The following is a 57,671-nucleotide window of genomic DNA, read 5'->3' as shown; positions in this document are numbered from 1 at the left end:
TGTGCGGCGCCCGGAGCGCGCTCCGGCTGCGTGTCGGTGGGCGCGCACACTGGTCGAATCGACCGACAACAGTGCGCCCAGGTCGGCGTCCTCGGCGTCGAGGTCAGAGGCGATCGCCGCGAAGATCCGCGCGTAGATGCCATCGACCGACCAGCGTAGATGCCTCTCGGCCACCGATTGCCAGGGACCGAAGTGCTCGGGCAGGTCACACCACGGAGATCCCGCACGGTAACGCCAGATAATGCCCTCCAGAGTACGTCGATGATCGTTCCACGGCCGGCCACGCCGCCGCCCCGCAGGCAACACCGCCACGATCAGCGACCACAAATCATCAGAAATCGCATGCGTCCGCATCACCCAAACAGCATCAGCCAAAACACCATTCACATTAAGCAGACACGCCCTAGGCGGGTGCCGTCGCAGTGTCCCGCACTTGCAGCGACTCCTGCTACACCTGGAGACGTCACTGCATGGCCTGGAACAGGCCGTCGGACTCTAGAAGTTCACTGCCAGCGTGGCGCGCCCGGCGAACTGCTTATCACGGATCGTCAGACGGGCAAGAATGAGTCGATCACTGATGAATTCGGCATGCCTCCATCCTCGTTTCCAAAGCGAGGCGCCTCCCCGGCTCAGCCGAGCACTGAGCATCGACGTGCTCCGCCCCGGATTGTTCACCGGTGATTGAGGTCGTCGTCCTCTAGATACACGGAAGTGTCTGTCCGGCAGGAGATTCGCGGGACTGCGGCGGCTCAGGTTCTCGACCGGAAGGCACTTCGTAGGTGCAGGGCAGTTCGTGGTGGTGGACACCGACCGCTCGGTGCGATACCGGTGGGGATGTCGTCGACGGCCGGGCGATACCAGGCGGTCGTCACCAACACCGCCACCTGACAACTAGCGCAGCCGCTACGGGCAGCGATGAACTGCGGAGCCAATGACCGGCTACTCGATCTCCATCTCACGCAGCTCGCGTTTGAGGATCTTGCCGGTGGGGTTGCGCGGCAACTCCTCGAGGAAGATCACTTCCCTGGGAACCTTGTAGCGGGCCAGGTGGTCGCGCACGTAGTGCTTGACGGTCTCCTCGTCGAGGTCGGTGTCGGGCTTCTTGACCACGAACGCGCGCAGCCGCGCGCCCCACTCCTTGTCGTCGACGCCGAGCGCGGTGGCCTCCACCACGTCGGGATGCCCGCTGATCAGATCCTCGACTTCGGCCGGGAACACGTTTTCCCCGCCGGAGACGATCATCTCGTCGTCACGACCGCTGACGTAGAGCAGCCCGTGCTCATCGAAGTAGCCGACGTCACCTGAGGACATCAGACCGTCGATGATCTGCTTGTGGCCGCCACCGGTGTAGCCCTCGAAGGGGAAGGCGTTGCCCACGAAGATGCGGCCGACTTGGCCCTGCGAGACCTCGTTGCCGTTGTCGTCGAGGATCTTGACCTTGACGCCTTTGACGACGGGTCCCACCGTCGCGGCGTTGCGTTGCAGATCCTCGGGCCCGGCGATGGTGGCAAACGCGATCTCGGTCGAGCCGTACATGTTGTAGATAACCGGACCGAGGTCTTTGAGTGCGCGGCTGGCCAGTTCGGCGCCCAACTGGGAGCCGGATACGAACACGATCTTCAGGCTGGACAGGTCTGGCTTCTTGTCTATCTTCTCCACCGCGTCGAGAAGACGCGACAGCATCACCGGCACCACGACCATGGCGGTCACCTTGTGCTTCTCGATGTCTTCGAGCACCAGCTGCGGCTTGAACTTGCGTCGCAACACCAGCGTCGAGCCCAGGAACATCGCGATGGTGGCGTGCAGGTACCCCAGCGCGTGGAACATCGGCGCCGGCAGCGAGGTCACCTCGTTGGCCTTGAACGGGACGTGCGACAAGATGCCCCCGACCGGCGCCAGCGTCGGCGGGGTACTGCGGTTGGCGCCCTTGGGGGTGCCGGTGGTGCCACTGGTCAGAATGATGATCGACGCATGCTTGCCGGCCTTGGGCGCCGGCGCGGTGCTGCTGCGGGCGATGAGTTCGGCCAGCGTTTCGTCGGTGCTGCCCGAGTCCTCCTCGGAATCGGGATTGACGCCCAGCGCCCGCAGCTTGCCCAACGGCGGCTCGGCTTTGCTGACCGCGCCGGTGTACTCGTCGTCATAAATGATCAGCTTGGCGCCTTCGCGCTCCGAGACCTCTTTGATTTGTGGGCCGGAGAACTCGCTGTTGAGCAAGATGATGCGGGCGCCTGCCCGGGCAGCACCATAGTTGGCGATCAAAAACCAACGGTGGTTGCGCGCCAGGATGGCGACCCCGTCGCCGGCGGATACCCCCTTGGCCAGCAGGGCGTTGGCCACGGCGTGGGCGGCTTCGTCGAGCTGCTGGTAGGTGAATTCGCCCTCTTCGTCGATGCACGCCGCGCGGTGCGGATGACGTCTGGCGTTGAACGAGGGCAGCATGCCGAACTCGCCCCACTTCGCGATTTCGGTTGCCATCGCGGCGTAGTTCAGCGGCGACTCCAACCGGAACGCACCTGATTCGATGATCTTGCGCACGTAGTGCAGTTCGGCCGCCCCGCGGTCGACGTATTGCTGAATTTTTGCGACCCCGGGCAGGTCACTGAGGTTAGGCATAAGTTCACCATATGTGACGCCGGTCGCACCGCGACCATAGAGTGCATCGGAATTACGATTGATTCCCATGACCGGCCCGGTGTCACTGGAGTTGGCCGGTCGGCAGGTCAAGATCACCCACCCAGACCGAGTGGTCTTCCCCAGCCAGGGCGACCGGCCGAGCCGCACCAAGCTCGATCTGGTCCGCTACTACCTGTCGGTGGCCGATGGCGCGCTGCGCGGGGTGGCCGGCCGGCCGATGATGCTCAAGCGCTTCGTCAAAGGGATCGACGTGGAAGCGGTGTTTCAGAAGCGCGCCCCCACCAACCGCCCCGACTGGGTGGACGTTGCCGAGCTGCGCTACGCGTCAGGCACCTCCGCCAAGGAAGCGGTCATCCACGATGCCGCGGGACTGGCCTGGGCGATCAACTTGGGCTGCGTCGACCTGAATCCACATCCGGTGCTTGCCCGCGACCTCGATCACCCCGACGAACTACGGATCGACCTGGACCCGATGCCCGGTGTCGAGTGACGCCGCATCCTCGATGTCGCGCAAGTGGTCCACGAAGTGCTCGAAGATTATGGGCTCACGCCCTGGCCCAAGACCTCTGGTTCGCGGGGCTTCCACGTCTATGCCCGGATCGCGCCACGGTGGTCGTTTTCCCAGGTTCGGCTGGCCGCGCAGACCGTCGCGCGCGAGGTCGAACGGCGGATGCCCGGCGTGGCAACCAGCCGTTGGTGGAAGGAGGAACGCGAGGGAGTGTTCGTCGACTTCAACCAGAACGCCAAGGACCGCACGGTCGCGTCGGCCTATTCGGTGCGGGCCACCCCCGATGCCCGGGTGTCCACGCCGCTGCACTGGCACGAGGTGGCCGACTGCGATCCGCAGGACTTCACCCTCGACACCGTCCCCGACCGGTTCGCAGAAATGGGCGACCCGTGGTCGGGCATGGACGACGCCGCGGGCGCGCTGGACCGGCTGCTGATGCTTGCCGAGGAACTGGGCCCGCCCCAGCGCGCTCCCACCGGCGCGGGCAAGCGCAGCGATGGCCGCCGGCAGCCGAGCATGCCGCTGATCGAAGTCGCCCGCACCAAGACCAAGGACGAGGCGATGGCCGCCCTGGACACCTGGCGCGCTCGCCATCCCGCGGTGGCGGATCGGCTGCAACCCGCCGATGTGTTGGTGGACGGCATGCGCGGGCCGAGCTCGATCTGGTACCGCATCCGGATTAACCTGCAGCACATACCGCCCGAGGCGCGTCCCCCGCAGGAGGAGCTGATCGCCGAGTACAACCCGTGGCACGGCTACCGGCCCCCCGATGGCCGGGGCAGGCCCGGAGCCGACGGCTGATCACACCCCTAGCTGCGCCATCGGAGTCTTGCTGCGTAGGTAGCAGTGCCAGGTGACGAATAGCAGCGCGAGGAAAAAGACCACATAGAAGCGCAGCGCGGGTTCGATATTGCCGAACTGGGCCTTCGACCACGCGTAGGCCAGGGGCACCAGGAACCCACCGAAGGCGCCGACCGCCGAGATGACACCCAAGGCACCGGCGGCTTGGCGGCGCATCTGCACCATCGTGTCGGGGTCACCGCCCGCGAGCTCACCTTTGACCTTGAAGATCCGCGAGATCATGCGATAGGTCGATCCGTTTCCGATGCCGGTGGCCACGAACAAGAACATGAAGCTGGCGAAGAACAGCGGCAAGTTGACGATCTGCACCGACCACAGCGCGGCGGCCGCCCCGATCGCGAGCATCAGAAAGCTGACCGCGGTGACGCGGGCGCCGCCAACGCGATCGGCCAGCCTGCCGCCCAGCGGCCGGATCACCGATCCGATGCCCGCCCCCAGAAACGCCCAGCCCAAGGCGATGTCGCCGCGATCGAAGACGGTCTTGAGCAGTGTCGGAAACGCCGCCGAGTGGCCGATGAAGGATCCGAAGGTACCGATGTACAACAGGGCCAGGATCCAGGTGTCGGCGTGGCGCAGCGACTGCCAAACCGGCTTCACGTCGGCCTTCGCCTCGGCGAGGTTGTCCATGAACGCAAAGGCGCAGACCGCGGCGACGACCGCCAGTGGCACATAGAACAATCCGGCCCGCGCCAGCGCCATCCCGCCACCGGCGACCACGATCGGCGGAATGATCTTTTGCACTACCGCGACGCCAATGTCGCCTCCGGCCGCGTTGAGGCCCAGTGCCCAGCCTTTGTCCTTCTCGGGGTAGAAGAACGAAATGTTGGCCATCGACGAGGCGAAGTTGCCGCCGCCCACACCGGCGGTCGCGGCGATCAGCGTCAGCAGCACAAAGGGTATGCCGGGGTGACTTACCGCCCAGGACAGCAGCAGACAGGGAATCACCAACAAGCTTGCGGAGATGGTCGTCCAGTTGCGGCCGCCGAAAACCGGGATCGCGAAGGTATAGGGCAATCGCAACAGTGCGCCGACACCGCTGGGAACAGCGACCAGGCACAGGGCTTGGCTGGGCGAAAGTGCCCAGCCCGACGCGGCGGGATGGCTGGGATGCCCCGGTGCACCAACGGCCATCATCTGCACGACCACGATGCTCCACAACATCCACACGCTGAACCCGATGTGCTCGGCGAAGATGGAGAAAACCAAGTTGCGCCGGGCGATCGGCCGGCCGATCGTGTCCCAGAATTCGGGATCTTCGGGGCGCCAGTCATGAATCCAGTGGCGTCCGGCGTGCTGCTCGCGCGGTGCGGTGTGCTGGCGTACCGGGGTGATGGTCATCTACGTCTCCTGTGCAAGAAAGCGGCCAATCCGCGGCCGAATGGGCCGAGGACGCACGAACGAGTCGACACTAACGACGGGCTGTTACCGAACTAGGTGGTCGCAGTTACGTCGTCGCAACGCAAAAATCACAACGGTCGCGGCCCCGCTGTTAGAAACATCGCCGCACCCACGCACGCGCGGTGCCCCGGCCAAGCGTGCACCAGCCGGTGCTGTGGCGGGGTGAGGGTCAGGCACGCGATAATCTCACGCGATGCAACAGGGATGGAGTCGGCGCGGATTCCTGCAGGTCGCGGCGGCCACAGGGCTGCTCGCCAGCGGGGTCGCGGCGTGCTCGTCATCCAAGCCGCAGGCGGGCACCGCTGATACCGGGGCGGTGACCATCACCCACTTGTTCGGCCAGACCGTCATCAAGGAGCCGCCCAAGCGCGTGGTCAGCGCCGGTTTTACCGAACAAGACGACTTGCTCGCGCTGGGGGTCGTGCCCATCGCCGTCACCCGATGGTTCGGGGACCAGCCGTTCGCGGTGTGGCCCTGGGCGCAGCCCAAACTCGGCGCGGCACAGCCGGTGGTGTTGAGCCTCGACGACGGGATTCAGGTCGACCAGATCGCGAACCTCAAACCCGATCTCATTGTGGCCATCAACGCCGGAGTCGACGCCGAGACCTATCAGAAGCTGTCTGCGATCGCCCCCACCATCCCGCAATCGGGCGGTGACGCGTTCTTCGAGCCCTGGAAGCTGCAGGCCAGCACAGTCGGTGAGGCGGTGTTTCAGAGCGCGCAGATGAAGTCCCTGATCGACGCCGTCGACCAGAAGTTCGCCGCTGTGGCACAACAGCATCCGCAATGGATGGGCAAAAAAGCACTGTTACTGCAGGGGCGGCTTTGGCAGGGCAATGTCATCGCAACGATGGCCGGCTGGCGGACCGACTTTCTCAACGAGATGGGTCTGGTCATCTCCGAGGACATCAAACCCTTCGCCGTCGATCAACGCGGTGTGATCCCGCGCGATCACATCAAGGAGGTGCTCGATTCCGCCGACGTGCTGATCTGGCTGACCGAGAGCCCCGAAGACGAACAGGCGTTGCTGGCCGACCCCGAGATTGCGGCATCAGCGGCGACCGAGCAGAAACGCCATGTCTTCACCACCGACGATCAGGCCGGCGCGATCGCGTTTGCGTCGCCCCTGAGTTATCCCGTGGTGGCCGATGAATTGCCCGCGCTGATCGCGAAGGTATTGGGCTGAGATTGCCGATTATTCGGCCACCGACCGCGCGGGTCTGAGCATCCGCTAAGGCCCTTCTGGCAGTGCTCGAAAATTTCTCGCCCACCGCCGAATCCGGGGCTAACGTCGAAGAATGAGTGTGACCGATATCTCAACCGAGCTTGCGGCGGACATGGTGACGCGCAACATTTTCGACTACGGCGATCAAGCGCTGATGCTGGAGTGTGACAGCACCGCGCAGGTGTTGGCGTGGACGCAGACCCTACGCGCCGCTGCGCTGCCCGGCGTGGTCGACATCGTCGGGGCCTCCCGCACGGTGTTGGTGAAGCTCGCCGGTCCCCGCTTCCAAGGGGTTACCCGGCAGCGGATACGCCGGCTGCCCGTCGACCCCGACCTGCTCGCGTCCGAGCACCAGGGCGAACCGCTGCCGGCGCCGGTCATCGACGTCATCTACGACGGTCCCGATCTTGCCGAGGTCGCCAGCCATACCGGTCTGACCACCGCACAGGTCATCCACGCCCACACCGCCACCCGGTGGCGCGTCGGGTTCAGCGGATTCGCGCCCGGGTTTGCCTACCTCATCGGCGGCGATCCTCGGCTGCAGGTGCCCCGCAGGTCCGAGCCGCGGACCTCGGTGCCGGCCGGGTCGGTCGCGCTGGCAGGCGAATACAGCGCGGTATACCCGCGGCACTCCCCCGGCGGGTGGCAGATCATCGGCCATACCGACGCAGTGTTGTGGGACATTGACCGGCCCAACCCGGCCCTGCTCACCCAGGGCATGTGGGTACAGTTCCGGCCGGCGTAGCGAGGAGGATCCGTCGTGATAACCCTGGAAATACTGCGCAGCGGGCCGTTGGCCATCGTCGAGGACCTCGGCCGGGCCGGTCTGGGCCACCTGGGAGTCGGGCGGTCCGGGGCGGCCGACCGTCGCTCGCACACGCTGGCGAACCGCTTGGTCGCCAATCCCGACGACTGGGCGACCGTCGAGGTCACGCTGGGAGGCTTTTCGGCCCGGGTTCGTGGCGGCGACATCGACATCGCGGTGACCGGAGCCGACACCGACCCAACCGTCAACGGAACGTTGTTCGGCACCAACAGCATTCATCATGTCCGCGATGGCTCGGTAATCTCACTGGGAACTCCCAATGCGGGACTGCGTACCTATCTAGCGGTGCGCGGTGGTATCAGCGTCACCCCCGTGCTGGGTTCACGCAGCTATGACGTGATGTCGGCAATCGGCCCGGCGCCATTACGGACCGGGGATGTGCTGCCGATCGGCGACCGTTCGCAGGATTATCCGGAACTCGACCAGGCGCCGGTGGCCGCCATCACCGACCGAGTGGTCGAACTGCGGGCGATACCGGGACCGCGCGATGACTGGTTCGTTGATCCCGAAGCGCTGGTAAACACCGACTGGGTGGTCTCCGGTCAAAGCGACCGGGTGGGAACGCGATTGGTCGGCCGCCCGCTGACGCACCGCAATCCAGACCGCCAGTTGCCCAGCGAAGGGACCACTCGCGGCGCAATCCAGGTACCGCCCAACGGATTACCGGTGATCCTGGGGCCCGATCACCCGATCACGGGCGGCTACCCGGTGGTGGGTGTGGTGATCGATGACGACATCGACAAGGTGGCCCAGGTGCGGCCCGGTCAGCACGTATGGCTGCACTGGGCACGCCCTCGCCGCTGACGCGCGGGCACTGGTAGACAGAAATAGTGCATACAGAGGTTCACACGGCTCGGCTGGTCCATACCGCCGATCTGGACAGTGAGACGCGTCAGGGCATTCGCCAGATGGTCACCGCCGCCTTTGCCGGCGACTTCACCGATAACGATTGGGAACACGCCCTGGGCGGTATGCACGCCCTGATCTGGCATCGCGGCGCGATCATCGCGCACGGCGCCGTGGTGCAGCGGCGTCTTATCTACCGCGGTAGCGCCCTGCGTTGTGGCTATGTCGAAGGTGTTGCGGTGCGAGAGGATTGGCGTGGCCAAGGACTGGCGACTGCGGTGTTGGACGCCACCGAGCAAGTGATTCGTGGCGCCTACGAACTGGGGGCGCTCAGTTCCTCGGCGGGCGCCCGCCGGCCGTACACATCTCGAGGCTGGTTGCCGTGGCACGGCCCGACATCGGTGCTGTCCCCCACCGGCCCCACTCCCACACCCGATGATGACGGAACCGTGTTTGTGCTGCCGGTCGATGCCAGCCTGGACACCTCCGCCGAATTGATGTGCGACTGGCGCGCGGGAGACGTCTGGTAATACCTCTCGGCGCCGCGTCTTCCTGCCAGCCAGTTTTCAGATAACTGCGATTCAACTTTCAGCCCATATCCGCCCCTTCGAGTTGACCGGCTTGCATGATCGATGTGAGCATCGAAACAGGCGGTGGCGCATGCCTCTTCATTCGTGATTCATCTCGAGACTCGCCTGACTTCTCAACGCATGATTGCCGGAAAAGCGGCGCCACCGTCGGCGAAAGGTGCAGACGCCAACATGAACCGCAACCATCGGATCGAGCACTGGGATCCCGAAGACGCCCAGGCTTGGGAGGCCAGCAACCACGCCGTCGCTCGCCGCAACCTGCTGTGGATCACCGCATGCGAACACGTCGCCTTGGGGTTTGGACGCTCTGGCCGGTGTTGGTGCTGTTCATGCCCTACGACGTTTACGGCTTCTCCGCTGCGGACAAATTCCTGCTCGGCGCCACAGCCACCTTTGTTGCGGCCTGCCTGCGCATCCCGTATTCGCTGGGTATCGCCACCTTCGGCGGCCGGAACTGGACCGTGTTTTCGATTGCGGTGCTGGCCATTCCCACCATCGGCACGATCTGGTTGCTGAGCCACCCGGGTTGCCGCTGTGGCCGTATCTGGCATGCGCCGCATTGACCGGATGCGGTGGCGCCAACTACGCGGCGTCGATGACCAACACCAACGCCTTCTACCCGCATCGGCGCAAAGGCTTCGCTCTCGGGTTCAACGCCGGCGCCGGCAATCTCGGCGTCCCCATGATTCAGCTGGTGGGGCTGCTGGTGATCGCGATCGCCGGCTATCACCAGCCGTATTGGGTGTGCGGACTGTATCTGTTGCTGTTGACGGTCGTCGCCGTCGGAGCGGCCCGCCAGATGGATAACCTGGCGCACGCCACCTATGACGTGGGCCATTTGCGGGCCATCCTCACCCAGCGCGACACGTGGGTACTGGCCCTGCTCTATCTGGGCACTTTCGGCTCCTGGATCGGGTTCTCCTTCGCGTTTGGCCAGGTGCTGCAGATCAACTTCGTCGGTAGCGGACAAAGCCACGCACAGGCCGCCCTGCACGCGGCCGAGTTCGCCTTCATCGGGCCGGCACTGGGCTCGCTGGCCCGGATCTACGGCGGCCGACTGGCGGATCGGGTCGGCGGCAGCCGGGTCACCCTGGCGGTCTTCCTCACGATGGCGTTGTTTACTGGGCTGTTGGTGGCCATCAGTACCCACGGTGACCACACCCCTGGTCCGGCCACCGTGGCGATGACTGCGGGCTACATCGGCGGCTTCCTGGCCCTTTTTGCGCTCGCCGGCCTGGGCAACGGTTCGGTGTACAAGATGATCCCCTCGGTCTTCGAGGCGCTCAGCCACCGGAACCAGATCAGCGAATACGAGCGACGCCGCTGGTCATAGGCCATGTCGGGAGCAGTGATCGGATTTGTCGCCGCCTTTGGCGCCCTCGGGGGCGTGGGCATCAATCTGGCGCTGCGACAGTCCTATCTGAGCACCGGAACAGACACCTCCGCCTATTGGGTCTTCCTGCTGTTTTACGTCGGCGCCGCGCTTCTGACCTGGTCGAGATACGGGCGCCGAGCGGTCCCGGTCGCCGGTACCGCGGGGACGGCATCCGGATCCCGGCTGGCCCGAGTGTGACTGGGGTCGCAGAGGTGGGCAATGCGGCAGCAATTGCTTGGTAACGCATCCGAAACCTCACACGCTTAGACACGACATATGGCCCAGCAAAAATCTGAGCCACTGCGGGGCTACCGGATTGCGGTGACGTCTTCTCGCCGGGCCGAGGAGTTGTGCGCACTTCTGCGCCGCCACGGTGCCGACGTCTCCAGTGCCCCTGCGATCAACATGATCGCGCTGCCCGAAGACTACGAACTCCAGGGCAATACGGAGGCGTTGATCGCCAACCCACCCGACATCCTGGTGGCCCACACCGGTATCGGTTTCCGGGGCTGGGTAGCCGCGGCCGAGGGGTGGGGGCTGGCCGGCGAACTCGTTGATGCGTTGTCGGTAGGCCGGACCATATCGCGCGGACCGAAGGCGACCGGCGAGCTACGCGCGGCGGGCTTGCGCGAAGAATGGTCGCCAGAATCGGAATCCTCGCAAGAAGTTCTGGAATACCTGCTTGAATCCGGGGTCGCCGGTCAGCGGATCGCCATTCAGCTACACGGCGCGGCCGATGGCTGGGATCCCTTCCCCGAGTTTGTCGGCGGCCTCCGCGCGGCGGGGGCCGAGGTGGTGCCCATTCGGGTGTACCGCTGGAAGCCAACGCCATTGGGCGGCGCATTCGACCAATTGGTCACCGAGATCGCCCGGCGACAGTTCGACGCGGTGAGTTTCACCTCTGCGCCCGCCGCGGCCGCGGTGCTCGAGCGTGGCCGCGAGCTGGATATCGAAGAGGAACTGCTCGAGGCGCTGCGCAACGACGTACACGCGATGTGCGTCGGCCCCGTCACCTCTCGCCCCTTGATCCGCAAGGGGGTGCCCACCTCATCGCCGGAGCGAATGCGGCTGGGCGCCTTGGCCCGTCATATCGCCGAGGAACTTCCGCTACTTGGCTCCTGCACCGTGAACGCCGCGGGCCACGTCGTCGACATCCACGGAACCTGCGTGCTCGTCGATGGCTCCATCAAGACACTGTCGGGGTCGGGCATGGCGATATTGCGCGCCTTGACCAAGCGCCCCGGAGACGTCGTCGCCCGCAGCGAGCTGCTGAATGTGCTTCCCAGAAACGGCGACGACACTCACGCGGTAGACACCGCCGTATTGCGGCTGCGCACGGCGCTGGGCGACAAAAACATCATCGCGACGGTGGTCAAGCGTGGTTACCGGCTGGCGCTCGACACCCAGGACGACACCGCATGCACCTGATACTCACGGCGCACGGCACCCGCCGGCCGGCCGGTGTCGCGATGATCGGCGACCTGGCGGCGCGGGTGAGCGCGCTGCTGAAGCAGACCGTGCAGGTGGCATTTGTCGACGTGTTGGGTCCCACACCCAGCGAAGTGCTCGGCCGACCTGCGCCGGGACGGGGCTCGGCGCAATCGGCAATCGTGGTACCCGCCTTCCTGTCCCGCGGCTACCACGTCCGCATCGACCTGCCGGCGCACGTCGCGGCCAGTGGCCACCCCGACGTCACCGTCACCCCGCCACTGGGCCCCAGCCGGGAGATCGCCAGAATCCTCATCCAGCAGCTGCTGGAATCCGGCTGGCGCCCGGATGATTCGGTGATATTGGCCGCGGCTGGGACATCGGATCGACGGGCGCTCGACGACCTGCGCACGGCGCGCGCGTTCCTGTGCGCACTTACCGGTTCACCGGTGACCCTCGGGTTTGCCGCAACCGGCCGTCCCGACCTCCGCACCGCTGTTCGCGCCGCGCGGCGCGACGGGGCCCGCCGGGTCGTGGTCGTCTCCTATCTGCTGGCCGAAGGCCTGTTCCAGGAGCGGCTGCGCGCCTGCGGCGCCGACGTGGTGACCCCCCCGCTGGGCAACCACCCCGGCTTGGCCGAACTGATCGCGACGCGGTTCCACAGCGCCATCTCGGCTGCGGTGCCTACGGTTCCACGATCACCGATGCACACCCGAGCCGAATCACATGAAACACAAAGCATTGTTGGTTGAGAACGCCGACGTGGACAATGCTTGATCTCGTGATGCATCAAGTCAAGATGCCTGCGAAACCTGGTTCATGCATCACGTAAGGAATGCCCGCGAAATCGGGGTCAGCTGGTGGTCTTGCTTTTGATGCGGATGCCGGCTTTGAGGGCGGGTAGAGCGGCGGGTATGGCGGCGAGGTAGAGCTGTTCGGTCTTGTCTTTGGCGAGTCTGAGCAGGGCGGCTTGCAGGTCGGCGATCTGGTGGGCGATCGCGGCGGGGTTGAGGCTGTTGCGGTAGGTGAGCAGCTCTGTTTGTTGGGCCGCTGAGAGGACTCCGGCGGCCAGCAGCCGGTCCAGGGGGGTCTGGGGCTTGTCGTAGAGCCGGCGGCGGTGACCGTCGCGGCTGCAGCCGTAGCCGATGGGTTTGATGGTGGGGGTCAGGTAGTTGAGCCGGTCGTTGACCAGGTGCCACAGCCGGTTGAGCACGGCGCGTTCTTCGTCGGTGTCGTAGCGGTAGTAGAACCCGTAGCGACGCACGAGGTGGTTGTTTTTGGACTCGATGGTGGCCTGGTCGTTCTTCTTGTAGGGCCGTGAGCGGGTGAAGAAGATCTCCATGTCCGCGGCCCACTTGATGACCGCCTTATTGAGGAATTCGGTGCCGTTGTCGAAGTCCAAACCCGTTACCTTATAGGGGATTTTAGTAATTCCGGTTTTGAGGGCGCCCAGGATGTGGGGGTGGGCGTTGTTGCGCACCGTGCGGGTGAACACCCAGCCGATGTGCATGTCGGTGAGGTTGACCGTGCGGGCGAACTCACCTTTCAGTGTCGGGCCGCAGTGCGCCACGGTGTCGCCTTCGAAGAACCCCGGAGATTCTTCGGCCTCATCGCCTGCTTTGCAGATGGTGATCGAGGACCGCAGCAGCGGGAGGGTTTCGTCGTCGACACACCCGAGATCTGGTCGCGGGCCTTGGCGCCGCGCAGGTAGCGGTCGATCGTGGCGCTGCTCATCGCCAACAGCTCGGCACGCACCGCCGGGCCGTAACGGTCACGGCCGTCCACCAGTTCGCCGTGGCGTTCTAGAGCATCCAACTGAAGTGCCATGGAAGCGGCCAGATACCGGCCGCACTGCCCGCCTGAGGCCGCCCACACCTTCTGCAACACCTTGAGCGCATCCTAGGAGTACTTCGGATTGCGTTGCCGGCGAGTCCGTTTGGCGACCTGCCGACCCGCTCCCGGCGGCGCGGCCGCCGCCCTCAACCGCCGCCGGGCGTTGTCACGCGACCAGCCGGTGACCGCCACCACCTGATCCAGAATCTGCCCCTTGTCCGCCTTCGGCGCCCCCACATACCCCCTGGCGAACTTCGCGGTGATCTCGGCCCGAGACGACATCGACAGCCCACTTCCCATGCCTGCCGAGGATCGACCGTTTCGCGGGCATTTTTACGTGATCCACCGAGGACGCTTCACGGGCATTTTTCGTGATGCTTGCCGGATCTTTGACCATACCCGGGTGATCCTGACACCATGGCCAATAACGAAGAGCCCTCCCGCGGGCTCCTCGATCCGGTGGCGAAGATGCTGCGTTTGCCCTTCGGCACACCGGAGTTCATCGACAAGATTGTCGCCGGCAGTGTCAACCAGGTCGGCCGCCGGACTCTGTACATGCTGATCACCACTTGGGACGCGGCGGGCGGCGGCCCGTTCGCCGCCAGCGCTGTCGCCTCCACCGGCCTGGCCAAGACGGCCGAAATCGTCCAGTCGATGTTCATCGGGCCCATCTTCAACCCACTACTCAAAATGCTCGGCGCGGATAAGATCGCCGTCCGCGCGTCATTATGTGCCTCGCAATTGGTCGGCTTGGGCATCATGCGCTACGGGTTGCGCTCCGAACCAATGCATTCAATGTCAGTGGATGCGTTGGTGGACGCCATCGGCCCCACCATGCAGCACTACCTTGTCGGCGACATCAGCCGGGGGTAGGCGCCCAAGCCGCCTGCCACGATATCGGGCGGGCATCCTGGGGCTTGACCGTGCGCATGGGGCGTCACATCGTAAGCTGGACGGCCCCGGCTGCACCGCCGGATCCGTGGGCTCACGCCCAAATCCGTAGACCCGGTCAGGCGGCCAACCGCGCGACCTGAATCTTGCCTTCCGCAGTGACACGCGCCGGGTACACCGGCACCGAAACGCGTGGATCATCAAGGCAGCTGCCGTCGTCGAGCGCGAACGCCTGTTTCTGAATCGGAGATTGAACTGCCGCACGGCCGTCCCGATCACCGACGATGCCACGGGACAGCACGGCCGCACCGGAGAACGGGTCGATGTTTCCCAGCGCGTGCACCGAGCCGTCGTCCAGCCGGAACAGAGCCGCCTGACTGCCGTCATCGAGCAGCACACCCACACCCCGGCCGGGGATCAGATGGTCGTATGCACAGGCAGTGGTCCATACCTGAATGTCGTTGAGAAGTGTCACACTACCTCCTAGAATCTTCGCGACTTCATGATCGGACCCGCGGAATGCCGATGAAGACAGGAACTTTACGTCCCGCACGCTCGGTGAATGTCACTGTCGGGTCGGCGGCGTCGGGGGCATTGACGAAAGAGACAAACCGCGACAGCTTGTCCGGGTCCTCCAGCACGCCCTTCCACTCGCACTTGTAGTTGGCGGCGTGGCGCTGCACCGCCGCTTCGAACTCTTCGGCCAGGCCCAAGGAGTCGTCACACACGACCTCGCGGACGTGATCGAGTCCGCCCTCGAGTGATTCGACCCACGGCGCGGTGCGCTGTAGCCGATCGGCCGTTCGGACGTATTACATCAGGAACCGGTCGATATAGCGGACCAGCGTCTCAGTGTCGATGTCGCTGGCCAGCAGCTGAGCATGCTTGGGGGTCATGCCGCCATTGCCGCCGACGTACAGGTTCCAGCCCTTTTCGGTGGCGATGACGCCGACGTCCTTGCTGCGGGCTTCGGCACACTCGCGCGCGCAACCCGAAACGCCCAGCTTGATCTTGTGCGGCGCCCGCAGGCCTCGGTAACGCAGTTCCAGGTCGATGGCCAGCTGCACCGAATCCTGTTGCCCGTAACGACACCAGTCACTACCCACGCAGCTCTTCACCGTCCGCAACGCCTTGCCATAGGCGTGGCCGGACTCCATGCCCGCATCGACCAGCCGCTTCCAGATCAGCGGCAGCTGATCGACTCGCGCACCGAACATGTCGATCCGCTGGCCGCCGGTGATCTTGGTGTAAAGCCCGAATTCCTGAGCGATTTGGCCGATCAGAATCAGATGCTCGGGCTTGATGTCGCCACCAGGGACCCGCGGCACCACCGAGTAGCTACCGTTCTTCTGGATGTTGGCCAGGAAGTGATCGTTTGAGTCCTGCAGCGAAGCCTGCTCGCCGTCCAGGATGTGGTCGGACCCGGTGGACGCCAGGATCGACGCGACCACGGGTTTGCAGATGTCACAACCCTTTCCGCGACCGAAGCGTTGTAGCAGTCCCGAGAAGGTCCGGATTTCGGTAGCCAAAATGATCTGGAAGAGTTCCGCGCGCGATTGGCTGAAGTGCTCGCAGAGCGCCTTGGACTGTTCGACCCCCTCGGCTTCCAGCAGTTGCTTCAGCAGTGGCACGCACGAACCGCACGAGGTACCGGCCGCGGTGCACGCCTTGAGCGCGGGCACATCGGCGCAGCCGTCGGCGATCGCACACTTCAGCTCGCCCTTGGTGACGTTGTTGCAGGAACAGATCTGTGCCGAATCGGGCAGTGCGCCAATGCCCAAGGCACCAGCACCGTCGCCAGAGGCGGGCGAGATCAGCGCCAACGGATCGCCGGGCAACTCACTGCCGACCATCGGGCGCAACACCCCGTACGCGGAAGCGTCGCCCACCAGCACGCCGCCAAGTAGCGTCTTGGCGTCATCGGAGAGCACCAGCTTGGCGTAGGTGCGATTCACCGCGTCGTTGACGGCTACCTCGAGGCAGTTCTCGGTAGCGCCCATCGCGTCGCCGAAGCTGGCCACGTCAACGCCGAGCAACTTGAGCTTGGTCGACAGGTCGGCTTCGGGGAACTCCGCGACACCGTTGAGCAACCGGTCGGCCACCACCTCGGCGCTGGTGTAGCCGGGCCCGACCAATCCGTAGCAGCGCCCCTCGATGGCGGCCACCTCACCGACCGCGTAGATGTCGGGATCGCTTGTCTGACAGGACAGATCGGTGAGCACGCCGCCGCGCTCGGCGATCGCGAGGCCGGCCGCCCTGGCCAATTCGTCGCGGGGCCGGATACCCGCCGCGAAAATCAATGCGCCGGCGTCGATGACGTCGCCGCCGGCCAGCCGCACCCGTAGCGACGTCGCGCCATCGGAATGCTCGACAGACTCAATCGAGTCGGTGCCCGTCCCGACGTGCACAGCGATCCCGAGGTCGGAAATCATCCGGGCCAGTAGCGCGCCCCCGGCCTCATCGATCTGTTGGGCCATCAACCGCGGCATCATCTCGATGACGTGCGTCTGCAACCCGAACTGGCGCAACGCGTTGGCGGCTTCCAGCCCGAGTAGGCCGCCGCCGATGACCACGCCGGCGCCACCGTGGCCATCGCGCAGTGCACGTTCGGCGCAGGCATGGATAGCGTCGAGGTCATCGAGCGTGCGATACACGTGGCAGCCGGGCAGGTCATGGCCGGGCACCGGAGGGACAAAGGCGTAGGACCCGGTGGCCAGCACCAGGGCGTCATAACCGTGTCGCGTGCCGTCGGCGGTGACCACCGACTTGGCCGCGCGGTCGATCTCGGTGACCCGCGTGTTCAGCAACACCCGAACCCGCTCGTCACCGGCGTAGTCGTTGCCCGGCAATGCCAGCTGAGCCCGATCCCAGGTTTCGGTGTAGGAGGTCGGGCCCACGCGGTCATATGCCGCATCCGCTTCCTCGGCCAGCACCGTGACCCGCCAGCGATCGTCGGTGTCGCGGGCCCGAAGCGCCTCGACCATCCGGTGGCCCACCATGCCGTGTCCCACCACGATGACGTGTCGCGGGACACCGGGGTTCGCATCGTGCGCACGCACAGTTCCGCCTGGGGCCATGGCATGAAGGCTAGGGGCGGGAAATTACCGAAAAATCGCCAAATGTGACACGTGGGTGACGTGGCGCTCACACCTGCCAACGGACTGTGTGACCCCGTTCGCTCTGGGCGAAGCCCCAGGTGGAACTTTAGCGTGGTCGACTCATGTTCTTGCTAGTAGCCGACCGGCGAGGAGCCGGACACAGCTAACTCACACGGAAGCATAAGGAGAAAATGATGAGCAATCTCGCGTTGTGGTCGCGTCCGGCCTGGAGCACCGATCGCTGGCTGCGGGACTTCTTCGGACCAGCGGCGGCATCCGATTGGTACAAGCCGCTGGCCACCGGATTCAATCCGGCCGCAGAGATCGTCAAGGACGGCGACGACGCGGTGGTCCGCCTCGAGCTGCCCGGCGTGGACGTGGAAAACGACGTCAATGTCGAGGTGGAGCGCGGCGAGCTGGTCATTCGCGGCGAACACCGCGACGAGCACGCCCAGGAAGCTGGGGAAGCCGACCGCCGCACGTTGCACGAAATCCGGTACGGATCGTTCCGCCGGTCGTTCCAGCTGCCCGAACACATCACCAGCGAGGCCGTCTCGGCTTCCTATGACGCGGGCGTGCTGACCGTGCGGGTGCAAGGCGCCTACCGGGATCCGGCGGCGAGTGAGCCGCAGCGCATCGCAATCACCAAGTAGGTCCGGCCGGCTCGCCGGGCGCGCTGATCCGGCGGAGTGAACGGCTCCGCCGGATCAGCGGCATTCGACTCCGGTCAGCGCCAGCGGGCCAGCAGCTCGGTCGCCCGGCCGGACAGGGCGGCCTGCAGAAAGGGGCCGAAGCTGATCCGGGCGACACCCAACCGGCCGAATGAGGCTGGATCGTCCTGGTCGGGCAGCGCGATCGCGTTGATCGGCAGCGGCAACTGCGCCGCCAACCGCCGCAACGTATCCGGGTCGTGACGGCCCACCGGGTACAGCACATCGGCGCCGGCGGCCGCGGCCTCGGTCAACCTCGCCACGGCCCGCTCGAAGCGGTCTGCCGGGTCACCGTCGCGACGCAGGAAAAGATCGGTGCGCGCGTTGAGGACGACATGCACGCCGGCCGCGTCGGCGGCCGACCGTAACGCGCCGACCAGCTCGGCGTGTTCGCGGCGAGACCTCAGTCTTGCGCCTTCGGAGTGCACCGTGTCTTCGATGTTCAGCCCAACAGCGCCCACGCTCAGCAAGCCCTCGATCAACCGCTGCGCATCCAGCCCATACCCGGATTCGATGTCCACCGACACCGGGATGTCGACGGCCGCCGTGATCTGCGCAACCCGGGCGAGCACGTCGTCGAACGACATCCCCTCGTTATCAGGTTTTCCGATCGAATCGGCCAGTGGGTGGCTGCCCACCGTCAGGGCGGCGAAGCCCGCGTTCGCGGCCAGCCGCGCCGACCACGCGTCCCACACCGTCGGAAGCACCACCGGGTTGCCGGGCTGATGCAGCGCGAGCAACGCCAGGGCGCGCTCGGCGGTGACATTTAAACCTTGCTCGGATGGCATGGCGACCTTGGTTTCCTGCCCGCGCTATATCTTGACTGCCGTCTGGCAGAGACTGTGGATAGTATCGGTGGGCGTACTGTGATCCGTAACACCATCAGCCCGTAGGGAGCATGCGTTGTCCCCCACAAACGAACTCGCCGAACTGCACGATCTCATCGGCGATCTGAGGCGGTGCGTGACCTCGCTGAAGTCGCGATACGGCGACGATTTAGGCATGCGCCGCGTCGTCATCGATGCCGATCGGATCCTCACCGACATCCAATTACTCGACACCGATATCGCAGAATTGGACCTGGATCGAGCTTCGGTGCAGCAATCCGTCGAGAAGATCGCCATCCCCGACACCGACTATGACCGCGATTTCTGGCGCGATGTCGACGACGAAGGTGTCGGGGGTCACAGTAGATACTGACAATCAAGCCCCGCCGAAATCAGGGTCCTCTATCTGTGTACCCTTCGACGAGATACCACTCGAAGAGGATCACACTAGATGAGCGCACCCACGGCGAACCGTCCTGATGCTGGCGTTTTCTCACCCAGCCGGGCCAAAATCCCGCAGCGGACGCTACGTACCGACCTCTGGTGGTGGGCGCCGCTGGTCACCAACATCGGATTCCTGGCGTTCATCGTCTATGCCACCAACCGGGCGTTTTGGGGCAGTGGCTACTGGGTGGAGAAATACCATTACCTGACACCCTTTTACTCGCCGTGCGTCAGCGCGTCCTGCGCACCGGGCGCAAGCCACCTTGGTGTCTGGTTCGGGCACTTTCCCTGGTGGATTCCGTTGGGAAGTCTGGTATTACCGTTCCTGCTCGGTTTCCGGCTCACCTGCTACTACTACCGCAAGGCTTACTATCGTTCGGTATGGCAATCGCCGACCGGTTGCGCGGTACCCGAGCCACGCGCGCACTACACCGGGGAAACCCGTCTGCCGCTGATCATTCAGAACAGCCATCGGTATTTCTTCTACGTTGCGGTAGTGGTGTCACTTATCAACACCTACGACGCAATTATGGCCTTCCACTCGCCCACGGGTTTTGGATTCGGTTTAGGCAATGTCATTTTGGTGACCAACGTGCTCTTACTCTGGGCCTACACCATTTCCTGCCATTCATGCCGGCACGCAACCGGCGGCCGTCTAAAACATTTCTCCAAACACCCAGTGCGTTACTGGATCTGGACACAAGTGAGCAAGCTCAATACCCGGCACATGCTATTCGCGTGGATCACGCTGGGCACCCTGTCGCTCACCGACTTCTACATCATGCTGGTGGCTACTAACACCATCACAGATCTCAGATTTATTGGCTGACAAGCCGTTTCAGGATTTATCAAGAAATAGCTGAGCGAGGTTTTCAATGGTTGATGTCGAACGGCACTCCTACGACGTTGTCGTGATCGGTGCCGGCGGCGCGGGGCTGCGGGCGGTCATCGAGGCACGCGAGCGCGGCCTGAAAGTCGCGGTCGTGTGCAAATCGCTGTTCGGCAAGGCCCACACGGTGATGGCCGAGGGTGGCTGCGCGGCCGCGATGGGTAACAGCAACCCCAAAGACAACTGGAAGACCCACTTCGGCGACACCATGCGAGGCGGGAAGTTCCTCAACAACTGGCGCATGGCCGAACTGCACGCCAAGGAAGCCCCGGACCGGGTCTGGGAGCTCGAAACCTACGGCGCGCTGTTCGACCGCCTCAAAGACGGCAAGATCAGCCAGCGCAACTTCGGTGGGCACACCTATCCGCGGCTGGCCCACGTCGGTGACCGCACCGGCCTGGAGTTGATCCGCACCATGCAACAGAAGATCGTGTCGCTGCAGCAGGAGGACTTCGCCGAGGTCGGCGACTATGAGGCTCGGATCAAGGTGTTCGCCGAATGCACGATCACCGAGCTACTCAAAGACGGTCCCGAAAACGGCGGGCGGATCGCCGGAGCCTTCGGCTACTGGCGGGAAAGCGGCCGCTTCATCCTGTTCGAGGCGCCCGCCGTGGTGATGGCCACCGGCGGGATCGGCAAGTCCTTCAAGGTCACGTCCAACTCCTGGGAGTACACCGGCGACGGGCATGCCCTGGCACTGCGGGCCGGCGCGACGTTGATCAACATGGAGTTCGTTCAGTTCCACCCGACCGGCATGGTGTGGCCGCCCAGTGTGAAGGGGATCCTGGTCACCGAAGGTGTTCGCGGCGACGGCGGGGTGCTCAAGAACTCCGATGACGATCGATTCATGTTCGGTTACATCCCGCCGGTGTTCAAAGGCCAATACGCGGAGACCGCCGAAGAAGCCGACCAGTGGCTCAAAGACAACGACTCGGCCCGTCGCACCCCTGACCTGTTGCCACGAGACGAGGTGGCCCGCGCCATCAACTCCGAGGTCAAGGCGGGCCGGGGCACCCCGCACGGCGGCGTCTACCTCGACATCGCGTCGCGGCTGACTCCCGAGGAGATCAAGCGCCGGCTGCCGTCGATGTATCACCAGTTCATGGAGCTGGCCGCGGTCGACATCACCAAGGAGCCGATGGAAGTCGGGCCGACCTGCCACTACGTGATGGGCGGCATCGAGGTCGACGCCGACACGGGCGCGGCCACGGTCCCCGGGCTGTTCGCCGCCGGCGAGTGCTCGGGCGGCATGCACGGCTCCAACCGGCTGGGCGGGAACTCGCTGTCCGACCTGCTGGTCTTCGGTCGGCGGGCCGGCCTGGGCGCCGCCGACTACGTGCGCGCGCTGAGCAGCCGTCCGACCGTCTCACCTGAGTCCGTCGACGCCGCCGCCAGGCTGGCCCTGGCGCCGTTCGAAGGGCCCACCGACGGCACCGCTCCGGAAAACCCGTACGCGCTGCAGATGGACCTGCGGTTCCTGATGAACGACCTGGTCGGCATCATCCGCAACGCCGACGAGATGAGCAAAGCGTTGACCCTGTTACGGGAGCTGTGGGCACGCTACGAGCATGTGCAGGTCGAAGGCCACCGCCAGTACAACCCGGGCTGGAACCTCGCGATCGACATGCGCAACATGCTGACCGTCAGCGAGTGTGTGGCTCGGGCCGCGCTGGAACGCACCGAGAGCCGGGGCGGGCACACCCGCGACGACCATCCCGGCATGGACCCGAACTGGCGCAACGTCTTGTTGGTCTGCCGGGCCGCCCAGGAAGCCACCGACGGTTCCCACATCACCATCACCCGCCAGCCGCAAGTACCAATGCGGCCGGACCTGCTGGACCTCTTCCAGATTTCCGAGCTCGAGAAGTACTACACCGCCGAAGAGTTGGCCGACCATCCAGGACGGAGAACGTAATGGGTTACAACGCGAGCTTGCGCGTGTGGCGCGGCGACGAGAGCAACGGCGAGCTGCGCGACTTCACCGTCGAGGTCAACGAGGGTGAAGTGGTGCTCGATGTCATCCACCGTCTGCAGCAGACCCAAACGCCCGACCTGGCGGTGCGCTGGAACTGCAAGGCCGGCAAGTGTGGATCATGCTCGGCGGAGATCAACGGCAAGCCGCGACTGATGTGCATGACCCGAATGTCGACCTTCGCCGAAGACGAGATCGTCACCGTGACGCCGCTGCGCACCTTCCCGGTGATTCGCGACCTGGTCACCGATGTCTCGTTCAATTACGAAAAGGCACGCGAGATTCCCTCTTTCGCGCCTCCCAAGGAGCTGCAGCCTGGCGAGTACCGGATGGCCCAGGTCGACGTCGCGCGCTCGCAGGAGTTCCGCAAGTGCATCGAGTGCTTCCTGTGCCAGAACGTCTGCCACGTCATCCGCGACCACGAGGAGAACAAGAAGGCGTTCGCCGGTCCGCGGTTCTTGATGCGCATCGCCGAACTGGAAATGCATCCCCTCGACACTCGGGACCGGCGCAACGAGGCACAAGAGGCGCATGGCCTGGGGTACTGCAACATCACCAAGTGCTGCACCGAGCTATGCCCGGAAAACATCAAGATCACCGACAACGCACTGATCCCGATGAAGGAGCGCGTGGTCGACCGCAAGTACGACCCGGTCGTGTGGCTGGGCAACAAGCTGTTCCGACGCTGACTTGGCGGCCCTGGCGTTAGACCCGGGGCCGCGCCGGGTACCCCGCAGTGATGCGAGAAACGACCAGCATTAGCGACATCCGAACCGCGATCCGCGAGTTGACCGTCCGCGCTGAACTCGCGCACAAGCAGGGCCGCCACGATGACGCCGCGGAGATCGAGCGCCGTATCGCGGGCTACCGAGACGAACTCGGGGACCGCCCGTAGCGGATTGGCAGAGGACAGAAATCGGGTAGCCGAGGCGGGCCTAGGGCGTGTCTGCTTAATGTGAATGGTGTTTTGGCTGATGCTGTTTGGGTGATGCGGACGCATGCGATTTCTGATGATTTGTGGTCGCTGATCGTGGCGGTGTTGCCTGCGGGGCGGCGGCGTGGCCGGCCGTGGAACGATCATCGACGTACTCTGGAGGGCATTATCTGGCGTTACCGTACGGGATCTCCGTGGTGTGACCTGCCCGAGCACTTCGGTCCCTGGCAATCGGTGGCCGAGAGGCATCTACGCTGGTCGGTCGATGGCATCTACGCGCGGATCTTCGCGGCGATCGCCTCTGACCTCGACGCCGAGGACGCCGACCTGGGCGCACTGTTGTCGGTCGATTCGACCAGTGTGCGCGCCCACCAACACGCAGCCGGAGCGCGCCCCGGGCGCCGCACAGGGGGATCTATCGAATTACAAGAAATATCTCCATGAGCCCGATGACCACGCCATTGGGCATTCCCGCGGCGGGCTGACTACCAAGATCCACGCCTTGACCGACCAGCTGTGCAGTCCGGTCACCCTGGCACTGTCGGCCGGTCAAGCCGGTGATAATCCGATGCTTTGGCCACTGCTGGCCGCCCGGCGCAGCAACTCATACGCCCCGTATCGCCTGCTGGCGGACAAGGCGAACTCCCATGACTCGACGCGGGCACAGCTGCGCCGGCTCAAGATCGCCCATACCATCCCCGAGCGCAGCGACCAGATCACCCGCCGCAAAGCCAAAGGCCGCAACAGAGGACGGCCTCCGGGGTTCTCAGGCCGAATCTACAAGCACCGCAACACCGTCGAGCGAAGCTTCAACCGGCTCAAACACTGGCGAGCGGTCGCCACCCGCTACGACAAATACGCCCTGACCTACCTCAGCGGTGCCACCCTGGCCGCCATCATCACCTACCACCGCGTCCGCAATTAGCAGACAGGACCTAGACCAACCTGGGTTGCACGGCAGCCATCTCGGCTGCTGAGGTCGTTTCGTTGGTGGCATACCGTGTCGCACCGGTCTCGACGGCAACGATTGTCTCTTGGGTGCGGGTCGTAAGCGCTGCTGCGGCGAGGCCAATAGCTGTGTGGGCACTGCTCACCGCGGCTGTGGTGGGCTGAAACGGCTGTCCTGGTGAAGGGGGTGTTAAGGCGGCCGGAGTGGCGCTTCGTTGACTCCATTCGCCGGCCGTGGCTTCTAGCTGAGGGACCTCGACCCGCAGCTGACCCGGTTGCATTCTCGGGGGTTTAACGGCGAGCTCATGGATAACAACTCACATCGCAAGCCAGATGGCCATCGCGCCACAATGGCTCAATCACGCGCGGTTCCGTGCCCTGCGGTCGCGCGGGAGTCTTGCTCGACGTGACGCTACTTAGACCAGCTACGGATGTCTCTTTTCTAGAGATTCGAGACAGCCAACCTCGGACCACTCCCCTTGACTATCGGACCAAGTCGCGGTGTCTCATTTCCTGTCTCACGGCGCGTGTCTCGAATCCCCGCCGTCGGTGGACACTGAGACATTTCGGGGTCTGACAGCAATCCTGGGCTACGCCTGCGTCAGCACCACCGGTCAGGACCTCGACGCCCTGCTCGTGGCGCTTGCTGCGACCAGGCATGCCTTGGAACGCGTCACTGCCGACAAACTGTGGGGTCGGCCAAGGCTGCCCGACCGGGTTGTCGGCGATGCCCGACTATTCGCGCCTTGGAGACACCGTGGTCGTTGCTGCCATCGACCGGCTTGGCTGCTTCGTGACCGACGTGCCCCGAACGATCACCGACCTGAGTGAGAATCGAATCTTGTTGTCCCCAAATTGTTTCCCAAAAGCGCCCGGTCCACACGGGGGCATTTGGAGCGCTTACATGATCCCGCGCGGCCCGCTGACGCGGTGATCCCTATTTGTCATCTTTGAGTCCTCGTGATTCCACGATCGCCCGAACAATGCCCCTTTGGGACGAGTTCGGGCAACAGCCCCTCTTTACGCAGTCGCCGTTGCTGCTCGGGGAGCGGGCCGTTCCTTGGTGGGTAATTCTCTACAGAACGAGTCAAACATTGGCCCCACAGCCGTCCCGTGGTGAACTCCATGACTTCAAGTAGTTCCCGCCGCGCGTTCTAATTTGGTTGAACGTCAGGCTTCCTGTTGGGGGTCCGTTTACTCTTCGGCAGGATGGGAGCCGCCGAATCGAGGAGTAGTAGACGTGGCCGGTTTTGCCGTCCTGGACTTCGAGACCACCGGATTCGCCGCCGAGTACGACCGTGTGGTCGAGGTTGGCCTCGTGCTGCTGTCGGCGGAGGGGGACATCGAGGACGAGTGGTCAACTCTGATCAATCCTCATCGCGATGTTGGTGCTACCGAGAGGCATGGGATCCGGGCGCGTGACGTACTCGGCGCGCCCGCCTTCGAGGCGATCATCCCGAGGTTGTTGCGGGACCTCCGTGGGCGGGTTTTCGTGGCCCACAACGTCAACTTTGATCAGCGATTTTTGCTGGCAGAGTTGCGTCGGGCCGGAGTGCCGTTGGATAACCCGTGGCTGACCGGATTGTGCACGATGAGGTGGGCCGGTCGCCTGCTTCCGGCTGCGTCGCGGAAGCTGCCGGATTGTTGCGATGCCGCTGGCGTCGTCCTCACTGACGCCCATCGCGCGCTCGCGGATGCCCGGGCTACGGCGAGTCTGCTGAAGTACCTCATCGACCATTGCGGGAGCCCGCCGCCGTGGGCTAAGGAGATAGACGGCGCCGAGGACTTCGAGTGGCCGCAGGTGGCCGGCCCGGAAGTGCGGTTGGTGGCGCGCGCGGCGTGGGGGGCAGCGCCTCCACGTCCCCCGGCAGGGTGGCTTGATCGCATCGTCGCGCGCATGCCCCACGAGGACGACCCTCGCGTCGAGTCCTACCTCGAAATCCTCGAATCCGCCCTCCTCGACTGTTACCTGTCCTGCCACGAGGAGGATGCGCTGGTTGAGATGGCCGACAGCTTGGGCCTCTCGCGTCGGCTGCTCGACGAGATCCACCACGACTACCTGCGGTCGATGGCGAGGGTTGCGGTTGCCGATGGGGTTGTCACCGACGACGAGCGCGCTGACCTGCTTCAGGTCGCTGAACTCCTCGGGCTGTCCGCCGACCGCGTGGATGCCTCTCTGGCAATGGCTTCTGCACGTTCGGCCTGCACCGAGTTCGCGTTGGCGGCGGGCGACGTTCTATGCCTCACGGGGTCGATGCGGCGCCCCCGGTCTGAGTGGGAGGCAGAACTAGCTCAGCGCGGCATCGAGGTCGGGTCGCTTACCCGCAGGGCGCGCCTGTTGGTCGCTGCCGATCCCGACTCGGCCACTGGAAAGGCAAGGAAGGCGCGCAAGTACGGCATCCCCATCATTAACGAGGATGCGCTCAGTCGTCTGCTAGGAGCTCGAACCTCTGGCGAATGAAATCCTACCCCGCGGCTTCAGCAGCACACGCAGCCCACCCTGCTAAGCGGACCCGTTCGACCCGTTCTGGCCAAGCAGCAGCCCGCCGTAGCCGCCGGTACCAGCGGTGCCCCGAATTGCCCCGATTCCCGCATGTCCGCCGTGGCCGCCGTTGCCGATCAGCTGGGCGTTGCCGCCGTTGCCGCCGTTCCCGCCGGCCCCGCCGCTTCCGCCGCCGCCGATCAGGCCGGCTTTGCCTCCAGCCGCGCCGTTTCCACCCACGGCACCCGTGCCGGTCCCGCCGCCCCCGCCGTTGCCACCGGTGCCTAGCAGCAGGCCAGCATCGCCACCGGCCCCGCCGTTCGCGCCGGTGCCATTGATACCGTTGCCGCCCTGTCCGCCATCGCCGCCGTTGCCGATGAGCAGGGCCGCGCCGCCACCGGCTCCGGCGTGCCCGCCGCCGGTGGTTCCTATCCCGCCGTCGCCGTCGTCGCCGCCGGCTCCGCCGTTTCCGATCAGCAGGCCGGCGCTGCCGCCGCCGGCCCCGCCGCCGGCCCCGCCGCCGGCCCCGCCGCCGCCGACGCTCGCCTTTCCGCCCGCCCCGCCTTGCCCGCCGTCACCCAACAGCAGGCCGCCATTGCCGCCCGCTCCACCCGTGTTGTTGTTGGATGCGCCTTCGCCGCCCTGCCCGCCCGTGCCGAACAGCAAGCCGCCGTCGCCGCCTGCTCCGCCGCTGCCGCCAGAGCCGCCAAGGCCCCCCTGCCCGCCGTCGCCGCCCATACCGAACACCGCGCCGCCCGGCCCACCTACCCCGCCGTTGCCGACGATACCTGCTCCGCCGTGGCCGCCGCTGCCGCCGGCGCCGCCCGGGCCCCAGAAGGTGCCGCCGGCTCCTCCCGCCCCGCCGGTACCTCCGCCGTCGCCGCCGTCGCCGCCGGGTCCGCCGACGCCGAACACCAGGCCGGCATCCCCGCCGAGTCCGCCGGCGCCGCCGCCAGCTCCGCCGCCGCCACCGCCTCCGCCGTTGCCGAATAGCCCAACGGACCCGCCGGTCCCGCCGGTTTGGCCGGCTCCTCCGTTGCCGCCGTAACCGCCCTTGCCCAACAGCCCGGCATCCCCGCCGTCGCCGCCGCGCTGGCCGGGCGCGCCGGAGCCGCCGTTGCCGCCGTTGCCGCCGTTGCCCCACAGGATGCCGCCGTCGCCACCGTCTTGTCCGGTCCCGGGCGCGCCGTCGGCGCCATCGCCGATCAGGGGCCGGCCCAGCACCCTCTCGGCGGGCATGTTGAGCGCGTTGACCAGGTTCTGGCTCGCGTTGGCGGCCTCGGCACTCGCATACGAGAACGCGCTGGAGTTGAGGGTCGTGACGAATTGTCCGTGCAGGTTTTCGGCCTGGGCGCTCAGTGCCTGAAATGCCTGGCCGTGTGAGCCGAACAGTGCGGCGATGGCCGTCGATACTTCGTCAGCCCCGGCGGCTAGCAGCGTGGTGGTGGGGGCGGCCGCGGCCGTATTGGCCGTGCTGATGGTCGAACCGATGTTCGCCAGATTTGTTGCTGCTATTGACAGTTGCTCGGGAATCGTGACCACAAAGGGCACGCTGCTACCCCTCTCTTCTCCCGCTTACCGACCATCGTGCCTGGTCAGCTGGATTGAGTATTCGGCCGCGCGGCGAGCATATCGCATTCCGGGTTGCCGATCCGGCGCTTCGCCGGACTTCGATGAATTTGCTGGCTTATCCGTGGACGCGCCTGGAGCGGGGACGCGTCGCTACTGGTAGCCGCCCTGTCGTTCAAAGATCCGGCGCGGATTGTCCACCAGCATGGTGTGCACCTGTTCGTCGGTCGCCCCTCGTTCTTTGAGCGCCGGGATCACGTCGTTGTAGATATGTAGGTAGTGCCAGTTCGGCGTGGCCACCGCTGTCAGTTCCTCGGGCAGCGCGTCGAAATAGCAGTTGGCGTCGTGGGAGAGCACCATCTTGTCGGCGTGGCCACGCTCGCACATCGTCGCCACGATGTTGACTCGGTCCTCGAACGGCAGGATCAGGTCGATGCCGAAGCGGTCCATCCCCAGGTAGGAGCCAGCGGCGATGAGCTCCTCGAGGTAGCCGACGTCGGTGGTGTCACCGGAGTGTCCGATGATCACCCGGCTCAGGTCGACACCTTCTTCTTCGAACTTCTTCGAAGATGCGCTGTTGCTCGAGTCCGCGTCGCAGCCCGGCGTGGGTGTGGGTGGAGATCGGCACCCCGGTGCGCTTGTGCGTCTGGGCCACCGCACGTAATACCCGCTCGACACCGGGGGTGATGCCGGGCTCGTCGGTGGCGCACTTGAGGATGCCGGCCTTGACGCCGGTGTCGGCGATGCCCTGTTCGATGTCCCGGACGAACATGTCGGTCATGATCTCCGGGCCGTCGAGCATCCCACCGGGGCCTTGATAGTGGAAACGATATGGGACGTCGTTGTAGGTGTAGAGGCCCGTCGCCACGACGATGTTGAGGTCGGTGGCGGCGGCGATCCGGGCGATGCGCGGGATATAGCGGCCCAGGCCAATCACGGTCAGGTCGACGATGGTGTCCACACCGCGCGACTTCAATTCGTTGAGCCGGGTGATCGCATCAGCCACCCGCTTCTCTTCGTTACCCCACGCCTCGGGGTAGTTCTGGGCGACTTCGGTGGTCATGATGAACACGTGCTCGTGCATGAGCGTGACGCCCAGATCAGCGGTATCGATGGGTCCGCGAGCGGTATTTAGCGCTGACACATTAGCGATGCTAGGTCGATAATGGCCTGGCCAACAGGGGTGTTTGCCTGGCTTATTTCCGTGCTCGAACCGGCCAAATCCTTCGCGCCGCGCGGCCGCACCGGGGGCCGGGAATGGCTCACCGCTATTACGGTGTGGTGGATGTGGCGACCGCCGGAATACGCATTCGTGGCGGCTGGAAACGGAAAGAACGCAGCGAATTTCAGCCGAATTGCTGATTGGCTTTAGCCGTTCGACCTGGCGTTATCGACGGTTTGTGCCTACCGGCGCGGTCGCGGTGAGGCGCGTGGCGTACCGTCTAAGCTCGTCCTTTTCGAAGTCAAGTCATGGGAGCTCCCCTCATGCTGCTCAACCCCAACCGCCTGCAACGCAAATACCCGGACACACGCTCGGCGGAGATCATGGCCGCGACAGTGGACTTTTTCGAGTCCCGCGGAAAGGCGCGCCTCAAGCGCGACGACCACGACCGGGCCTGGTACTCGGACTTTCTCAACCACATCGCCGAGCACCGCATCTTCGCCTCGTTGTTGACGCCGTCCGAATATGGCGCTGACGATTGCCGCTGGGACACCTACCGGATCAGTGAGTTCGCCGAGATTATCGGTTTCTACGGGCTGAGCTACTGGTACCCGTTCCAGGTGACGGCCTTGGGCCTGGGCCCGATTTGGATGAGCGACAACGAGGACGCCAAGCGCAAGGCGGCCGCGCAGTTGGAGCAGGGTGAGGTCTTCGCCTTCGGATTGTCCGAGCAGGCCCACGGAGCCGACGTCTACCAGACCGACATGATCCTGACGCCGTCCGAGCACGGCTGGACCGCCAGCGGCGAGAAGTACTACATCGGCAACGCCAACGTTGCGCGGATGGTCTCGACCTTCGGCAAGATCGAGGACTCGTCAAAGGAACCGGAGTACGTCTTCTTCGCCGCCGACTCGCAGCACGATCGGTATGAGCTGAAGAAGAACGTGGTGAATTCGCAGAACTACGTGGCGAATTACGCGCTGCACGACTACCCGGTCACCGAGGCTGACCTGCTGCACCGCGGGATGGGGGCCTTCCACGCCGCGCTCAACACGGTCAACGTCTGCAAGTACAACCTGGGCTGGGGCGCGGTCGGCATGTGCACCCACGCCTTCTACGAGGCCATCACGCACGCGGCCAACCGCCACCTTTACGGCACCGTCGTCACCGACTTCAGCCACGTGCGCCGGTTGCTGACCGACGCCTATGCGCGCCTGGTCGCCATGCGGCTGGTGGCCAGCCGGGCCAGCGACTACATGCGCAGCGCCTCGGCCGAGGACCGCCGCTACCTGCTCTACAGCCCGCTGACCAAGGCCAAGGTCACCAGCGAGGGCGAGCGCGTGATTGCCGCGTTGTGGGACGTCATCGCCGCCAAGGGAGTGGAGAAGGACACCTTCTTCGAGACCGTGGCCCGCGAGATCGGCCTGCTGCCCAGGCTGGAGGGAACCGTCCACATCAATATCGGGTTGTTGGACAAGTTCATGCCCAACTTCCTGTTCGCCCCCGACGCCGCGCTGCCGCTGATTCCCCGTCGCGACGACGCGGCCGACGACACCTTCCTGTTCAACCAGGGCCCCACCGGCGGGCTGGGCAAGGTGCGCTTCCACGACTGGCGCGCCCCGTTCGACAGCTATGGTCACCTGCCCAATGTCGCGCTGCTGCGGGAGCAGATCGACGTGCTGACCGAGATGCTGGCCAGCGCCACCCCGGATGCATCCCAACAGAAGGACATCGACTTCGCGTTCGGCGTCGGCCAGATCTTCCTGCTGGTGCCCTATGCGCAGCTGATCTTGGAGGAGGCGCCGCTGTCGGGCGTGGACGAGGCGCTGCTCGACGAGATCTTCGGCCTGCTGGTCCGGGACTTCAACAGCTACGCCGTCGAACTCAATGACAAGGCGGCCACGACCGACCAACAGGCCCAGTTCGCGATGCGGATGATCCGCCGCCCGGCGCATGACGCGGCGCGTTACGACCAGGTCTGGAAGGAACACGTCCTGCCGCTCAACGGCGCCTACGAAATGCGCCCCTGATTCGGTAAAACCGTGGCAACCTCGGTGCGGGGCGGTAATCGTTGACCGTGAGCCCCGCGCAGTGAAATGACCAACGGTCATTGGCGCGAGGAGGCTTGATGCCGACGGTGACTTGGGCGCGGGTGGATCCGGCTCGTCGGGCGGCCATCGTGTAAGCGGCAGAGGCCGAATTCGGGGCACACGGCTTCTCCCAGGGCAGCCTGAACGTCATTGCCCGCCGGGCTCGGGTCGCCAAGGGCAGCCTGTTCCAGTACTTCGCGGACAAGCGTGACCTATATGCGTACATCGCCGACATCGCCAGTCAGCGGGTGCGCACCCACATCGAAGGTCTGATCCGGGAACTCGACTCCAGCCGGCCATTCTTCGAATTCCTCACCGACCTACTCGACGGCTGGGTGGCCTACTTCGCCGAGCACCCGCGCGAGCGCGCGCTGCACGCCGCCGCGACCCTAGAGGTCGACACCGATGCCCGCATCAGCGTGCGCGGTGTCATACATCGTCATTACCTGGAGGTGCTGCGGCCGCTGGTGCGAGACGCGCTGGCCCGCGGGGATCTGCGTGCGGATTCGGATACCGATGCGTTGTTGTCGCTGCTGCTGATGATTTTTCCGCACCTGGCGTTGGCGCCCTACATGCGTGGTCTGGACCCTATCCTCGGGCTCGATGAGCCCACCCCGGAGCAGCCTGCGCTGGCCGTGCGCCGACTGGTGGCGGTGCTGACGGCGGCATACTCCCCGAGCCTGACCGTCGAGGTTCGAAAGGTCACCTGACGCGCGTGTGGGCGCGCGCGCCGCTGGCGGCATTAGGCCGTCGCCCCAGGGCGACGTTTCGCAGGACGTTGCTCGAACCTTCCTGCAAAACGTCGCCCTTAAGCCGAAGCTGGCGCGCCTCTAACCGACCCAGACGGTCTTGATGTTGCAGAACTCGCGGATCCCGTGCCCGGCGAGCTCGCGGCCGTAGCCGGACCGCTTGATGCCGCCGAATGGGAGTTCGGGGTAGGAGACCGTCATCCCGTTGATGAAGACCTGGCCGGCTTCGATGTCGTTGATGAAACGGCGCTGCTCCGCCTCGTCCTGGGTCCAGGCATTGGATCCCAGCCCAAAGGTGGTGGCGTTGGCGATCTCGATCGCTTCATCGATGTCGGCGGCCGGGTACACCGAGGCGACGGGGCCGAAGACCTCTTCGGTGTAGAGGTTCATGTCCTTGGTGATGTCGGTGATGACCGTCGGCGGGTAGTACCAGCCGGGGCCGGCCAGGGGCTTGCCGCCGCAGCGGATCACGGCCCCGGCCGCGGCGGCGTCATCGACCTGCTGGGCGATTTCGTCGCGGCTTTGTTCGGTTGCCAGCGGACCGACCTGGGTTTGCGGATCGGTCGGGTCACCCACTGTCAGCGCCGACATCTGCTCGACGAACTTGTCGACGAACGCGTCGTAGATGTCGGCGTGGGCGATGAATCGCTTGGCGGCGATGCAGGATTGGCCGTTGTTCTGCACCCGTCCGGTCACCGCCGTGCTGACCGCCTTGTCCAGGTCCGCCGACGGCATCACGATGAACGGGTCGCTGCCGCCGAGCTCGAGCACGGTGGGCTTGATCTCGTCGCCGGCGATGGCGCCGACCGACTGACCCGCGGGCTCGCTACCGGTGAGCGTGGCCGCGGCCACGCGGGGGTCACGCAGGATGCCTTCCACCGCGCTGGCGGAGACCAGCAACGTCTGGAAGCAGCCGTCCGGGAAGCCGCCGCGGGCAATGACGTCGGCGAGGTAGAGCGCGGACTGGGGCACGTTCGAGGCGTGCTTGAGCAGCCCGACGTTGCCGGCCATCAGAGCGGGCGCGGCGAACCGGACGGCTTGCCACAACGGAAAGTTCCACGGCATCACGGCCAGCACCACACCCAGCGGCTGGTAGCGGGTGTAGGCCTGAGAGGCGCCCACCTTGCCGGCGTCCGCGGGCTCGTCGGCGAGCAGCGCCGCAGCGTTGTCGGCGTAGTAGCGAAAACCCTTGGCGGACTTGAGGACTTCGGCCTTGGCCGATGTGATCGTCTTGCCCATTTCAAGCGTCATCAGGGCGGCAGTCTGGTCAGCCTCGGCCTCTATCAGATCGGCCGTGGCGTGAGCCCACTCGGCGCGCTGGGCGAACGTGGTGTTGCGGCGGTAGTCCTGGAACCGCGCGTAGGCGCGCGCTATCGCTGCATCGACCTCATCGTTGGATGCTGCAGTGAAAGTCTTGACTGTCTCCCCGGTCGCCGGGTTGGTCGTGGCGATTGGCACGCTGACTTCCTTATCGCTGGGTTGATTACATGAATCGGGCCAGTATCCAGCCTGCCACTACGGCGCTTGCAGAGAGGTGCCAGATGCGGGCGCGGCCGGGCCAACGGTGCCCGGAGATCGGGCCGGTGGCCGAGGCCGCCTGCGCTCATAGTTTTTCTTTATCACGTTAAAACGAGAACGAATTAACCAGATCTTGCAGGCATTGCGAACGGATTGTTTAGATCGATTCGAAATACGCGATCCGTGATTGGCTATTCCAGCGCCGGCGGCCCGGTGCAGCCTGCGAATATGACACATCTCGAGGACAAGTTTTGGGCGTTCAAGCAGATCCCGGTGGGTCGCTGACTGTCGGTTCGGCGACGCGGCCGCCGTTGCGGGCGGCAACGGCGTTCGGGGGCCGCGGTGAGGGGCGAAGCGCGGGCCCGGCGGACTCGACATGACAGCGCCGCTGTGGATGGCTTCTGCGCCGGAGGTGCATTCGGCGCTGCTGAGCGCGGGGCCGGGACCAGGTTCACTGCTGGCGGCGGCGCAAACCTGGACGGAGCTCAGCGCCGAATACCTGGCGGTGGCCGAAGAACTGGCCGCGATATTGACCGGTGTCCAAGCCGGCGCCTGGGACGGCCCCAGCGCGCAGTGTTGCATCGCGGCCTATGTCCCGTACCTGTCCTGGTTGATGCAGGCCAGCGCCGACAGTGCTGCAACAGCAGCGGCCGATCAGGCCGCCGCGACGGCCTACACCGGCGCCCTGGCCGCGATGCCGACGCTGGGCGAGTTGGCGGCTAACCATGCCACCCACGCGGTGTTGGTGGCCACCAACTTCTTCGGCCTCAATACCATCCCCATTGCGCTCAACGAGGTCGACTACGTGCGGATGTGGATCCAAGCCGCCACCACCATGAGCGTCTACCAGGCGGTTGCGGCTGATGCGCTACTCGCCGTACCGCGCACGCCCCCGGCGCCGGTCATCATCAAGCCCGGGGCCGATGCCGCAGCGCAATTCGCCAGCGCCGTCGTCCAGGCTGTCGCTGAAACGCCGATCCAGCGGTTATTGCTCGAGTTGGCGACGCTGGTCGGAGCCGAATTCATCAATGTATTTGAATTGATTGTCGGCATCGTTGTGCTGTCGACGTACGGACTGAAACTCCCGCTGCTGGCGCTATTGGATTTCTTGACCGGCCACTTTTCCGTTGCGCTTTCCCTGCTATGGAATTACGCGATGCTCTGGTTTGGCTTTGTCGTACTGCCGGCGCTGCAGATCGTGTTCGATCCGTTGTTGGTCGTCGCCGTGGTGATCGAATGGATTCTCGGTGGCGGTGCGGCTTTGGGCTCGGTTGGGGCGTTGGGTGCCAATCTTGCCGCGGGGTTGGCGCTGCCGGCCGTTGCGGCTGCGCCGGTCGCGGATGCCGCGGTGGGTTCACTGGGGGTGCTGACGAGCGCGGCAGCGGTGACCGCCGCAGCCGCCGCGGCGCCCGGTCAAGGCGTTGGCCTGGTCGGATTCGCCGCAACCATGCCCAACCCGACAACCCTGCCGGCCGGTGGGTTGGTCACCGTCGGCGGCGCCTACCCGTGCGCCGGCGCGCGGGTGCCGATGCTGCCGGCCAGTTGGGTAGCACTGGCGTAAGCGCGGTCAGCATCAAACCATCCAGTCCTGCAAGGAGTTTCAATCCAGGCCCCGTGCCGGGGGCGGTGCTGGCCGGTGCCACGAAGCCGCGGCTGCGTCGGCCGGAGTACCTGTCAGCGCAATCCCCGGATAGGGCACCGGAGTTGTGCTTGAATCTGGATCGACGGCTGGCCGGGGTAAGGGGAGCTCATGTCTGGTGTGATCGCGGCCCTGGACACCTTGACGGCGGCCGCCACGGATGTGGCCTGTCTCGGTGCGGCTATCAATGCGGCCAATGCGGCAGCCGCGGTTTCGACCACCCGGCTGATGGTCGCTGCCGGTGATGAGGTGTCGGCCGCCATCGCGGCGTTGTTCTCCGACCATGCCCTGCAGTACCAGGCCGTGAGCGCTGAGGCGGTGGCGTTCCACGGTCGGTTCGTCCAGGCGCTGACCGGTGGCGTTCGGATGTATGCGGCCGCCGAGACCGCTAATACGGCGCCGTTGCAGACCCTCGGGCAAGACCTGCTGGGGATGGTCAACGCGCCCGCCGCCGCCGTGTTGGGGCGCCCCCTGATCGGCAACGGCACCAACGGTGCCCCGGGAAGCGGGGACGCCGGCGGACCCGGCGGGCTGTTGTTCGGCAACGGCGGCAACGGCGGATCGGGTTCGGCGGGGATGGCCGGGGGTGCCGGTGGATCGGCCGGGCTGATCGGCAACGGCGGGGCTGGTGGTGCCGGAGGCGCCGACGCGGCAGGCGGCCCCGGCGGCGCCGGCGGATGGTTGTGGGGCGGCGGCGGGGCCGGGGGACTCGGCGGGGCTGCCAGCGGTGCCGGCAACGGCGGGGCCGGTGGGGCCGGAGGCGCGGGAGGGGCATTCATCGCGATCGGCGGAGGCGGTGGCGATGGCGGCGCCGCTAGCAGCGGAACCGGCGGAGTCGGCGGCGCCTGAGGCAACGCGGACGGCCTGATTGTCAGCCTCGGCGGGGCCGGCGGACACGGCGGCGATGCCACCACGGGAATCGGCGGTGCCGGCGGCGCCGGAGGCATGGCCACCGCTCGTATCCCCGCGGGGATCAATTTCAACGTCGGCGGTGCTGGCGGGCACGGGGGCGCCGGCGCTACGGGCGGTGCCGGAGGTGGCGGTGGTTCCGCTTATTCGGGCTACGTCGTAATCGCCTTCGGCCAGGGCGGCGGTGGAGGCATCGGCGGTGCGGCGAGCACGGGGATGGCCGGGGCGGGCGGTAGCGGCGGCAGCTGCGTCGCACTCGATTTCGTCGGCTTTGCCGCGGCCCATGGCGGTGCTGGCGGCACCGGTGGGGCCGCCACCGGCGTGGGCGCCACCGCTGGGGCCGCCGGCAGTGGTGGCCTCGGCGTGGCGATCGTGGGCTCGGGCGTGGGCGGAGTCGGCGGGGTTGGTGGGGCGGCCACCGGTGCCGGCGCGACCGCCGCGGCCGGCGGCGCTGGTGGTCTCGGATTGGCGGCCGTGGGCTCGGGTGCCGGCGGCGCTGGCGGTCTCGGCGGGACGGGTTTCGGGTTGATCGCGGCGGGCGGCGACGGTGGCGGCGCCGGTACCGGTGTCGGCAGCAACGGCGGTGACGGTGGTGGGGGCGGTAGTGCCCACGCAGTGCTGGCCGCCTTTGCCGGATCCGGAGGTCAGGGTCAGGCCGGTACCAGTGGTTTCGGCGGGTTCGGTGGATCCGGTGGCAGTGCGGAGAGCCTGTTTTTCAGCATCGGTGGGGCCGGCGGCGCCGGCGGCGATGCTTCCACCGGCGGCGGTGGACTCGGCGGCAACGGCGGAGTGGCCGTCGCCCACAGCCCCATCGGGATCGACATCGGTATCGGTGGTGCCGGCGGGCACGGCGGTTCGGGTACTAGTGGCGCCGACGGCGGCGCGGGCGGCGTCAGCATTTCCGAGGGCATCTTTGCCATCGACGTGAACCTGGGCGGTGCGGGCGGCGACGGCGGCACGGCGACCACCGGGACCGCTGGGAGCGGCGGAAATGGTGGCGTCGTCGAGAATTTCGACTTCTTTGGGTTCGGTGTGGCGCATGGCGGCGACGGCGGCTCCGGTGGTGGGGCCTCCGGTGCCGGTGGAATCGGCGGGGCCGGCGGCAATGGTGGCTCGGGGACGACGCCGCTCTTCGGCGCCTACAGCGGCGGTGCCGGCGGAGACGGTGGAGCCGCCATCGGGACGGGTGGGGTGGGCGGCAACGGCGGTGCGGGCGGGGCCGCCAGTGGATTGGGGGTTGGCATCGGCGGTGCCGGCGGGCACGGTGGCGCGGCGCCCACGGGTAACCGCGGCAGCTGAGGCGCCGGTGGTGGCGGGCTCGGGCTCATCGGCGCGGGCGGCAATGGCGGCGATGCCGGTGCCGGCGTCGCGGCCGCCGACGGCGGTGACGGCGGCAACGCCGGGTTGGTCATCAACGGTACTTACGAAGCGTCGCCGTACGGCAACGGCGGCAACGGCGTCAACGGCGGAAGCGGCGGCAAGGGCGGCAGCGCCGGCCAGGTTGGCGGCACACCGGGTCAAAACGGGTCGCCCTAGCGGGATATGTCCTCCGGACCGGGCGCCAGCCGCCTTGCCGGGCGGTCGTTTCAGGACAACGGGATCCGTTCAGGGCTGGGTCAGTCCAGCGACATCGGGGCGGAATACTTGCCGATCAGCGTGCGATGCCACCAGGCGTGATCACGGCGCAGCTCCTGCAGCGTGGTGAAGCGGTACTGGTAGAGCTGGGCTCGCACATAGCGTGGTGGTGTATCGGGAAATGGATTGCGACGCAACAGCCGCAGGGTGGCTCGATCGTTGCGCAGCAACCGGGTTAGCAACGGCGTCATCCACGGCAGCGCGTAGCCCGGGGAAATGGCCGCGAACCACATCAGCCAGTCCAGGCGCAGATGGTAGGGCGCCCACTGCCGGGGCAGCCGCCCCACCCGGCCGGGCTTGCCTTTGAATTCGTACTCTTGCCATACCGTCTGCGCGTTGAGCTCTGCCTCGCTGGTGCCCTCGATCACCACCTCGCGCCGGGTGCGGCAGATGCTGCCGAACAAGCCGTAGGTGTTGACCAGGTGCACGGGGTTGAACGACATGTTCATTCGCTGCCGGGGGGAGAGCATGTTGCGTGCCGGCCAGTAGCTGAGGACCAACACTGTTGCCGCGAAGATCAGCACGAGTGCGGCAAACCACGTTGGCGGCGGCGGCAGTGCGGCCCGCACGGGTATGGGTAGCACCTTGCGCGCGGCTGACTGCTCGATCGCGCTGCACGCCAGCAAGATCGTCAGCCAATTGAGCCAGGAGAAGTTGCCCGACATCACCAACCACAGTTGGGTGACGATGATGATCACGGCCGCGATGCTGGCGATCGGTTGCGGAGCGAACAGTCCAAACGGCACCACGAGTTGAGCAAAGTGGTTGCCCGCCACCTCGATACGGTGCAGTGGTCGGGGCATGCGATGAAAGAACCAGCTCAGCGGTCCCGGCATCGGCTGTGTCTCGTGGTGGTAGTACAGGCAGGTCAGGTTGCGCCAGCATGCGTCACCGCGCATTTTGATCAGTCCGGCGCCGAATTCGACCCGAAACAGCAGCCAGCGCACCAGCCACAGCATCACCAGCGGTGGGGCAACCCGGTCATTGCCGAGGAAGACCATCAGGAAGCCGGTTTCCAACAGCAATGATTCCCAGCCGAACCCGTACCAGACCTGACCCACATTGACGATCGACAAATACAGCACCCACAGCGTCAGCCACATCAGCATTGCGCCCCACAGCGGCACCAGGTCGGCGGTCCCGCCGACCAGCGCCGCCGACAGTGCTGCGCCCAACCAGCAGACTCCGGCGAAAAGCCGGTCAGAATAGTGGAAGTGGAATACGCTCGGCGTTCTCCAAAAGGACCGGTGGGCCAGATACCTCGGCACCGGCAGCATGCCGTGCTCGCCGATGAGGGCCCGGAACTGCAGTGCCGAGGCGACAAACGCGGTGAGATAGATGGCCGCAACGCCACGTTCGAGCACGAGGCGGCCCAGCCAGTATTCGGATGCCGAAAACCATTCCATGGCAGTACTCCTCAGCCGGTGACAGCCCTAGAAGCCCATAACAAGTCAAAGCGTGCTTGCCGAGTGCCCCGGCACGTCGGTCCAACAGATCAATCATGTCTGTTGCTCCAGGCGGTTTCGCGCTACCACTCTCCCCGCGCGCCGAGCACATCACACAGCACATCCGCGCGATCGGTGATGATCCCGTCCACGCCGATGTCGAACAGCGCGTGCATCATGGCCGGGTCATCAATGGTCCAGGCATGAACCTGCCGCCGCGATGCGTGAACCGACCGCACCAGTGCCGGGGTGATGACGGGCAGGCCGCCGAATCGCGCGGGCAGCTGTAGGCAGTCACTGTCGCGCAGCATCCGCATCGCCGATGCCCGTCGACCGGCCGTTCGCGCGGCCATGAACCCCAGGAATGCCCCCATGCCGGCCGCGCTGGCGACCCGCTGGGACATCAGACGCAGCGCGCGTTGGCGACGGCGTTCGGAGAACGACGCGATCAGCACTCGGCGATGTGCCTGCAACCGCTCGATGACCTCGACCGTCGGCTCGACCGCCGAATCGGCTTTGATGTCGATATTGAACCGCATCTGCGGCAGCGCCACGAGCAGCTCCTCGAGGGTCGGGATCGGTTCTCCGCCCCCTAGGTCCGCGGTGCTGACCTCCGGCCAGGTCAACTGGTCGACCGCGCCGGCCACTCCCGATTCGGGTGCCAGCTTGCGGTCATGCTGGATCACTGCGACGCCGTCGCGGGTGGCCCGAACATCTGTCTCGATGTACCGGAACCCGATCTTGGCCGCCTCGTGGAACGCTCCCATGCTGTTCATGGGAAACCTGAACGAGGTGAATCCTCGGTGCGCCATGGCAATCCGCCGCGCATCGCGAAGGAATTCCACCTGCTGCGGGTGAGCATCTCCGCCCATCGGCTAAGTATCTCCCATGCGGCGGCGGCAGCCAACGGCATGATCGGCGGCCGCGGTGTTGCCAGACTCATCTCGAGGCCAGCGCATGTGGGGTGTTACCCCTTTGCTAGGTTTCATCATCCGCGTCGTTTGATCGTTGATGGAGGGGAACGTGAACAGCGCTGAACACATTGGCTTGAAATTGGGGCGCCGGCGATTGCTAGCGCTTGGCGCCGGGACTCTCGGGCTGGGTGCGCTGGCTTCCAACGCGCCGGGCAACGCGACAACCGACCCGCCGCCGGAGGGCTACGAAGCGTTGCTGCTGATGTGTATCGACCCCCGCTTCGTGCACCCCACCAACGAGTACATGGTGCAGCGCGGTCTGCTCAACCGGTACAGCCAGTTTGCGTTGGCCGGGGCTGCCGCCGGAGCCGTTTCCCAGCACTGGGAGTCGTGGCACAACACCTTCTGGGATAACCTCGCGGCCTCGATCGAGCTGCACTCGATTGACGGAGTGATTGCGGTCAATCACCGCGATTGCGGCGCCGTGCAGATCGCTTACGGCGAGGATTCGATCTCCACGCCGGAAATCGAGACCGCCACCCACGAACGAATCCTTGGCACTTTTCGGCAGGAAGCGCTCAGGCGCCATCCGGGTATCGATGTGGAGACCTGGTTGATGGCACTTGATGGCACGGTCCAGAAGATCGGCCCGTAGCGCTCACTTTTCCCCACGCGTAAGGCCTGGCGCCACCGTGGCCGCCACCAATGCGGCGATCGAAATCAGTGCCAGCAGTTGCACGATCGCGGAATGGCCGGAATAGCCGTCCACCGAGCGCCAGGGGTGACGGGATAGCGCCGCGCCGGCCAAGATCAGCCCACCCGCACTGGTTGCGATGGTGAGTCGGTCACGCAGGCGCTCCCGTCGGCGCAAAGCGTAGCAGACACCGAGGGCGGCTCCCACCAACACCGCTCCGAGGGGCCCGGCAATCAGCGCACCGGCCGCCAGGGCCGCGACCGCGGCCGCCCACCCGGTTGTCCATGGCCGCGCCGGTGGGTCGTCCGGACCGCGTCGGCGCGCCCGCCACAGGACGAGCAGAACCAATACGGGCAGCAAGGACAACCCGATCGCCAGGCCGGCGCGGTACAGCGAGTTGGCGGCAAAGCTCAGTGTGATGGTGCCCGGGTCTCCGGCGGGTACTACCCAACCCTGCTGCCATCCGTTGACCGCGACGGGTGTCAGCTGGGCTCCGGCGCCGGTGCGGGCCACCCAGCCCGGATTGATGCTTTCCGGGATGACCAGCACCCGGGGGGTTTGTGACGCGGGGGCCCGCACCTCGCGACGAGTCGCACTCCAGGCGCCGGTCTTCGCGGGTACCGCCGCGGCGCCGGGTAATTCGCCAGCCGCCGGCGGCGTCAGCTGGGCGCCGTCGACGACGAACTGGGTGCCGGGGCTGATCAACAGCTCTTGCTGGCCGGGCGGCAGCGCAATCGGCTCCGGCTCGCATGGCTGCGCCTGAATCGGTTCGTCGTCCAACAGTGCGCCGACCGTGGTTCGCACCGACATGTGCACGAAACGGCCGGCCACCGCGATGACCGGGCCATGGTCACAGCCGATCCTGACCTCGCGCGCGCGGTTGTGTGCGGCATCGGCAGGCGCGATTGGGCGACCGCCCGCACCCAGCACTACCAGCTCGGCCAGCCCGGGGGGCTTGAGCTGGTCGAAGCCCAGAGCGTTGCGGTCGATGACGTCTTCCCAGTCGAGCAGGCTGACGGTGACGGTGCCGGTGACGCGCGGATGCAACGAGACGGTCTGCGGCCCGCCGTCGGGGCTCAGGCTCCGGATCTGCGGACCGTCGCCCAAGTTGACGGCCACCATCGTCGGATGGGCGGGCAGTGCCGACCGGCTGGGAGCCACCCGCAGCCCGGTCACCTTGGTGGGCCGCGGCAGGGTGAGCGTCAGCGTCGGCGGCGTTTTGCGCTGTACCATCCGCTGCGGCGCCGTCCACGAGGTTGCCCGATCGCCATCGGTGGCCGCATACGCCGAGCCGAGGACTTCCAGACCGTCGGAATCGCCGCGGGCGCGGGTGGTGTCCGGTTGGGCGATCAGATCGGCCAGCTTTGGGCCCTGACGTGGTCGCACCCAGACCGTCGGGGTCACCGTCATCGGGTGCGGCACCGTCAGCGTGCGGCTCAGATTGACCGGCTCTTCCGGCGCCAGAGCCATCGACGCCGCACAGCGCATCGTGTCCGGTGCCGGGGCGCAACCCGGCCGGCCCAACAGTTCCGATCCCAGGTCCCAGCGTGCGATTTCCGCGCCCGGTGGGGGCCCTGGCACCAAAACGGTATGGCGCAACTGGACCGAGTGTGCGAATCCGGATGCGTCGTATTGGGTGATCGTCAGGTCGGTGATGCCGAACTGCACCCCGGGGGATCCGTCATCGGTACCGGCCGCGGTGATCCGCACCCACGGAGTCTCCCCGTAGGGCAGCGCCGCGGTCAGGGGCTTTCCCGCGTCGTCGAACCGCAGGGTGGTGCTGCCGTTGACGGTCTCGACCAGGATGCGGCGCACCTGGGCGCCGACGGCGGTCGGGCTGGGCGTCAATGTGATGACGGCGTTGGTCACCGGATGGTCGAAGTCCACCTGCAGCCACTGCCCGACCGCGGCTTGAAGCGCGTTTGACACCCACGCGGTCGCCGGGTCGCCGTCGACCGCGGCCGCCGCCGAGGCCCCCGGGGCGACGTCGGGCATGGCGGTGGAGTCCGACGACGAACTCGAAACGGTGATGCGGCCGCCGGTCCACCCCCCGTAAACCACCTCGGCGCCGGGTACCGGATAGTCGGGTACCCGGTTGTAGGTATGCCGGGCGTCGCCCGGGGCCCGGACCGCCGAGGAGTGCTGATCGACCCGGCCATAGTCGGTTTCCCGTGCGACCGGAGTGTCGGTGACCGTGACGACGGGGACCGGCAGCTGCGCGGCCCGAGCATCCTGGGTCAGCAGCACCGGGCCCAGCGCCGTCTGTCCCAAGAGCCGTCGGCGTTCGTCGAGGCGCAGCAGCACCTCGGGGCCGCCATCAACGCGCGGCAGCGACGCGGTGTCGGCGAAATACGGTGCGCCCGGATTGCCGGCGCCACCCACCTGGTCGATCACCCGGAATATCTCGATGGCGGAATACCGGGGCCGCAGTCCGCTGTCGTTGACGAAACCCGCCAGCGAACCCGGCCCCACCGGTTCCCCGAACTCGGCCACCTTCTGCAGTCGCGGTGATCCCGTGATGGCGCGATGCGCCAGGATCGGACGGGTCGACCGGGACGATTCGGGATCCAGGTCGTTGCGTAGCACCAGATATGAGATTCCCTGGCGGGCAAGGCTATCGGCCAGCCCCACCGAGGGGCGTCCGGACGCGATCAGGCGCTGCACCGAATCCAGGGCGCGGATGGTTTGCGGCGGGGTCAGCGGAATGGAGTCGCGCACACCCCATGGACTCGCGCCCAAAACCTGCAGCACTTCGTCATGGCTGGTGCCCCAGACCTGGGTGGCGAACGGCGCGCCCGGGACCACCAGCACCCGCCCCGGCGCCGGAGCGCCGGTGTTGTGCTCGCTGAGCCAGTCGGCGGCCTGGTGCCAGTACGCAGGTATCGCGGTGAACGTGCCGGGCGGGGTGAGCCGGCCCGTCCATGCCAGCGAGGTGCTGACCAGCAGCGCCGTCAGCGCGACGATTCCCGCCGCGACCCGTTTGTCCCGTTCGGGGTGGGCGAATGCGCCCAGCCACACCGGCTTCGGTGCGCTGCCGGGCAGCGGAATGCGCCCCAGCAGCTCCGCGAGGCCCAGCACCAGTGGCAGCCGAATCACCGGCCCCAACTTGTGCACGTTGCGCAGCGGTGTGCCCTCGGCGTCGAGAAACGCCTGGACTTGATGGGCGAGTGGCGAACCCAGGCCACCGCTATAACCGACGGCCAGCAGGACCACCCCCACCAGCAGCATCTTCACCAGCCGGCCCCGGGCCGGCATCTCCCGGCTCACCAGACCGGCCAGTCCCGCGGCCGCCACCAGGCAGGTACCCAGTATCGCGACGGACCCGGTCACCAGCGGTGCGCCGGCGGTGGCGTTGGGCGCCACGAACGGAGTCCAGCTGTCGGTGCCGCGCAGCATCTCGACCAGCGAAGACCACTGGGTCGTCACACCGGAGGATTCGATGAAGTCCAAGAACGGCGGGCTGGCACCACGCAGTTGGGTCAATGCGACCAGCCACCACAGCGTCGCCAGGAGCAGCGCCAACATGAACCATGCGGTGTAGCGCCACCACCGCCGATTGGGCCGATGGCAGGCCAGCCAGATCATCGCGGGTAGACAACCCGCCAACGTCGCGATGGCATTCACCGCGCCCATCAACGCGACCGCCAACCCGGCCTGGGCGGCCAGCGTTCGTAGTGGTCGCTCCGATGTCGCCCGCAGGGCCAAGATCGTGGGCAGCAGCACCCAAGGCGCCAGCATCATCGGCAGGGTTTCCGACGAGATCGAGCCCAGGGTGGTCAGCACCCGGGGCGACAGCGCGAATGCCGCGGCCGCGATGATGCGCGAGGTCGGGCTACCGATGCCCAGCGCCTCGGCAACCCGCAGCAACCCCCAGAAACCGATTGTCAGCAGCAGCGCCCACCACAGCCGTTGGGTAATCCACCCGGGTATCTGCAGCAGGTGTCCGACCAGGAAGAACGTGCCGTGCGGAAACATGTAGCCGTACGCCTGGTTCTGGGATTGGCCGAACGGGAGTTCGCTGTTCCACAGGCTGGTTGCGCGGGCCAGGAACCGCAGCGGATTGGCGGTGAGATCGAGCTTGGTGTCGGGGGAGACGCGCCCGGGGGATTGGGCGAATGTCAGCGCCAACGAGACGGCTGCCACCAGCAGCAGCCATCGGCGCGAAAGCGGTGTGACCGGCGGGCGACCTGCCGTTTGTGCAGCTCCGGCCTCGGGGGCCTGCGCCGCCGGACTAGCTACGGTTGCCGTACTCGACCCGGTTGAGCACTGACGACGACGGATCGCCCCCGGGAAGTGGCGGTTTCGTGTCCTGCTGCACCATCACGGTGATCCCGAAGATTGCGGCCGCGCCCAGCAACAGACCAACCACCACGCTCGCGGCGGCAGGCGCGACGATCCGGTTCATCGAATGGCTCCTTGAGGCGTGGGGTCGTGGCTAGAAAAACCTAGCCGTCAACCTAGCAGAACAAGCGCTCATGGCTGCCGGGAGCGATCGGCCGGGCGTTGTTGACTGTTCAAACACGGTGTCGTCTCACCGCATGGGGGTGGGCAGTAGTCATGCAGGCAACGGTCCCCGTACTCCACGAGGGTGGGCGCTGCGGGATCCGACGGCACACCGGTGGAGACCGTGCTGCCGCTGTGCACCACGAGGGTTAGGCCAACGGTGGCCGCGGCACCGATCGACAGGCCGGCCGCGATGCTGGCCGCCGCGGCCAGGGTGAACCCGGGCATACCGCTCGTCCCTCTAGCCCCACTTCGGTACGGGGTCGGTCGAAAACGTAACAGGGGTTGCCCCCCGGGCCCGCGATGAAACACAGCGTGACAGCATGTCCGGATGGCTTTTCCGCGCACACTGGCGGTACTTGCCGCCGCGTCAGCGCTGGTGGCGGCCTGCAGCCACGGCGGAACACGCACCGGATCCTCCTCGACCACGACCTCGGCGGGCGCTAGCCCGTCAGCCACCAGCTCGACCCCGATGGCCGCTGCGGCCCCCCGGATTTGTGCTGACCCCGCGGCCGTGCCGGCGGCGATGCCCAACGTTCGAGACAAACTGGCCCAGTTGCTCATGGTCGGCGTCCGCGATGGCGATGACGCCAGGGCCGTGGTCACCAACTACCGCGTGGGCGGGATCCTCATCGGTAGCGACACCGATTTGTCGATCTTGACCAACGGTGTGCTGAAGGACATCGTTGCCGGTTCCGGCCCGCTGCCGGTGGCGGTGAGCGTCGACGAAGAAGGCGGCCGGGTGTCCCGGCTGAAGTCATTGCTCGGAGGCCGGGGGCCCTCGGCGCGGGAGCTGGCCCGCACCGACACCGTTGACCAGGTCTACGGCGTGGCGCTGCAGCGGGGCCGCAAGATGAAGGAGCTGGGCATCACCGTTGACCTGGCGCCGGTGGTTGATGTCACCGATGCCCCGGACGACACCGTGATCGGGGACCGGTCGTTTGGTTCTAACCCGGAGACGGTCACCGAATATGCCGGTGCCTACGCGCGCGGCTTGCGCGACGCCGGGCTGTTGCCGGTGCTCAAACACTTCCCCGGGCACGGGCGTGCCTCGGGTGATTCGCACACCGGCGGGGTCGTTACGCCGCCGCTGAGTGACTTGCAGGACAGCGATCTGGTGCCCTATCGGACGCTGGTGACCCAAACCCCGGTGGCGGTGATGCTCGGCCACCTCCAGGTCCCGGGTCTGACCGGCGACGAGCCGGCCAGTCTCAGCAAGAACGCGGTGGACCTGCTGCGTAACGGCACCGGTTATGGCGGACCGCCGTTCGATGGCCCGATCTTCAGTGACGACCTATCCAGCATGGCCGCGATCTCCGACCGCTACGGCGTGACCGAGGCGGTGCTGCGCAGCTTGCAGGCCGGTACCGACATCGCATTGTGGGTAAGTACTGAAGAGGTGCCCGCCGTGCTGGATCGGTTGGAACAGGCGCTGGCCGCCGGTGAGCTGCAGATGTCGGAGGTCGACGCATCATTGGTCCGGGTGGCGCGGATGAAGAACGTCATCGCCAGCTGTGGGCACTAGCGGGTGTCCGGCGAGGCGGTTATTGCCTACTCTAGGGTCAGATAGACCGGCTAGTGAGGCCAAGAAAGGGCCAAAAAGGGGATAGCAATGGCAGGTGGCACCAAGCGGCTACCGCGCGCCATCCGTGAGCAGCAGATGCTTGATGCGGCCGTGCAGATGTTCTCGGCTAACGGGTACCACGAGACCTCGATGGACACGATTGCCGCCGCGGCGCAGATCTCCAAGCCGATGCTCTACCTGTACTACGGCTCGAAGGAAGATTTGTTCGGCGCCTGCCTGAACCGTGAGATGAGCCGGTTCATCGATGCGGTGCGCGCCGACATCGACTTGAGTCAGAGCCCCAAGGACCTGTTGCGCAACGCCATCGTGTCCTTCCTGCGCTATATCGACCAAAACCAGGCGTCGTGGATCGTGATGTATACCCAGGCGGTCAGCTCACAGGCCTTCGCTCAGACGGTGCGGGAGGGGCGCGAGCAGATCGTCGAACTGGTGGCCGGGATGCTGCGCGCCGGCACCCGGAGCCCGCGCTCCGACGCCGAAATCGACATGATGGCGGCCGCCCTGGTGGGCGCGGGCGAGGCCGTGGCCAACCGGCTCAGCGCTGGTGACACCGATGTCGACGAGGCGGCCGAGATGATGATCGATCTCTTCTGGCGCGGCCTCAAGGGCGCGCCGTCGGATCGGGAGATCGGCTCGAACTTCGCCGCGGGCTAGATTCGGGCGGTGACCATATTGCCCGCCTCCTCCTCGGGTCGCTTCGCGTCCCGCATCGTCGGCGAGCGGTGACCATATTGCCCGCCTCCTCCTCGGGCCGCTTCGCGTCCGTCCTCAGGCGAGCATCCCGGCCCGATGTCGACTTCTTCTGTGCGGTAGTCATTGTCGGGCTGCTGGCCGGGGTCGCCGGATTGTCCACCACCGTGGTGCTGCGCTTCGTCGAACCCCTCACCTACCACTACGCTTTCGGCTCCCTGCTGGAAGGCATCACTGGCAGCAGCCCCGTTCGCCGGGCGCTGGGGCCGATGGTTGGCGGAGCGTTGGCGAGCCTGGGCTGGTGGTTACTGCGCCGCAGAACCGATGTGCCGCCGCTGGCGGGAACCATCGCCGATCACGCCCGGATACCGCGGCGGACCTGGAGCATCGATGCGCTGCTGCAAGTTGTGTTGGTCGGCTCGGGTGCTTCGCTGGGCCGAGAGGGCGCCCCACGTCAATTCGCGGCGGCGTTAAGCGATTTCGCGACTACGTGGTTGAGGCGGCTGTCACCCGGAGATCGAGAGATTCTGCTGGCCTGTGCGGCCGGGGCCGGGCTGGGGGCGGTCTATGCCGTCCCGTTGGCAGGGGCGCTTTTCGCGTTGCGGATCATGTTGAACACCTGGAATATCCGGGCCCTCGGTGCGGCGTTGATCACGTCCAGCCTGGCCGTCGCGATCGGTTCGCTCGTCACCCACGATCGGCCCGAACTCGATTGGCCCAGTGCGGAATCAACGTATCTACTGAGTGCACATGCGTTGGCGTTGGCCCCGGTGGCCTTCGTGGTGGGTGTTGCCTTCAATCGCATCATGGCCGCGGCGCGACCGGCCAGCCTGGTGCGGTCCTGGACGTTGATCCCCGGCCTCGCCGCCGCCGGGCTGGCGATCGGCGTCTGTTCGCATTGGTGGCCGGAGCTACCCGTCAACGGCAAGAGCATCCTCACGGTCAGCCTTGCCAGCGGGATGACGCTGTCGGCCGCGGCCGTGATCTTGGTGCTCAAACCGCTGCTCACCGCGCTGTTCTTGCGGGTCGGGGGAGCGGGCGGCATGCTCACGCCGTCGTTGGCCACCGGCGCCGCCGCCGGATCATTGCTGGTCCTGGCAATCGACGCAGTCGCCGGAACCCACCTGCATGGGCCGGTGATCTCGCTGGCCGCTGCCGCCGGAGTGCTCGCGGTCACTCAGGGCTCACCCATCTGGGCGGCGATCTTCGTCTGGGAGCTGGCCCGGCCACCGATTTGGATGCTGGTGGTCTTTCTGGTCACCGCGGTGGGCGCCCACGGGCTCAAGACGCTCGTGCTGTGGCGTCGACTGCCCCTGCGCGACCACCGGGCGGGCTGAGCCCCACCGCCCTAGAGCCGCTTAATGGTCGCGGTCAGGTGCGGGTAGCCCTTGGACATGTTGCGCAACGCAATTTCCCAGCCGGGGTCGGCCGCGTCGGCCTCGTCGATATAGATGCCCGCGGTGGCCGGCAGCAACACCGGCTTTCCGAACCGGACCGAATACCGCACCGCATCCGGGATCTTGGCTTCGATGTTCGCCAATACCGCTGCAGCGCTGAAGATCCCGTGCGCAATAACGGTAGGGAAGCCAAACAGTTTCGCCGCGATCGAATTGGTGTGGATCGGGTTGTGATCGCCGCCGACCGCCGCGTAGCGGCGGATTTGGGCAGGCGTGATCCGCAGCACCGCTGCCGGCGGCGGCAGCTTGGGCTGCTTCTGCGGCGGCGGCTTGGGTTCGCCGGACAGGCTCGTGCGTTGCCGGTGCAGGAACGTCGTCACCTGGTGCCAGGCGAGTTCGTTGCCGACGTTGATGTCGGTCACCAGGTCGACCATCAGGCCCTTGCGGTGCTCTCGCAGGTTCTCGGCGTGCACCTTGACGCCGACGGTGTCGGTCACCGCGATCGGCCGGTACTGCGTGATGTGGTTCTGGGTGTGCACCGATCCCATTGCGGCAAAGGGAAAGTCAAACCCGGTGACCAGTGCCATCACCGATGGAAAGGCCAGCAGGAACGGGTAGGTCAGCGGCACGTTGTTGCGGTACCGCAAGCCGGTGACCGCCGCATAGGCCGCCACGTTGGTGTGGTCGATGGGAAGTTCCTCGACGCTGACCGTGCGGTTGGGCAGCGCGTCCCCACGCGGCACCACGGGCAATGCCCCTGCCGCCGCGCGCAGCATATTTTTTAGGCCGCTTGGCTGGTTCACTTTGATTCCCCTTCGCGGTCAGGCACCGATCATGGCCTGGCCGCAGACGCGAATGACGTTTCCGGTCACTGCGTTTGATGCCGGGCTGGCGAAATACGCGATGGCTTCGGCGACATCGACGGGCTGTCCACCCTGCAGCAAGGAGTTCAGCCGGCGTCCCACCTCGCGGGTGGCCAGCGGAATGGCGGCAGTCATCTTGGTCTCGATGAATCCCGGCGCGACGGCGTTGATCGTGATGTCCTTCTCGGCCAGGCTCGGTGCCAGCGCCTGAGCGATGCCGATCATGCCGGCCTTGGTGGCGCCGTAGTTGGTCTGCCCACGGTTGCCCGCGATTCCGGCGATCGAGGACAGCCCGATCACCCGGCCACCCGCACCGATGCTGCCATTGCCGACCAGGCCCTCGGTGAGGCGCAGCGGGGCAAGCAGATTGACGGCGATGACCGAGTCCCAGCGGGCGTCGTCCATGTTGGCCAGCAACTTGTCTCGGGTGATGCCGGCGTTGTTGACCAGGATGTCGGCCTTCCCGCCGTGGTGGTCGCGTAGATGCTCGGTGATCTTGTCCACGGCGTCGTCGGCCGTCACATCCAGCCACAGCGGGGTGCCGCCGACGCTTGCGGCCGTCTCGGCCAGCGCGTCTGCGGCGGACTCCACGTCGATCGCGACGACGCTGGCGCCGTCACGGGCGAACACCTCGGCGATCGTCTGCCCGATGCCGCGCGCGGCGCCGGTCACGATGGCGACCTTGCCCTCTAGCGGCCGGTCCCAGTCGGCCGGCGGTGTGGAGTCGGCCGCGCCCACGTAGAAGACCTGGCCGTCGACATATGCCGACTTCGCCGACAAGATGAATCGCACGGTCGATTCCAGCCCGGTGGCGGCCGGTTTGGCCTGCGGCGACAGGTAGACCAGCGCCGCGGTGCTGCCCCGGCGCAATTCCTTGGCCAGCGACCGGGTGAAGCCCTCCAGCGCCCGCTGCGCGATCCGCTCATGACTGTTGTCGATGGCGTCGGGTGTGGTGCCCACCACCACCACCCTCGCGGAGGCGCCCAGATTGCGCAGGACGGGCTTGAAGAAGTCGTGCAGCCCTTTGAGTCCGGCCGGGTCGGTAATGCCGGTAGCGTCGAAAACAAGGCCACCGAACGAGTCGTCCCAGCGCCCGCCCAGGTTATTGCTCACCTGGTCGTAGTCCTTGGCGAGGGCGGCGCGCAGCGGCTCGGCCACCCGGCCCTCACCCCCGATTAGCAGCGAACCGGCCAGCGGCGGGTCCCCCGGGCGGTAACGGCGCAGCGTCTCGGCTTGCGGAACACCAAGTTGCTTGGCCACAAACGTTCCGGGGCCGGAGTTGACGACCTGCGAGAACAGATCGGACGAGAGCTTGGGTGCCACTGAGCTGCCTTCCGTGTCGGGTGTGCGATGTAGGAGCCACCGTATCGAGGACGAACTTACTTCAGAGTAAGAACAGTGGGTAGTATGGCCCCCGACTGCCGATCCCCCAAAACCCAAAGCTCAAGTACATAAGTACATACCGAGAGCTCAAGTACCTACGGAGAGAAAAGTGGCCCCTGCTGCTGAGAAGAATGCCCAGACCAAGCGGCGAGTCGCCGTCCTGGGGGGTAATCGAATCCCCTTCGCCCGGTCCGACGGCGCTTACGCCGAAGCGTCCAACCAGGACATGTTCACCGCGGCGCTGGCCGGGCTGGTGGACCGGTTCGACCTGCGCGGGCAACGGCTGGGCGCCGTCGTCGGTGGTGCCGTGCTCAAGCACAGCCGCGACTTCAACCTGATGCGCGAATGCGTGTTGGGATCAGAGCTGTCCCCGTACACCGCGGCGTGTGACCTGCAGCAAGCCTGCGGGACCGGCCTGCAGGCCGCGATCGCTGCCGCTGACGGGATCGCCGCCGGACGTTATGAGGTTGCGGCGGCCGGCGGCGTGGACACCACCTCGGACCCGCCGATCGGGCTGGGTGAGGACCTGCGCCGCACTCTGCTGCGGCTGCGTCGGGCCAAGTCCAACGTGCACAGGCTGCGCCTGGTGGGTGGGCTGCCGGCCAATCTGGGAGTCGAGATCCCGGCCAACAGCGAGCCCCGGACCGGGCTGTCGATGGGCGATCACGCCGCCATCACCGCCAAGCAGATGGGTATCAAACGCGTTCACCAGGACGAACTGGCCGCGGCCAGTCATCGCAACATGGCCGACGCCTACGACCGCGGATTCTTCGACGACCTGGTGACGCCATTTTTGGGCCTGTACCGCGACGACAACCTGCGCCCCAACTCGAGCGTCCAGAAGCTCGCCTCGCTGCGCCCGGTATTCGGCGTCAAGGCCGGCGACGCCACCATGACGGCGGGCAACTCGACTCCGCTGACCGACGGTGCCTCGGTTGCGTTGCTGTCCAGCGAGCAATGGGCGCAGGAGCATTCGTTGTCGCCGCTGGCCTACCTCGTGGACGCCGAGACGGCCGCGGTGGACTACGTCAACGGCAACGACGGTCTGTTGATGGCGCCCACCTACGCCGTGCCGCGACTGCTGGCCCGCAACGGGTTGACGCTGCAAGACTTCGACTTCTACGAGATCCACGAGGCCTTCGCCTCGGTGGTGTTGGCGCACCTGCAGGCGTGGGAGTCCGAGGAGTACTGCAAGCAGCGCCTGGGACTGGACGCCGCGCTTGGTTCGATCGACCGGTCCAAGCTCAACGTCAACGGTTCATCGTTGGCCGCCGGGCACCCCTTCGCGGCAACCGGCGGACGGATACTCGCGCAGACCGCCAAGCAGCTGGCCGAGAAGAAGGCCGAGCGCAAGGGATCGGCCCAGCCCGTGCGCGCGCTGATCTCGATCTGCGCTGCCGGCGGTCAGGGCGTGGCCGCAATCCTGGAGGCCTGAACCCCCAGTTAACGCCGGCCGCTCGGCGGAACTTCGGTGCCCGCGGTTTGTAACCCCATCTGATGGGTATCTAACTGATTGGAAAGCCCCGTGTTGTGGTCTGACCCCCGACCCCGACCGCAACGCGGGGCAATCTGTTAGATCGACCGCCGGTCATCGGTATTGACGGGCGTACGAAAAGGGCCGCCGCTGGAACGAGGGGAGCCAGCGGCGGTCTTTTTGGTTGAGAAAATAGTTGAGCCCCCGTTCCTGGAACGGGGGCTCAACTGTTGATCGGGGTGCTCTAGAAGGCGGCTTCGTCGAGCTCCATGATGTCGTTGTCCAGCGTGTCGATCACCTCGCGGGTGCTGGTCAGCAGTGGCAGGAAGTTCTTGGCGAAGAACGACGCCACCGCCACCTTGCCCTCGTAGAACGACCCCTCGTCGCCGGTAGCGCCCTCGTCGAGTGCCGCGACGGCCACGGCTGCCTGACGCTGCAGCAACCAGGCGATGACCAGGTCGCCGACACTCATCAGGAAGCGCACCGAACCCAGGCCGACCTTGTAGAGGCTGTTGATGTCCTGCTGCGCGGCCATCAAGTAGCCGGTCAGGGTCGCTGCCATTGCCTGCACGTCGGTGAGCGCCTTGGCCAGCAGTGCGCGTTCGGTCTTCAAACGGCCGTTGCCGGTCTCGCTGTCGACGAACTCTTGGATCTGGCCGGAAACGTGGGCCAGCGCCACACCCTTGTCGCGGACGATCTTGCGGAAGAAGAAGTCCTGAGCCTGGATGGCGGTGGTGCCTTCGTACAGGGAGTCGATCTTGGCGTCCCGGATGTACTGCTCGATCGGGTAGTCCTGCAGGAAGCCGGACCCACCGAGGGTCTGCAGGCTCTCGGTGAGCTTGGCGTACGCCTGCTCGGAGCCGACACCCTTGACCACCGGCAGCAGCAGGTCGTTGATCTTGACCGCCAGCTTGGCGTCCACACCGTGCGCGGCCTCGGCGACCGCGGTGTCCTGGAAGGTGGCGGTGTAGAGGTACAGCGCACGCAGGCCCTCGGCGTATGCCTTCTGGGTCATCAACGAACGACGCACGTCGGGGTGATGGGTGATGGTGACCCGGGGTGCCGTCTTGTCGGTCATCTGGGTCAGGTCGGCGCCTTGTACGCGGGACTTGGCGTACTCGAGTGCGTTGAGGTAGCCGGTCGACAGCGTGGCGATCGCCTTGGTGCCGACCATCATGCGGGCCTGCTCGATGACCTCGAACATTTGCGCGATGCCCTCGTGTACCTCCCCGATCAGCCAGCCCTTGGCCGGCACGCCGTGCTGGCCAAGCGACAGCTCGCAGGTCGCGGATACCTTCAGGCCCATCTTGTGCTCGACGTTGGTGACGAATACGCCGTTGCGCTCGCCCAGCTCGCCGGTCTCGAAGTCGAACAGGAACTTGGGCACGAAGAACAGCGACAGCCCCTTGGTGCCCGGACCGGCGCCCTCGGGGCGGGCCAGCACCAAGTGGAAGATGTTCTCGAACAGGTCGTCGGAGTCACCCGAGGTGATGAACCGCTTGACCCCGTCGATGTGCCAGGAACCGTCGGCCTGCTCGACGGCCTTGGTCCGCCCGGCGCCCACGTCCGAGCCGGCGTCCGGCTCGGTGAGCACCATCGTCGAACCCCAGCCGCGCTCGCTGGCCATCACGGCCCACTTCTTCTGCTCCTCGGTACCGAGGTGGTACATGATCTGGGCGAACCCAGCGCCGCCGGAGTACATCCACACCGCCGGGTTGGCGCCGAGAAGGTGCTCGTGAAGCGCCCACATCAGGGCCCGGGGCATCGGCATGCCGCCGAGTTCCTCGTCCAGGCCGGCCTTGTCCCAACCGGCTTCGATGACGGCACGCACCGAGTCCTTGAAAGACTCCGGCAGAGTCACCGTGTGGGTCTTCGGGTCGAAAACCGGCGGGTTGCGGTCACCCTCGATGAACGACGCGGCGACCGGGCCTTCGGCCAGCCGGCTGATCTCGGTCAGCATTTCGCGGGCGGTGTCGGTGTCCAGATCGCTGAACTGACCTTCGCCCAAAGCCTTGTCAACGCCCAGCACCTCGAAGAGGTTGAATACCTGGTCACGGACGTTGCTCTTGTAGTGGCTCACTACGGTCCTCCTCGTTGAAGAATGCCACATGATGGTTGGGTACTACGTTCTAAGTTACCCACCAGTAACATTGATAAAATATGTCGGTTTGATACTTGTTTGCAAGTTGATGTGAGCTACATTGCACGACCAACCCAACCAACCGGTTGGGATCATGGTTTCCGATCCACCGGCGGTGGCCTCTAGCTGCTGTGATGGCGGCAGCATGGCGGATGTGGGGCGCGTCACCACGGGGTCGAATGGCGGATCTGCGGGCCGACCGGGCCTGCGTAATGGCCGCCGCGTGGCCGCCCACGCACTGCGTTTGTGCTATTTCCTCGGAGGCGGTGCGCGCGACCCGTTTATTGGTGTCGGTCAGCGATTCATGCCTAATTCGGCTCCCCCGATCGGGGCGGCGGGCTCAGTTGGGGGTGCGGACTCGCGCCGCCAGGTCTGGACAGCCCGATTCCCGGTCATCCCGATCTGGCCACTGCCCGCGGGTATCCGGCGAGTAGGGTCGGTGACCAGAAATTGTCCTCGGCTCAAGGGGCGCTTGAAGTCTGGTGAATCCACAGAGCAACCTGACACCATCGTCGCTGCGCGAAGCGTTTGGCCACTTTCCATCCGGTGTGGTGGCGATCGCCGCGGAGATCAATGGCGCGCGGGAAGGCCTCGCGGCCAGCACCTTTGTTCCCGTCTCGCTGGATCCGCCGCTGGTTTCTTTTTGTGTGCAGAACGTTTCGACGACCTGGCCCCAACTCAAAGGCGCACCCATGCTGGGTATCAGCGTGCTCGGCGAAGCTCATGACGAGGCGGCGCGCACGCTGGCCGCGAAGACGGGGGACCGCTTCGCCGGTTTGGAGACGGTGTGCAACGACAGCGGTGCCGTCTTCATCAAGGGCACCAGTTTGTGGCTGGAAAGCGCCATTGAGCAGCTGATTCCCGCCGGGGACCACACCATCGTGGTGTTGCGGGTCAGCGAGGTCACCGTGGACGCGCAGGTGGCGCCGATCGTATTTCACCGAAGTGTGTTTCGTCGCCTGGGCGTGTGACCAGTCGAACTTCTCGAACACGATCCGCCGTGTTCTGGTGGGGAATCACGGGTCCTGACCTGGCGGTGATGATCCGGCGCACCATTTTCGGGCCGGCGTAGCGCGCGGGGGTCGCTTCCTTTTCGTGCGGGTGCGGGTGCGGGTGCGGGTGTGGGCCGCCAAATTGTGGACACGAATGCCTGGCGCCGCGGCGGTACTAATTAGTACCCTGTTTTTTTTGCGTTTCCGTGCAGGAGGTGCAGATGGGAATCGACCGCGACTTCGCCCACTCGATTCCTGGTGCCCCCGATACTGCAGATTCGGATGCTTTTGCGTCGATCATTGGTGGGGCTGAGGGCGTTGCCGGATTGATCGCGTCACCCATGCGCTGGAAGGGCCCCTCGGACCATTCGTGCTGGTTTGCGAATGCGCCCGACGTGGGGGCGACCCGGGTGGCCGGCGGGTAGCAGAACGTGGTGGAAACATCGCGTCCGGAAGGACGCATCGATGGCCTGAGCAAGCGTGTTCTGTGGCTGGTCATCACGCAAAGTGGCTTCTACCGGACGGCACTTCAGCTTGGCAATGTCCCCATCGTTTTGCCGTTTGTGGTGGCCGAACTCCACGCGGAATTGTGGATGGCGGCACTAATTTTTCCCGCGTTCACAGCCGGAGCGAAAATTGGAAATATGCTCGCGCCCGCCGTGCTCGCCGCGGTCCCGAGACGCCGCCGATTGGTCATTATTGTGTTCGGGCTGACCGTCCTGGCCGCCGTCAATGCGATGGGCGCAACCATGGGCGACGGAAACGAAACCGGATCGCTGTTCTTGGTGAATGTGCTCTTTATCGGGGCGGTGTCGGCCTTCTCCTTCGTGGCGTTCGCGGATTTGGTGGCAGCGATGCCGTCGGGAACCGATAGGGCGCAGGTGCTGCTCACCGAAGCCGGCGTCGGCGCGGCGTTGACGGCGATCGTCACCGTGGCGTTGTCCTTCGTGCCCCATGAAGACCACTTGACCAACAACATCCGCCTGCTGTGGACCGCCACTGCGGCGATGGCAATCTCCGGGCTGATTTGTCTGGGGTTGCCGCAGCGGATCGTCCCGCTCGTGCACAAGGCCCCGGGGCTGAACAAGGTCGTGCACGTCGGGCTGGCGGCCCTGCGTCGCGAAAGTTGGTATCGCCGCTACCTGGCAGTTCAGCTGCTGTTCGGATCGGTCGTGCTGGGGAGCTCGTTCTACAGCATCCGCGTTGCCGCAATACCCGGGGACGAGCACGACAACGTCGTCGTCTTGGTCTTGTTCGTCTGTGTCGGACTCGTGGGTGGGATACGAGTGTGGAATCGGATCCGCGAAAGATTTGGGCTGTTCGGCTTGTTTGCGGGCAGTGCGATTCTCAGCATCGCCGCGGCAGTGATCGCCATCGCGTTTCAGCTGGCCGGATCCTGGCCCAACCTGGTGGCCATCAGCCTGGTGATCGCATTGGCGTCAATCGCCAACCAAAGCGTGTTCACCGCGGGTCAACTGTGGATTGCCCACAATGCCGATCCCACGCTGAGAATCTCGTTGATCGCCTTCGGGCGACTCGTCATCAGCGCGTGCCTGGTGGGGTTGAGTTCGCTGCTAGGCATCCTCGCCCAGTTCCACGAT

General features: G+C 65.9%; 41 protein-coding genes and 9 pseudogenes (2 of these 50 cut by a window edge). 29 read left to right on the top strand and 21 right to left on the bottom strand.

Annotated elements, in window-relative coordinates:
• Positions 1-357 (bottom strand): annotated as a pseudogene (locus G6N41_RS08650) (IS5 family transposase); it reaches 517 nt to the left of the window's first position.
• Positions 358-403: 46 nt separating this feature from the next.
• Between G6N41_RS08650 and G6N41_RS29945 the strand changes: the two are divergent.
• Positions 404-499: pseudogene (locus tag G6N41_RS29945) on the top strand (hypothetical protein); the annotation flags it as partial.
• Between the two features lie 440 nt (positions 500-939).
• On the opposite strand, the gene fadD2 reads toward G6N41_RS29945, so the two are convergent.
• A complete protein-coding gene (fadD2, locus tag G6N41_RS08645; RefSeq protein WP_012392495.1) occupies positions 940-2,613 on the bottom strand; it encodes a long-chain-fatty-acid--CoA ligase FadD2 in 1,674 nt (557 codons plus the stop codon).
• 67 nt (positions 2,614-2,680) lie between these two features.
• On the opposite strand from fadD2, the pseudogene G6N41_RS08640 reads away from it, so the two are divergent.
• Positions 2,681-3,943, top strand: a pseudogene (locus G6N41_RS08640) (DNA polymerase domain-containing protein).
• Here the strand turns inward: G6N41_RS08640 and G6N41_RS08635 are convergent.
• The gene (locus G6N41_RS08635; protein WP_198967126.1) at positions 3,944-5,341 is read right to left on the bottom strand and encodes an MFS transporter; all 1,398 of its coding nucleotides are present in this window, start codon (positions 5,339-5,341) and stop codon (positions 3,944-3,946) included.
• Between the two features lie 253 nt (positions 5,342-5,594).
• On the opposite strand from G6N41_RS08635, the gene G6N41_RS08630 reads away from it, so the two are divergent.
• The 7 genes and pseudogenes from G6N41_RS08630 (at position 5,595) to G6N41_RS08600 (ending at position 12,443) form a co-directional block, all read left to right on the top strand.
• Complete coding sequence (locus tag G6N41_RS08630; protein ID WP_198967125.1) at positions 5,595-6,587, top strand: ABC transporter substrate-binding protein; 993 nt, start codon at positions 5,595-5,597, stop codon at positions 6,585-6,587.
• A gap of 112 nt (positions 6,588-6,699) precedes the next feature.
• Positions 6,700-7,371, top strand: coding sequence for a 5-oxoprolinase subunit B family protein (locus tag G6N41_RS08625; protein ID WP_012392491.1), 672 nt, complete (start codon positions 6,700-6,702; stop codon positions 7,369-7,371).
• 15 nt (positions 7,372-7,386) lie between these two features.
• On the top strand, positions 7,387-8,256 hold the full coding sequence (locus G6N41_RS08620) for a 5-oxoprolinase/urea amidolyase family protein (RefSeq protein ID WP_198967124.1): 870 nt from the start codon (positions 7,387-7,389) through the stop codon (positions 8,254-8,256).
• Between the two features lie 26 nt (positions 8,257-8,282).
• The gene (locus tag G6N41_RS08615) at positions 8,283-8,828 is read left to right on the top strand and encodes a GNAT family N-acetyltransferase (RefSeq protein ID WP_198967123.1); all 546 of its coding nucleotides are present in this window, start codon (positions 8,283-8,285) and stop codon (positions 8,826-8,828) included.
• Positions 8,829-9,059: 231 nt separating this feature from the next.
• Positions 9,060-10,461, top strand: a pseudogene (locus G6N41_RS08610) (MFS transporter).
• Between the two features lie 78 nt (positions 10,462-10,539).
• Entirely contained in the window at positions 10,540-11,691 is a 1,152-nt protein-coding gene (locus tag G6N41_RS08605; protein WP_198967122.1) for a uroporphyrinogen-III synthase, read from the top strand.
• A complete protein-coding gene (locus G6N41_RS08600; protein ID WP_198967121.1) occupies positions 11,682-12,443 on the top strand; it encodes a sirohydrochlorin chelatase in 762 nt (253 codons plus the stop codon). The genes G6N41_RS08605 and G6N41_RS08600 overlap by 10 nt, the downstream gene beginning before the upstream one ends.
• Positions 12,444-12,544: 101 nt before the next feature.
• Here the strand turns inward: G6N41_RS08600 and G6N41_RS28280 are convergent, their stop codons facing one another.
• From G6N41_RS28280 to G6N41_RS28270, 3 genes are all read right to left on the bottom strand, one after another.
• Positions 12,545-13,261, bottom strand: coding sequence for a hypothetical protein (locus G6N41_RS28280; protein WP_231608822.1), 717 nt, complete (start codon positions 13,259-13,261; stop codon positions 12,545-12,547).
• Positions 13,237-13,518 carry a hypothetical protein gene (locus G6N41_RS28275; protein ID WP_198965176.1) on the bottom strand — a complete coding sequence of 94 codons (282 nt, stop codon included), beginning with the start codon at positions 13,516-13,518 and terminating at the stop codon, positions 13,237-13,239. Before G6N41_RS28275 ends, G6N41_RS28280 begins: the two co-directional genes overlap by 25 nt.
• A 72-nt stretch (positions 13,519-13,590) precedes the next feature.
• A complete protein-coding gene (locus tag G6N41_RS28270; RefSeq protein WP_198968069.1) occupies positions 13,591-13,806 on the bottom strand; it encodes a hypothetical protein in 216 nt (71 codons plus the stop codon).
• A 135-nt stretch (positions 13,807-13,941) separates the two neighbouring features.
• On the opposite strand from G6N41_RS28270, the gene G6N41_RS08590 reads away from it, so the two are divergent.
• On the top strand, positions 13,942-14,397 hold the full coding sequence (locus G6N41_RS08590; protein ID WP_011739380.1) for a TetR/AcrR family transcriptional regulator: 456 nt from the start codon (positions 13,942-13,944) through the stop codon (positions 14,395-14,397).
• Between the two features lie 136 nt (positions 14,398-14,533).
• Here G6N41_RS08590 and nirD read toward each other — a convergent pair whose 3' ends face one another.
• On the bottom strand, positions 14,534-14,890 hold the full coding sequence (gene nirD, locus G6N41_RS08585) for a nitrite reductase small subunit NirD (RefSeq protein WP_012392485.1): 357 nt from the start codon (positions 14,888-14,890) through the stop codon (positions 14,534-14,536).
• 25 nt (positions 14,891-14,915) lie between these two features.
• Positions 14,916-17,492: pseudogene (nirB, locus tag G6N41_RS08580) on the bottom strand (nitrite reductase large subunit NirB).
• A 215-nt stretch (positions 17,493-17,707) separates the two neighbouring features.
• Here nirB and G6N41_RS08575 point away from each other — a divergent pair.
• The gene (locus tag G6N41_RS08575) at positions 17,708-18,166 is read left to right on the top strand and encodes an Hsp20/alpha crystallin family protein (protein WP_198967120.1); all 459 of its coding nucleotides are present in this window, start codon (positions 17,708-17,710) and stop codon (positions 18,164-18,166) included.
• Between the two features lie 74 nt (positions 18,167-18,240).
• Here G6N41_RS08575 and G6N41_RS08570 read toward each other — a convergent pair whose 3' ends face one another.
• Entirely contained in the window at positions 18,241-19,011 is a 771-nt protein-coding gene (locus tag G6N41_RS08570) for an isocitrate lyase/PEP mutase family protein (protein WP_015354257.1), read from the bottom strand.
• A gap of 115 nt (positions 19,012-19,126) precedes the next feature.
• Between G6N41_RS08570 and G6N41_RS08565 the strand changes: the two genes are divergently transcribed.
• The 6 genes and pseudogenes from G6N41_RS08565 to G6N41_RS08540 all read left to right on the top strand — a co-directional run bounded on the left by G6N41_RS08565 (position 19,127) and on the right by G6N41_RS08540 (position 24,214).
• On the top strand, positions 19,127-19,423 hold the full coding sequence (locus tag G6N41_RS08565; RefSeq protein WP_198967119.1) for a hypothetical protein: 297 nt from the start codon (positions 19,127-19,129) through the stop codon (positions 19,421-19,423).
• Positions 19,424-19,501: 78 nt separating this feature from the next.
• Positions 19,502-20,323, top strand: a complete 822-nt coding sequence (locus G6N41_RS08560) for a hypothetical protein (RefSeq protein ID WP_198967118.1) — start codon at positions 19,502-19,504, stop codon at positions 20,321-20,323.
• 46 nt (positions 20,324-20,369) lie between these two features.
• Positions 20,370-22,298 (top strand): fumarate reductase/succinate dehydrogenase flavoprotein subunit, encoded by a 1,929-nt coding sequence (locus tag G6N41_RS08555; protein WP_198967117.1) that lies wholly within the window; start codon positions 20,370-20,372, stop codon positions 22,296-22,298.
• A complete protein-coding gene (locus G6N41_RS08550) occupies positions 22,298-23,044 on the top strand; it encodes a succinate dehydrogenase/fumarate reductase iron-sulfur subunit (RefSeq protein ID WP_198967116.1) in 747 nt (248 codons plus the stop codon). The genes G6N41_RS08555 and G6N41_RS08550 overlap by 1 nt, the downstream gene beginning before the upstream one ends.
• 50 nt (positions 23,045-23,094) lie before the next feature.
• Entirely contained in the window at positions 23,095-23,250 is a 156-nt protein-coding gene (locus tag G6N41_RS08545; protein WP_015354256.1) for a hypothetical protein, read from the top strand.
• 90 nt (positions 23,251-23,340) lie between these two features.
• A pseudogene (locus G6N41_RS08540) lies at positions 23,341-24,214 on the top strand (IS5 family transposase).
• A 10-nt stretch (positions 24,215-24,224) separates the two neighbouring features.
• On the opposite strand, the gene G6N41_RS28265 reads toward G6N41_RS08540, so the two are convergent.
• Positions 24,225-24,518, bottom strand: coding sequence for a hypothetical protein (locus tag G6N41_RS28265; RefSeq protein ID WP_231608886.1), 294 nt, complete (start codon positions 24,516-24,518; stop codon positions 24,225-24,227).
• A 959-nt stretch (positions 24,519-25,477) separates the two neighbouring features.
• On the opposite strand from G6N41_RS28265, the gene G6N41_RS08535 reads away from it, so the two are divergent.
• A complete protein-coding gene (locus G6N41_RS08535) occupies positions 25,478-26,698 on the top strand; it encodes an exonuclease domain-containing protein (RefSeq protein WP_198967115.1) in 1,221 nt (406 codons plus the stop codon).
• 42 nt (positions 26,699-26,740) lie between these two features.
• Here the strand turns inward: G6N41_RS08535 and G6N41_RS08530 are convergent, their stop codons facing one another.
• A complete protein-coding gene (locus G6N41_RS08530; protein WP_198967114.1) occupies positions 26,741-28,270 on the bottom strand; it encodes a PE family protein in 1,530 nt (509 codons plus the stop codon).
• 171 nt (positions 28,271-28,441) lie between these two features.
• Positions 28,442-29,432, bottom strand: a pseudogene (locus tag G6N41_RS08525) (phosphotriesterase family protein).
• A gap of 341 nt (positions 29,433-29,773) precedes the next feature.
• Here G6N41_RS08525 and G6N41_RS08520 point away from each other — a divergent pair.
• Complete coding sequence (locus G6N41_RS08520) at positions 29,774-31,480, top strand: acyl-CoA dehydrogenase family protein (RefSeq protein WP_198967785.1); 1,707 nt, start codon at positions 29,774-29,776, stop codon at positions 31,478-31,480.
• 98 nt (positions 31,481-31,578) lie between these two features.
• Positions 31,579-32,250: pseudogene (locus tag G6N41_RS08515) on the top strand (TetR/AcrR family transcriptional regulator).
• Positions 32,251-32,370: 120 nt separating this feature from the next.
• On the opposite strand, the gene G6N41_RS08510 reads toward G6N41_RS08515, so the two are convergent.
• Entirely contained in the window at positions 32,371-33,747 is a 1,377-nt protein-coding gene (locus G6N41_RS08510) for an NADP-dependent succinic semialdehyde dehydrogenase (protein ID WP_198967113.1), read from the bottom strand.
• Between the two features lie 436 nt (positions 33,748-34,183).
• Between G6N41_RS08510 and G6N41_RS08505 the strand changes: the two genes are divergently transcribed.
• Both G6N41_RS08505 and G6N41_RS29485 read left to right on the top strand, forming a co-directional pair.
• Positions 34,184-35,368, top strand: a complete 1,185-nt coding sequence (locus tag G6N41_RS08505) for a PPE family protein (RefSeq protein ID WP_198967112.1) — start codon at positions 34,184-34,186, stop codon at positions 35,366-35,368.
• Positions 35,369-35,557: 189 nt separating this feature from the next.
• Positions 35,558-37,891, top strand: a pseudogene (locus G6N41_RS29485) (PE family protein).
• 80 nt (positions 37,892-37,971) lie between these two features.
• On the opposite strand, the gene G6N41_RS08495 reads toward G6N41_RS29485, so the two are convergent.
• Both G6N41_RS08495 and G6N41_RS08490 read right to left on the bottom strand, forming a co-directional pair.
• The gene (locus G6N41_RS08495) at positions 37,972-39,396 is read right to left on the bottom strand and encodes a lipase maturation factor family protein (RefSeq protein ID WP_198967111.1); all 1,425 of its coding nucleotides are present in this window, start codon (positions 39,394-39,396) and stop codon (positions 37,972-37,974) included.
• A gap of 122 nt (positions 39,397-39,518) precedes the next feature.
• The gene (locus G6N41_RS08490) at positions 39,519-40,280 is read right to left on the bottom strand and encodes a glycerophosphodiester phosphodiesterase family protein (protein WP_181005676.1); all 762 of its coding nucleotides are present in this window, start codon (positions 40,278-40,280) and stop codon (positions 39,519-39,521) included.
• 178 nt (positions 40,281-40,458) lie between these two features.
• Here G6N41_RS08490 and G6N41_RS08485 point away from each other — a divergent pair, with 178 nt between their 5' ends.
• Positions 40,459-41,004, top strand: coding sequence for a carbonic anhydrase (locus tag G6N41_RS08485; protein ID WP_015354248.1), 546 nt, complete (start codon positions 40,459-40,461; stop codon positions 41,002-41,004).
• 3 nt (positions 41,005-41,007) lie between these two features.
• On the opposite strand, the gene G6N41_RS08480 is transcribed toward G6N41_RS08485, so the two are convergent.
• From G6N41_RS08480 to G6N41_RS08470, 3 genes are all read right to left on the bottom strand, one after another.
• Positions 41,008-45,195 carry an alpha-(1->3)-arabinofuranosyltransferase domain-containing protein gene (locus G6N41_RS08480; protein ID WP_198967784.1) on the bottom strand — a complete coding sequence of 1,396 codons (4,188 nt, stop codon included), beginning with the start codon at positions 45,193-45,195 and terminating at the stop codon, positions 41,008-41,010.
• A 79-nt stretch (positions 45,196-45,274) separates the two neighbouring features.
• Positions 45,275-45,448 carry a DUF2613 domain-containing protein gene (locus G6N41_RS08475; RefSeq protein ID WP_012392467.1) on the bottom strand — a complete coding sequence of 58 codons (174 nt, stop codon included), beginning with the start codon at positions 45,446-45,448 and terminating at the stop codon, positions 45,275-45,277.
• 68 nt (positions 45,449-45,516) lie between these two features.
• Positions 45,517-45,774: a DUF2613 domain-containing protein gene (locus G6N41_RS08470; protein WP_198967110.1), complete on the bottom strand. Its 258-nt coding sequence runs from the start codon at positions 45,772-45,774 to the stop codon at positions 45,517-45,519.
• A gap of 103 nt (positions 45,775-45,877) precedes the next feature.
• Between G6N41_RS08470 and G6N41_RS08465 the strand changes: the two genes are divergently transcribed.
• The 3 genes from G6N41_RS08465 (at position 45,878) to G6N41_RS08455 (ending at position 49,158) form a co-directional block, all read left to right on the top strand.
• Complete coding sequence (locus tag G6N41_RS08465; protein ID WP_198967109.1) at positions 45,878-47,071, top strand: glycoside hydrolase family 3 N-terminal domain-containing protein; 1,194 nt, start codon at positions 45,878-45,880, stop codon at positions 47,069-47,071.
• Between the two features lie 87 nt (positions 47,072-47,158).
• Positions 47,159-47,785, top strand: a complete 627-nt coding sequence (locus G6N41_RS08460; protein ID WP_012392470.1) for a TetR/AcrR family transcriptional regulator — start codon at positions 47,159-47,161, stop codon at positions 47,783-47,785.
• Positions 47,786-47,862: 77 nt separating this feature from the next.
• Positions 47,863-49,158 (top strand): chloride channel protein, encoded by a 1,296-nt coding sequence (locus G6N41_RS08455; RefSeq protein ID WP_407663735.1) that lies wholly within the window; start codon positions 47,863-47,865, stop codon positions 49,156-49,158.
• A gap of 11 nt (positions 49,159-49,169) precedes the next feature.
• Here the strand turns inward: G6N41_RS08455 and G6N41_RS08450 are convergent, their stop codons facing one another.
• Entirely contained in the window at positions 49,170-50,021 is an 852-nt protein-coding gene (locus tag G6N41_RS08450; RefSeq protein WP_198967107.1) for a MaoC/PaaZ C-terminal domain-containing protein, read from the bottom strand.
• 18 nt (positions 50,022-50,039) lie between these two features.
• Positions 50,040-51,404, bottom strand: coding sequence for a 3-oxoacyl-ACP reductase (locus tag G6N41_RS08445; RefSeq protein WP_198967106.1), 1,365 nt, complete (start codon positions 51,402-51,404; stop codon positions 50,040-50,042).
• A 169-nt stretch (positions 51,405-51,573) separates the two neighbouring features.
• On the opposite strand from G6N41_RS08445, the gene G6N41_RS08440 reads away from it, so the two are divergent.
• On the top strand, positions 51,574-52,899 hold the full coding sequence (locus tag G6N41_RS08440) for an acetyl-CoA C-acetyltransferase (RefSeq protein WP_198967105.1): 1,326 nt from the start codon (positions 51,574-51,576) through the stop codon (positions 52,897-52,899).
• Positions 52,900-53,182: 283 nt separating this feature from the next.
• On the opposite strand, the gene G6N41_RS08435 is transcribed toward G6N41_RS08440, so the two are convergent.
• Positions 53,183-55,018 carry an acyl-CoA dehydrogenase gene (locus G6N41_RS08435; RefSeq protein ID WP_198967104.1) on the bottom strand — a complete coding sequence of 612 codons (1,836 nt, stop codon included), beginning with the start codon at positions 55,016-55,018 and terminating at the stop codon, positions 53,183-53,185.
• A gap of 542 nt (positions 55,019-55,560) precedes the next feature.
• Between G6N41_RS08435 and G6N41_RS08430 the strand changes: the two genes are divergently transcribed.
• Both G6N41_RS08430 and G6N41_RS08425 read left to right on the top strand, forming a co-directional pair.
• Entirely contained in the window at positions 55,561-56,049 is a 489-nt protein-coding gene (locus G6N41_RS08430) for a flavin reductase family protein (protein ID WP_198967103.1), read from the top strand.
• Between the two features lie 452 nt (positions 56,050-56,501).
• A protein-coding gene (locus G6N41_RS08425) for an MFS transporter (RefSeq protein ID WP_198967102.1) crosses the window boundary here: on the top strand, positions 56,502-57,671 show its 5' portion. Its footprint extends 81 nt past the window's final position; 1,170 of the gene's 1,251 nt are visible here — the first part of the coding sequence; the start codon lies at positions 56,502-56,504; its stop codon lies beyond the right edge, outside the window.

It is taken from the genome of Mycobacterium shottsii (assembly GCF_010728525.1).
Taxonomy (GTDB): domain Bacteria; phylum Actinomycetota; class Actinomycetes; order Mycobacteriales; family Mycobacteriaceae; genus Mycobacterium; species Mycobacterium marinum.
Note: the sequence above shows the minus strand (reverse complement) of the source record. Positions and strands in the feature narration are given on the sequence as shown.

Coding starts and splice junctions, on each gene's coding strand:
- fadD2 (WP_012392495.1), bottom strand. CDS start 2,613: ATGCCTAACCTCAGTGACCTGCCCGGGGTCGCAAAAATTCAGCAATAC.
- G6N41_RS08635 (WP_198967126.1), bottom strand. CDS start 5,341: ATGACCATCACCCCGGTACGCCAGCACACCGCACCGCGCGAGCAGCAC.
- G6N41_RS08630 (WP_198967125.1), top strand. CDS start 5,595: ATGCAACAGGGATGGAGTCGGCGCGGATTCCTGCAGGTCGCGGCGGCC.
- G6N41_RS08625 (WP_012392491.1), top strand. CDS start 6,700: ATGAGTGTGACCGATATCTCAACCGAGCTTGCGGCGGACATGGTGACG.
- G6N41_RS08605 (WP_198967122.1), top strand. CDS start 10,540: ATGGCCCAGCAAAAATCTGAGCCACTGCGGGGCTACCGGATTGCGGTG.
- G6N41_RS08600 (WP_198967121.1), top strand. CDS start 11,682: ATGCACCTGATACTCACGGCGCACGGCACCCGCCGGCCGGCCGGTGTC.
- G6N41_RS28275 (WP_198965176.1), bottom strand. CDS start 13,518: ATGGCACTTCAGTTGGATGCTCTAGAACGCCACGGCGAACTGGTGGAC.
- G6N41_RS28270 (WP_198968069.1), bottom strand. CDS start 13,806: ATGTCGTCTCGGGCCGAGATCACCGCGAAGTTCGCCAGGGGGTATGTG.
- G6N41_RS08590 (WP_011739380.1), top strand. CDS start 13,942: ATGGCCAATAACGAAGAGCCCTCCCGCGGGCTCCTCGATCCGGTGGCG.
- G6N41_RS08575 (WP_198967120.1), top strand. CDS start 17,708: ATGAGCAATCTCGCGTTGTGGTCGCGTCCGGCCTGGAGCACCGATCGC.
- G6N41_RS08570 (WP_015354257.1), bottom strand. CDS start 19,011: ATGCCATCCGAGCAAGGTTTAAATGTCACCGCCGAGCGCGCCCTGGCG.
- G6N41_RS08560 (WP_198967118.1), top strand. CDS start 19,502: ATGAGCGCACCCACGGCGAACCGTCCTGATGCTGGCGTTTTCTCACCC.
- G6N41_RS08555 (WP_198967117.1), top strand. CDS start 20,370: ATGGTTGATGTCGAACGGCACTCCTACGACGTTGTCGTGATCGGTGCC.
- G6N41_RS08550 (WP_198967116.1), top strand. CDS start 22,298: ATGGGTTACAACGCGAGCTTGCGCGTGTGGCGCGGCGACGAGAGCAAC.
- G6N41_RS08545 (WP_015354256.1), top strand. CDS start 23,095: ATGCGAGAAACGACCAGCATTAGCGACATCCGAACCGCGATCCGCGAG.
- G6N41_RS28265 (WP_231608886.1), bottom strand. CDS start 24,518: ATGCAACCGGGTCAGCTGCGGGTCGAGGTCCCTCAGCTAGAAGCCACG.
- G6N41_RS08520 (WP_198967785.1), top strand. CDS start 29,774: ATGCTGCTCAACCCCAACCGCCTGCAACGCAAATACCCGGACACACGC.
- G6N41_RS08505 (WP_198967112.1), top strand. CDS start 34,184: ATGACAGCGCCGCTGTGGATGGCTTCTGCGCCGGAGGTGCATTCGGCG.
- G6N41_RS08495 (WP_198967111.1), bottom strand. CDS start 39,396: ATGGAATGGTTTTCGGCATCCGAATACTGGCTGGGCCGCCTCGTGCTC.
- G6N41_RS08475 (WP_012392467.1), bottom strand. CDS start 45,448: ATGAACCGGATCGTCGCGCCTGCCGCCGCGAGCGTGGTGGTTGGTCTG.
- G6N41_RS08470 (WP_198967110.1), bottom strand. CDS start 45,774: ATGCCCGGGTTCACCCTGGCCGCGGCGGCCAGCATCGCGGCCGGCCTG.
- G6N41_RS08465 (WP_198967109.1), top strand. CDS start 45,878: ATGGCTTTTCCGCGCACACTGGCGGTACTTGCCGCCGCGTCAGCGCTG.
- G6N41_RS08460 (WP_012392470.1), top strand. CDS start 47,159: ATGGCAGGTGGCACCAAGCGGCTACCGCGCGCCATCCGTGAGCAGCAG.